Annotated in this window: 51 protein-coding genes and 2 pseudogenes (2 of these 53 cut by a window edge); 19 read left to right on the forward strand and 34 right to left on the reverse strand. The window is 71.6% G+C overall.

Going from position 1 to position 56879, the window contains the following annotated elements; translation table 11 throughout:
* On the reverse strand, positions 1 to 535 hold the 5' portion of the coding sequence (locus tag KQY30_RS16830) for an SAM-dependent methyltransferase (protein WP_217307532.1). It extends 257 nt beyond the left edge of the window; the window shows 535 of its 792 coding nt (coding positions 1–535); its start codon is at positions 533 to 535; its stop codon lies off the left edge, out of view.
* Between the two features lie 248 nt (positions 536 to 783).
* Positions 784 to 1656 (reverse strand): helix-turn-helix transcriptional regulator, encoded by an 873-nt coding sequence (locus KQY30_RS16835; protein WP_217307533.1) that lies wholly within the window; start codon positions 1654 to 1656, stop codon positions 784 to 786.
* A gap of 400 nt (positions 1657 to 2056) precedes the next feature.
* Here KQY30_RS16835 and KQY30_RS16840 point away from each other — a divergent pair, with 400 nt between their 5' ends.
* Positions 2057 to 2896 carry a glycosyltransferase family 2 protein gene (locus KQY30_RS16840; RefSeq protein ID WP_217307534.1) on the forward strand — a complete coding sequence of 280 codons (840 nt, stop codon included), beginning with the start codon at positions 2057 to 2059 and terminating at the stop codon, positions 2894 to 2896.
* An 81-nt stretch (positions 2897 to 2977) separates the two neighbouring features.
* Here the strand turns inward: KQY30_RS16840 and KQY30_RS16845 are convergent, their stop codons facing one another.
* From KQY30_RS16845 to KQY30_RS16850, 3 genes and pseudogenes are all read right to left on the reverse strand, one after another.
* Positions 2978 to 3346, reverse strand: coding sequence for a hypothetical protein (locus KQY30_RS16845; protein ID WP_217307535.1), 369 nt, complete (start codon positions 3344 to 3346; stop codon positions 2978 to 2980).
* A gap of 146 nt (positions 3347 to 3492) precedes the next feature.
* Complete coding sequence (locus tag KQY30_RS37455; RefSeq protein ID WP_367997426.1) at positions 3493 to 3615, reverse strand: hypothetical protein; 123 nt, start codon at positions 3613 to 3615, stop codon at positions 3493 to 3495.
* A 65-nt stretch (positions 3616 to 3680) separates the two neighbouring features.
* Positions 3681 to 4676 (reverse strand): annotated as a pseudogene (locus KQY30_RS16850) (MFS transporter); the annotation flags it as partial.
* A gap of 581 nt (positions 4677 to 5257) precedes the next feature.
* On the opposite strand from KQY30_RS16850, the gene KQY30_RS16855 reads away from it, so the two are divergent.
* On the forward strand, positions 5258 to 5740 hold the full coding sequence (locus KQY30_RS16855) for a hypothetical protein (RefSeq protein ID WP_217307536.1): 483 nt from the start codon (positions 5258 to 5260) through the stop codon (positions 5738 to 5740).
* Positions 5741 to 5747: 7 nt separating this feature from the next.
* Here KQY30_RS16855 and KQY30_RS16860 read toward each other — a convergent pair whose 3' ends face one another.
* Positions 5748 to 6128, reverse strand: coding sequence for a helix-turn-helix domain-containing protein (locus tag KQY30_RS16860; RefSeq protein WP_217307537.1), 381 nt, complete (start codon positions 6126 to 6128; stop codon positions 5748 to 5750).
* Positions 6129 to 6239: 111 nt separating this feature from the next.
* Between KQY30_RS16860 and KQY30_RS16865 the strand changes: the two genes are divergently transcribed.
* Entirely contained in the window at positions 6240 to 6647 is a 408-nt protein-coding gene (locus KQY30_RS16865; RefSeq protein ID WP_217307538.1) for a RidA family protein, read from the forward strand.
* A gap of 160 nt (positions 6648 to 6807) precedes the next feature.
* On the opposite strand, the gene KQY30_RS16870 is transcribed toward KQY30_RS16865, so the two are convergent.
* Positions 6808 to 7050, reverse strand: a complete 243-nt coding sequence (locus KQY30_RS16870; RefSeq protein WP_217307539.1) for a chaplin — start codon at positions 7048 to 7050, stop codon at positions 6808 to 6810.
* Between the two features lie 246 nt (positions 7051 to 7296).
* On the opposite strand from KQY30_RS16870, the gene KQY30_RS16875 reads away from it, so the two are divergent.
* Together KQY30_RS16875 and KQY30_RS16880 are read left to right on the forward strand one after the other, a co-directional pair.
* Entirely contained in the window at positions 7297 to 8430 is a 1134-nt protein-coding gene (locus KQY30_RS16875; protein ID WP_254407175.1) for an ATP-binding cassette domain-containing protein, read from the forward strand.
* Positions 8427 to 9218, forward strand: coding sequence for an ABC transporter permease (locus KQY30_RS16880; protein ID WP_217307540.1), 792 nt, complete (start codon positions 8427 to 8429; stop codon positions 9216 to 9218). The genes KQY30_RS16875 and KQY30_RS16880 overlap by 4 nt, the downstream gene beginning before the upstream one ends.
* Here the strand turns inward: KQY30_RS16880 and KQY30_RS16885 are convergent.
* The 5 genes from KQY30_RS16885 to KQY30_RS16905 form a co-directional block, all read right to left on the reverse strand.
* A complete protein-coding gene (locus tag KQY30_RS16885; protein ID WP_217307541.1) occupies positions 9199 to 12441 on the reverse strand; it encodes a BTAD domain-containing putative transcriptional regulator in 3243 nt (1080 codons plus the stop codon). The genes KQY30_RS16880 and KQY30_RS16885 overlap by 20 nt on opposite strands.
* Positions 12442 to 12588: 147 nt before the next feature.
* Positions 12589 to 13497, reverse strand: a complete 909-nt coding sequence (locus KQY30_RS16890; protein WP_217307542.1) for an SDR family oxidoreductase — start codon at positions 13495 to 13497, stop codon at positions 12589 to 12591.
* Between the two features lie 99 nt (positions 13498 to 13596).
* Positions 13597 to 14037 (reverse strand): MarR family winged helix-turn-helix transcriptional regulator, encoded by a 441-nt coding sequence (locus KQY30_RS16895; RefSeq protein ID WP_217307543.1) that lies wholly within the window; start codon positions 14035 to 14037, stop codon positions 13597 to 13599.
* A gap of 183 nt (positions 14038 to 14220) precedes the next feature.
* A complete protein-coding gene (locus KQY30_RS16900; protein WP_254407176.1) occupies positions 14221 to 14901 on the reverse strand; it encodes a hypothetical protein in 681 nt (226 codons plus the stop codon).
* Positions 14894 to 15340, reverse strand: a complete 447-nt coding sequence (locus KQY30_RS16905; protein ID WP_217307544.1) for an ATP-binding protein — start codon at positions 15338 to 15340, stop codon at positions 14894 to 14896. Before KQY30_RS16905 ends, KQY30_RS16900 begins: the two co-directional genes overlap by 8 nt.
* Before the next feature lie 128 nt (positions 15341 to 15468).
* On the opposite strand from KQY30_RS16905, the gene KQY30_RS16910 reads away from it, so the two are divergent.
* Positions 15469 to 16293: a helix-turn-helix transcriptional regulator gene (locus KQY30_RS16910; protein ID WP_217307545.1), complete on the forward strand. Its 825-nt coding sequence runs from the start codon at positions 15469 to 15471 to the stop codon at positions 16291 to 16293.
* Positions 16280 to 16483, forward strand: a complete 204-nt coding sequence (locus tag KQY30_RS16915) for a DUF397 domain-containing protein (RefSeq protein ID WP_217307546.1) — start codon at positions 16280 to 16282, stop codon at positions 16481 to 16483. Before KQY30_RS16910 ends, KQY30_RS16915 begins: the two co-directional genes overlap by 14 nt.
* A 66-nt stretch (positions 16484 to 16549) precedes the next feature.
* Here the strand turns inward: KQY30_RS16915 and KQY30_RS16920 are convergent, their stop codons facing one another.
* The 8 genes from KQY30_RS16920 to KQY30_RS16955 form a co-directional block, all read right to left on the reverse strand.
* Positions 16550 to 17353 carry a hypothetical protein gene (locus KQY30_RS16920; RefSeq protein ID WP_217307547.1) on the reverse strand — a complete coding sequence of 268 codons (804 nt, stop codon included), beginning with the start codon at positions 17351 to 17353 and terminating at the stop codon, positions 16550 to 16552.
* An 85-nt stretch (positions 17354 to 17438) separates the two neighbouring features.
* Complete coding sequence (locus KQY30_RS16925) at positions 17439 to 17798, reverse strand: hypothetical protein (RefSeq protein ID WP_217307548.1); 360 nt, start codon at positions 17796 to 17798, stop codon at positions 17439 to 17441.
* Between the two features lie 56 nt (positions 17799 to 17854).
* Entirely contained in the window at positions 17855 to 19006 is a 1152-nt protein-coding gene (locus KQY30_RS16930; RefSeq protein ID WP_217307549.1) for a helix-turn-helix domain-containing protein, read from the reverse strand.
* Positions 19007 to 19168: 162 nt separating this feature from the next.
* Entirely contained in the window at positions 19169 to 19588 is a 420-nt protein-coding gene (locus KQY30_RS16935; protein ID WP_217307550.1) for a hypothetical protein, read from the reverse strand.
* The gene (locus KQY30_RS16940; protein WP_217307551.1) at positions 19585 to 20292 is read right to left on the reverse strand and encodes a SigE family RNA polymerase sigma factor; all 708 of its coding nucleotides are present in this window, start codon (positions 20290 to 20292) and stop codon (positions 19585 to 19587) included. The genes KQY30_RS16935 and KQY30_RS16940 overlap by 4 nt, the downstream gene beginning before the upstream one ends.
* An 83-nt stretch (positions 20293 to 20375) precedes the next feature.
* Complete coding sequence (locus KQY30_RS16945) at positions 20376 to 20834, reverse strand: hypothetical protein (protein WP_217307552.1); 459 nt, start codon at positions 20832 to 20834, stop codon at positions 20376 to 20378.
* A gap of 313 nt (positions 20835 to 21147) precedes the next feature.
* On the reverse strand, positions 21148 to 21990 hold the full coding sequence (locus KQY30_RS16950) for a helix-turn-helix transcriptional regulator (protein WP_217307553.1): 843 nt from the start codon (positions 21988 to 21990) through the stop codon (positions 21148 to 21150).
* Positions 21991 to 22238: 248 nt separating this feature from the next.
* The gene (locus KQY30_RS16955; RefSeq protein ID WP_217307554.1) at positions 22239 to 23267 is read right to left on the reverse strand and encodes an aldo/keto reductase; all 1029 of its coding nucleotides are present in this window, start codon (positions 23265 to 23267) and stop codon (positions 22239 to 22241) included.
* A 186-nt stretch (positions 23268 to 23453) separates the two neighbouring features.
* Here KQY30_RS16955 and KQY30_RS16960 point away from each other — a divergent pair, with 186 nt between their 5' ends.
* From KQY30_RS16960 to KQY30_RS16970, 3 genes are all read left to right on the forward strand, one after another.
* Positions 23454 to 24161 carry a TetR/AcrR family transcriptional regulator gene (locus KQY30_RS16960; RefSeq protein WP_217307555.1) on the forward strand — a complete coding sequence of 236 codons (708 nt, stop codon included), beginning with the start codon at positions 23454 to 23456 and terminating at the stop codon, positions 24159 to 24161.
* A 219-nt stretch (positions 24162 to 24380) separates the two neighbouring features.
* Entirely contained in the window at positions 24381 to 25346 is a 966-nt protein-coding gene (locus KQY30_RS16965; protein ID WP_217311111.1) for an ABC transporter substrate-binding protein, read from the forward strand.
* 562 nt (positions 25347 to 25908) lie between these two features.
* Entirely contained in the window at positions 25909 to 27486 is a 1578-nt protein-coding gene (locus KQY30_RS16970) for a S8 family peptidase (protein WP_217307556.1), read from the forward strand.
* Between the two features lie 188 nt (positions 27487 to 27674).
* On the opposite strand, the gene KQY30_RS16975 is transcribed toward KQY30_RS16970, so the two are convergent.
* From KQY30_RS16975 to KQY30_RS36505, 4 genes are all read right to left on the reverse strand, one after another.
* A complete protein-coding gene (locus KQY30_RS16975; protein WP_217307557.1) occupies positions 27675 to 29126 on the reverse strand; it encodes a lysine N(6)-hydroxylase/L-ornithine N(5)-oxygenase family protein in 1452 nt (483 codons plus the stop codon).
* The gene (locus KQY30_RS16980) at positions 29123 to 30832 is read right to left on the reverse strand and encodes a pyridoxal-dependent decarboxylase (RefSeq protein ID WP_254407608.1); all 1710 of its coding nucleotides are present in this window, start codon (positions 30830 to 30832) and stop codon (positions 29123 to 29125) included. Before KQY30_RS16980 ends, KQY30_RS16975 begins: the two co-directional genes overlap by 4 nt.
* 1235 nt (positions 30833 to 32067) lie before the next feature.
* Positions 32068 to 33498: a diaminobutyrate--2-oxoglutarate transaminase gene (locus KQY30_RS16985; protein WP_217307558.1), complete on the reverse strand. Its 1431-nt coding sequence runs from the start codon at positions 33496 to 33498 to the stop codon at positions 32068 to 32070.
* Between the two features lie 1006 nt (positions 33499 to 34504).
* A complete protein-coding gene (locus KQY30_RS36505; RefSeq protein WP_232789179.1) occupies positions 34505 to 34639 on the reverse strand; it encodes a DUF6126 family protein in 135 nt (44 codons plus the stop codon).
* Between the two features lie 438 nt (positions 34640 to 35077).
* Between KQY30_RS36505 and KQY30_RS16990 the strand changes: the two genes are divergently transcribed.
* Complete coding sequence (locus KQY30_RS16990) at positions 35078 to 36202, forward strand: LLM class flavin-dependent oxidoreductase (protein WP_217311113.1); 1125 nt, start codon at positions 35078 to 35080, stop codon at positions 36200 to 36202.
* A 2-nt stretch (positions 36203 to 36204) separates the two neighbouring features.
* A complete protein-coding gene (locus tag KQY30_RS16995) occupies positions 36205 to 36855 on the forward strand; it encodes an FMN reductase (RefSeq protein WP_217307559.1) in 651 nt (216 codons plus the stop codon).
* Between the two features lie 14 nt (positions 36856 to 36869).
* On the opposite strand, the gene KQY30_RS17000 is transcribed toward KQY30_RS16995, so the two are convergent.
* From KQY30_RS17000 to KQY30_RS17015, 4 genes and pseudogenes are all read right to left on the reverse strand, one after another.
* On the reverse strand, positions 36870 to 37349 hold the full coding sequence (locus KQY30_RS17000) for a type II toxin-antitoxin system VapC family toxin (protein WP_217307560.1): 480 nt from the start codon (positions 37347 to 37349) through the stop codon (positions 36870 to 36872).
* Entirely contained in the window at positions 37346 to 37591 is a 246-nt protein-coding gene (locus tag KQY30_RS17005) for a CopG family transcriptional regulator (RefSeq protein ID WP_217307561.1), read from the reverse strand. The genes KQY30_RS17000 and KQY30_RS17005 overlap by 4 nt, the downstream gene beginning before the upstream one ends.
* A gap of 81 nt (positions 37592 to 37672) precedes the next feature.
* Positions 37673 to 37867: pseudogene (locus tag KQY30_RS17010) on the reverse strand (MerR family transcriptional regulator); the annotation flags it as partial.
* Positions 37868 to 37992: 125 nt separating this feature from the next.
* The gene (locus tag KQY30_RS17015; RefSeq protein WP_254407609.1) at positions 37993 to 39333 is read right to left on the reverse strand and encodes a cytochrome P450; all 1341 of its coding nucleotides are present in this window, start codon (positions 39331 to 39333) and stop codon (positions 37993 to 37995) included.
* A 356-nt stretch (positions 39334 to 39689) separates the two neighbouring features.
* Between KQY30_RS17015 and KQY30_RS17020 the strand changes: the two genes are divergently transcribed.
* On the forward strand, positions 39690 to 40094 hold the full coding sequence (locus KQY30_RS17020; protein WP_217307562.1) for a nuclear transport factor 2 family protein: 405 nt from the start codon (positions 39690 to 39692) through the stop codon (positions 40092 to 40094).
* Positions 40095 to 40291: 197 nt separating this feature from the next.
* On the opposite strand, the gene KQY30_RS17025 is transcribed toward KQY30_RS17020, so the two are convergent.
* Positions 40292 to 41056 (reverse strand): SDR family oxidoreductase, encoded by a 765-nt coding sequence (locus KQY30_RS17025; RefSeq protein ID WP_217307563.1) that lies wholly within the window; start codon positions 41054 to 41056, stop codon positions 40292 to 40294.
* A gap of 200 nt (positions 41057 to 41256) precedes the next feature.
* On the opposite strand from KQY30_RS17025, the gene KQY30_RS17030 reads away from it, so the two are divergent.
* A complete protein-coding gene (locus tag KQY30_RS17030) occupies positions 41257 to 45234 on the forward strand; it encodes a BTAD domain-containing putative transcriptional regulator (RefSeq protein ID WP_217307564.1) in 3978 nt (1325 codons plus the stop codon).
* Here the strand turns inward: KQY30_RS17030 and KQY30_RS17035 are convergent.
* A complete protein-coding gene (locus tag KQY30_RS17035; RefSeq protein WP_254407178.1) occupies positions 45216 to 45644 on the reverse strand; it encodes a hypothetical protein in 429 nt (142 codons plus the stop codon). The genes KQY30_RS17030 and KQY30_RS17035 overlap by 19 nt on opposite strands.
* Positions 45645 to 45939: 295 nt before the next feature.
* Between KQY30_RS17035 and KQY30_RS17040 the strand changes: the two genes are divergently transcribed.
* Together KQY30_RS17040 and KQY30_RS17045 are read left to right on the forward strand one after the other, a co-directional pair.
* Positions 45940 to 46815 carry a hypothetical protein gene (locus KQY30_RS17040; RefSeq protein ID WP_217307565.1) on the forward strand — a complete coding sequence of 292 codons (876 nt, stop codon included), beginning with the start codon at positions 45940 to 45942 and terminating at the stop codon, positions 46813 to 46815.
* 122 nt (positions 46816 to 46937) lie between these two features.
* Positions 46938 to 47483: a hypothetical protein gene (locus KQY30_RS17045; RefSeq protein WP_217307566.1), complete on the forward strand. Its 546-nt coding sequence runs from the start codon at positions 46938 to 46940 to the stop codon at positions 47481 to 47483.
* Positions 47484 to 47680: 197 nt separating this feature from the next.
* Here KQY30_RS17045 and KQY30_RS17050 read toward each other — a convergent pair whose 3' ends face one another.
* A complete protein-coding gene (locus tag KQY30_RS17050) occupies positions 47681 to 48115 on the reverse strand; it encodes an ATP-binding protein (RefSeq protein WP_217307567.1) in 435 nt (144 codons plus the stop codon).
* 196 nt (positions 48116 to 48311) lie between these two features.
* Complete coding sequence (locus tag KQY30_RS17055; RefSeq protein WP_217307568.1) at positions 48312 to 48716, reverse strand: RNA-binding S4 domain-containing protein; 405 nt, start codon at positions 48714 to 48716, stop codon at positions 48312 to 48314.
* Between the two features lie 327 nt (positions 48717 to 49043).
* On the opposite strand from KQY30_RS17055, the gene KQY30_RS17060 reads away from it, so the two are divergent.
* The gene (locus KQY30_RS17060) at positions 49044 to 50519 is read left to right on the forward strand and encodes an APC family permease (protein ID WP_217311116.1); all 1476 of its coding nucleotides are present in this window, start codon (positions 49044 to 49046) and stop codon (positions 50517 to 50519) included.
* A 116-nt stretch (positions 50520 to 50635) separates the two neighbouring features.
* A complete protein-coding gene (locus tag KQY30_RS17065) occupies positions 50636 to 51682 on the forward strand; it encodes a hypothetical protein (protein ID WP_254407179.1) in 1047 nt (348 codons plus the stop codon).
* Positions 51683 to 51877: 195 nt separating this feature from the next.
* Here KQY30_RS17065 and KQY30_RS17070 read toward each other — a convergent pair whose 3' ends face one another.
* Positions 51878 to 53935: a PhoX family phosphatase gene (locus tag KQY30_RS17070; protein WP_217307569.1), complete on the reverse strand. Its 2058-nt coding sequence runs from the start codon at positions 53933 to 53935 to the stop codon at positions 51878 to 51880.
* 419 nt (positions 53936 to 54354) lie between these two features.
* On the opposite strand from KQY30_RS17070, the gene KQY30_RS36510 reads away from it, so the two are divergent.
* On the forward strand, positions 54355 to 56640 hold the full coding sequence (locus KQY30_RS36510) for a VWA domain-containing protein (RefSeq protein WP_254407180.1): 2286 nt from the start codon (positions 54355 to 54357) through the stop codon (positions 56638 to 56640).
* 32 nt (positions 56641 to 56672) lie between these two features.
* On the opposite strand, the gene KQY30_RS17080 is transcribed toward KQY30_RS36510, so the two are convergent.
* A protein-coding gene (locus KQY30_RS17080) for a cell wall metabolism sensor histidine kinase WalK (protein WP_217311119.1) crosses the window boundary here: on the reverse strand, positions 56673 to 56879 show its final stretch. Its footprint extends 960 nt past the window's final position; only the last 207 of its 1167 coding nucleotides appear in the window; its start codon lies off the right edge, out of view; its stop codon occupies positions 56673 to 56675.

Below are 56879 nucleotides of genomic sequence, written 5' to 3' on the forward strand. Positions count from 1 at the left end.
CCGGCAGCGACTCCACCAGCGTGCGCGTGATGCCGTACGGGTCGTCCTCGTCCGGGATGAAGTGCATCAGCGCGATCAGCGACAGCGCGATCGGCCGCTCGAAGTCCAGGATCCCGCGCGCGTGGTCGAGGATCTCGTCCGGCCTGCGCACATCCGCCTGGATGTAGTCGGTGGCGCCCTCGCGCGTGCTGATCAGCAGGGCTTCCGCGTGGCGGAGCACGATCGGGTCGTTGTCGGTGTAGACGACCCGGGACGCCGGAACGATTCCCTGGACGATCTGGTGGAGATTAGGCTCGGTGGGGATGCCCGTGCCGATGTCGAGGTACTGGTCGATCCCGGACCCGGCCACCCAGGCCGCGGCCCGGTGCATGAAGGCGCGGTTCAGCCGGGCGTCCTGCTTGGAGGCGTCGGGGAGCTTCTTGCCTATCTCCTGGTCGACGGTGTAGTTGTCCTTGCCGCCCAGGAGATAGTCGTAGACCCGCGCGGGATGCGGCTTGCTGGTGTCGACCTGGGGTTTGGGGATGCCTGTGGTCATCGGTGGGACTCCGTAATTCTGTTACCTGGTGGATCGGGGGTACGGGGGGTACGGCGGGCACGGGGCGCACGAGGGGTACGGAGGGATCCGGCGCGGCGTCGCGGTGCGCGGCGTCACGGTGCGCGGCGTCACCGCTCCACGCGTCACGGTGCGCGGCGTAACGGTTCGCCGCGTCACGGTTCGCCGCGTCATGATGCGCGCCGTCACGATGCGCGGCGTCACGGCTCGACGCATCGCTGTTCGCCGCGTCACAGGCCCCACATCTCCTTGCGGAAGCGCGCCAGGATCTCCTTCGTCCGCCCCGCGGACTCCGCGTGCGCGACCATCCGGTCCATCGCTTCCTTGTGCTCGGACAGTTCGCCGGCCTTGTCGAGATACAGCGCGCCGGTCAGATACTCGATGTAGACGATGTCCGGCACCTCGGGTATCGCGAAGCGGAAGAGGACGAACGGGCTGTACGTGCCGGGGTGGTGGCCGGACGCGAACTCGGCTATCTGGATCGTCACGTTGGGCAGCTCGGCCATCGCCAGCAAGTGGTCTATCTGACCCCGCATCACCTCGGACGACCCGACCGGCCGGTGCAGCACGGTCTCGTCCATGACCACCCAGAAGACCGGTGGCGACTCCGCGCGCGTGAGCAGCTTCTGCCGCTCCAGCCGCAGCGCGACACGTCGCTCGACGCGCCCCGGATCGGACCGTCCGACCTCGCCGAACTTCAGCACGTAACGCGCGTAGTCCTCCGTCTGGAGCAGCCCCGGTACGAAATGCGGTTCGTAGCAGCGGATGGTCTTCGCCGCTCCCTCAAGGCTCACATAGCCGCCGAACCAGTCCGGCAGCACGTCGTAGAACCGCTGCCACCAGCCGGGCTTCACCGCTTCCTCGGTGAGCCGGATGAATTCGGCGCGCTCGGCGTCATCGAGGCCGTACGCGGACAGCAGTATCTCGACGTACGGGATCTTCAGCCCGACCTCGGACATCTCCATGCGCCGAATGGTCGCGGCGGTCACATGCAGCAGTTTGGCGGCCTGGTCACGGGTGAGACCCGCCTGCTCACGGAGGGTCTGCAACTGTCTGCTGAGGACGATCTGTCCGATGGTAGGCGCAGAACGCGGTTCGCTCACACCTCACCACCGAACACCAGCGCCATAGGGGCAGTCTCCCACAGGGGCCGGGTCCAGGACATGGGGGCTTGGGGCGGACGGGCCGTGAACGTACGGGAGTTACATGGCGGCCGCACCCCGGCCATATCGCACTAAAGCGGGCTAAACATCCCTCCATTCGGAGGCAAAGATGAACTTACGACATCGCACGGGATACCTTGCAGTGGCCGCCGGATGTCCATCGACGGTTAGCATCGAGTTCCGCCGTACCGCTGTGCCCGCTGTTCCGCTGTGCCCGCTGTTCCGTTTGTGCGCCGCTTCTGCTTGTCCGCTGTTCCGCTTGTCCGCTGTTTCCGCCGTCGACCGAGAGCTGGGTGATCCGGACGTGTCCCGACCGCGTGTGGGTGTGGCCGTGCTGACCATGGGAACCCGGCCTGTGGAGCTGCGGGCCCTGCTCGATTCCGTGGCCAAGCAGCGGGAGCCCGCCGCGCGGATCGTGGTCGTCGGCAATGGCGCGCCGCTGCCCGAGCTGCCCGCCGGGGTCGTCGGCATCGAGCTGGAGCGGAATCTCGGGGTGTCCGGCGGGCGCAATGTCGCCCTGCGCGAGCTGCGCGCGGCCGGGGACGTGGACGTACTGGTGGACCTGGACGACGACGGCCTGCTCATCGAGGCCGATGTGATCTCACGGGTCGCCGATCTGTACGAGGCGGACGCGCGGCTCGGCGTCATCAGCTTCCGGATCGCGGACGAGACGGGGTTCACGGCGCGGCGGCACGTACCGCGGCTGCGGGTGGACGATCCGATGCGGGGCGGGGAGGTGACCACGTTCCTGGGCGGGGGTCACGCGCTGTCCATGCCGATGCTGGACGAGATCGGCGGCTGGCCGGACCAGTTCTTCTTCACGCATGAAGAGACCGATCTGGCGTGGCGGGCGCTGGACGCGGGGTGGACGATCCGGTACGAACCGGAACTGGTCCTCCAGCATCCGCGCACCTCGCCCGCGCGGCACGCGGAGTTCTACCGGATGACCGCCCGCAACCGCGTCTGGCTCGCCCGCCGCCACCTCCCGGCCCCGCTGGTCCCGGTCTATCTGGGCAACTGGATCCTGCTGACGGTGGCCCGTACCCGCTCGGCGAGCGGCCTGCGGGCGTGGTTCGGCGGCTTCTACGAGGGAATCCGCACGGCCTGCGGCACCCGCCGCCCGATCCGCTGGCGGACGGTGGGCCGGATGACGGCGCTGGGACGCCCGCCGGTGATCTGAGGGGGCCGCCCCTGGTGGTACGGGACGGCCCCAGCGGTACGGTCCGTACGGTCCGCCGCGGACGATGCTTGCCGCGGACGGCTACCAGAGGGCGCTGCAGGTGCTGGTGTTGCAGGCCTTCAGCGCGAACTTCTTGACGTTCTGGTACGAACCCCAGGAGTAGGAGCCGGCCGGCGTGCGCAGGTGGGTCTGCTCGACACCCTCGAAGAAGACCCGGATGTGGACGCCCGAGGTCGGGTCGCCGGACCAGTCCCCGTCGTACCGGCCCGCGCTGTCCGGGTTCACCCAGGACTTGCAGACATACGCCGAGCCGCCGCCCGAGGTCGGGTAGATGGTCCCGCACTGCGATCCGGCCGCACCGGAGACCGCGGCGTTGGCGGTGTTCGGCATGAACACCGCCGCCGCCATGATGCCACCGGCCATCGCTGCCTTCGTCAACTTGCCGAACATGGTTCCTCCTCAGGAACGCCGGGAGTGCCTGCCTTGCGAGACCGAGCCTGTCGTCCCGGCATTGCGAAAACCTGTGACGGTCCTTGAATCCCCTGGCCAGGGCGTCGGCGGCGGACGGCGGGCAGCTCACGGCGGCCGGACAGGACCTAGTCCAGTTCGCGTTCCCGTGTCTCCGGGAGTGCGCGTACGCACAGCAGCGAGACCACGGCCGTCGCGCTGATGTACAGGCCCACCGACGCCGAGCCGAAGCCGGACTGGAGGCGTGGCACGACCAGGGGGAGACCGCGCCGCCCAGGACGCCGCCCAGGTTGTACGAGAGGGACGAGCCCGAGTAGCGGACGCGCGCCGGGAACAGTTCCGGCAGGTACGCGCCCATCGGGCCGGACGTCACGCCCACGCAGAACACCGCGCCGCCCATGGCCACCGCCATCACCACCGGGTGTCTGGTGTCGAGCAGCGGGAACAGCAACAGGCCCCAGACCGCGGCCAGTCCGCAGCCCGTCAGCACCAGTTTCCGCCGGCCGGCCGTGTCGGAGCGGGTGGCGGCGAGCCAGATCGCGGTGGCGAGGAAGAAGCAGGCGATCAGCGACAGCGCCAGCATCGTATTGCGCGGCATGCCCAGGGTTGTCGTGGTGTACGACAAGCCGTAGGTCATCGACGAGTAGAAGAGCGTGTACACAACGGCCATGGCGCCCGCGCCGAGCAGCAGTTCGCGCGGATGGCGCCGCAGGAGTTCCGCCATGGGTGCGCTGCTCGTCGTCCGGTGCGCCACGGACCGTGCGAAGACGGGGGTCTCGCTGATCTTCAGCCGTACGACCAGTCCGACCACGACCAGCAGGAACGACAGCAGGAACGGAACGCGCCATCCCCAGCTCGCGAAGGCCGCCTCGTCGAGCGACGCGGACATCAGCCAGAAGACGCCGGTGGCGGCGGAGAAGCCGACGGGCGGGCCGAGTTGGGGAAACGCCGCGTACAGCCCGCGCCGCTCGCGGGGCGCGTGCTCCACGGCGAGCAGCACCGCGCCGCCCCACTCGCCGCCGATCCCGATCCCCTGGAGGAAGCGGAGCAGCACGAGCAGCGCGGGTGCCCAGCTCCCCAGCGTGGCGTAGCCGGGCAGCAGCCCCACCATCACCGTGGACAGCCCCATCAGCAGCAACGAGGCGACCAGGACGGACTTGCGGCCGACGCGGTCGCCGAAGTGCCCGAAGACGAGCGAACCGATCGGGCGGGCCAGAAAGGCGACCGCGTACGTGGAGAACGACGCGAGCGTGGAGTTGAGGGGGGAGAGGTTGGGGAAGAAGACGTCGTCGAGGACGAGCGCCGCGGCCATGCCGTAGATGAAGAAGTCGTACAGCTCGATGGTGTTGCCGATAAAACTCGCGACGGCAACCCGGCGCGGGCTCTCCCGCTTCCCCGGCCCGCCGGCGGCGGGCCTCGCGGGGGTGCGTGCGGGGGCGGGTACGGGGGACGGAGGACTCGTCGCTCTCGATCGTGCGCGTGGGTTCACCACAGGATGTGCAGCCTTTCGGGTACGCGCTGGATGTTGCCCGTGCGCCAGACCAACTGGCCTGCGGGCAGGGCCGGTCGCGATCCCAGCGGGTGTTCCATGAACCCGTCCCCCCTCACGCAAAGCAACAGATCTTTACGGAGAGTGACTTTCCGCAGACGACACCAGGTATGCGGCACTCCCCCGAACGAGTGATCACCCCGGGGCCAAGGACCGCCACCGCCGAACGAGCGCCCCCGGCGCCCACCCCGTCACACACACCACCCCACACCGCCCCCGCCCGCACAATTCCGCGCAATCCGGAGCCGCGCCGCCCCGCGGGCGTGCCGTTGGCGTTCGCGGTATCCCGTTTGTGGTGATTTATAACGAACGCACACCTTCGGGGCGACGGGAGCGCGGGCGTGATGGGGCGGCTGACCGGTGAGGGCAGGGTGACTGTGGTGCGGTTGTTGCAGCGGTGGCCCGGGCGGTATGGGGTCGTCGCCTATACGACCCAAGGTGCGTACGGGGAGACCGCGCTCGTCGGGTACGTGTCCGTGCCCGGCGTTGCCGATCTCAGCCTCATGGACGTCGCCGCGCGGCACCAGCCCGCGCTGATGTACGGGTCGACCGGGGCCGAAGGGTTCGCCGAGGCGTGCTGGCTGATCTCCGTCGGGTGGAGCGCGCGTACCGTGCCCAAGCCCGGGACGCTCGAACTGCCGCACGCCGTCTGGGCGATGGAGGTCGAGCGGACCGTTGAACTCGGCGGAGTCATGTACGGCCACACCCGCCTCCACGTCGGCCGCTTCACCCTCGCCGACCCCGCCGACCAGGCCCGCGCCCGCGCCCTCCTGAACCCGGCCCCCGGCCCCGGACCAGACCCCGGACCCGGCGACGCGCCCCGCTGACGCGGGCTCACGCGTCGAACCGGCGGCGGGAGTCCTCGATGTGGCCCAGGTAACGGTGCGTCCAGTCGCACATCGTGTCGACCGTCTTGCGCAGCGCCCGGCCCGGCTCCGTAAGGGTGTACTCGACCCGCGGCGGCACGGTGGGGTGCACGTCCCGTTCGATCAGGCCGTACCGCTCCAGCATGCGCAGGTTCTGGGTGAGCATCTTGTGGCTGATGCCCTCGACCTCGTTCCGCAACTCGCCGAAGCGCAGCGTCCGTTCGCCCACGGCCTCGATGATCAGGAGCGCCCACTTGTTGGCGACGTCCGAGAAGATCTCCCGCGCCAAGGAGTCCGCGCGCCTCAGGTTCGCTTCGTCGGGCAAGCCCTCGTACTGCTTGGTCACCATTGGGTTCCCCAGTCACCAAAAAGTGCATTCTTCCACGTCAGCGACCACTCTCCTACAGTTCCCAAGTACCCACAAGAGACCACGGGGTCTCAGGACAAGGAGACCGTCAGCATGGCCATCACCCTCGTGAACCCCAGCGGACTGCCGGAAGTCGACGCCTACCGGCAGGTGTCGATCGCGACCGGCTCGAAGCTGGTCTTCATCGCCGGACAGGTCGCCTGGAATGCCCAGGGGGTCACGGTCGGCCACGGTGACCTCGCCGCACAGGTCGAGCAGTGCTACCTCAATGTCGGCACGGCCCTGGCCGGGGCCGGTGCCTCTTTCGAAGACGTGGCGAAACTGACCGTGTACGTCGTCGACTGGACCCCCGACAAGCTGCCCGTGTTCATGGAGGGGGTCGCCCGGGCAGCCGCGAAGCTGGGGGTCGCGCCCGTACCACCGGGCACGCTGCTGGGCGTCGCGGCGCTGGACGTGCCCGAGCATCTGGTCGAGGTCGAAGCCACGGCGGTCGTCGACTGAACAACACGGGGCGGGGCTCGCCCCGGACCCGGACCCGGCGACGCGCCCCGTTGAGCAGCCGCCCCCGATCCGGGCCGGGCCCGGACGCGTGTCGCGCCGCGCGAGGGCCGGTCCCGGCTCGGCCGGCCGGGGTCGGCCCTCGCGGTTCAGCCGTCGGTGTTCAGCCCGCGTTGAGGCAGGTGTTGGCCGCTGCCGGGTTGAGGAGGGAGAGGATGTCGATCGTGTTGCCGCACAGGTTGATCGGGACTTCGATCGGGATCTGAATGGCGTTTCCGGAAAGGACGCCCGGCGACCCCTTCACGATGGCCTCCGCTTCCGAGTCGGCGAATGCGGGCCCGCCCCCGGCGGCCAGGAGGCTCCCGGCGATCGCGATCACGACACCGGCCTTCTTCAGCTTCTTCATTGGCGCTCCTCATCCCTCGTCAGACGTCGCCGTGGCCAATTCCACAGCTACGTCCGAGGGGTAACCTCCGGGCGCAAACATCACGCTCCGTAATGGCATTTTCCACCTGTTCGCGTGACGGCGGACCCGGCAGACGGCTCGGCAGCGCGATGCCCCGACAGCCATCGCACCCTCCGCCGCCCGGTTCCAGAGCGCTGAAACCGTCGTGAAACCGCGCTGAACGCGCCCTCCCGCAATCTCTGCGGCATGACGACAACGACATCGCACTCACCCGCCATCGCGGCCAAGGGGCTGCGCAAGGCCTACGGGGACAAGACAGTCCTCGACGGCATCGACCTGATGGTGCCGGCCGGCACCGTCTTCTCCCTGCTCGGCCCGAACGGCGCCGGCAAGACCACCGCTGTCAAGATCCTCTCCACCCTCATCACCGCCGACGCCGGAGACCTGCACGTCGGCGGCCACGACCTGGCAGCCGACCCGCAGGCCGTACGGGCGGCGATCGGCGTCACCGGGCAGTTCTCCGCCGTCGACGGCCTGATCACCGGCGAGGAGAACATGCTCCTCATGGCGGACCTGCACCATCTCCCGCGCCCCGCGGGCCGCCGTACCGCCGCCGAGCTGCTGGAGCGCTTCGATCTCACCGACGCCGCGAAGAAGCCCGCCTCCAGCTACTCCGGCGGTATGAAGCGCCGACTCGACCTCGCCATGACGCTGGTCGGCGACCCGCGGATCATCTTCCTCGACGAGCCGACCACCGGCCTCGACCCGCGCAGCCGCCACAACATGTGGGGGATCATCCGCGAACTGGTCGCCGACGGCGTCACCGTCTTCCTCACCACCCAGTACTTGGAGGAGGCCGACGAGCTCGCGGACCGCATCGCCGTGCTCAACAACGGCAGGATCGCCGCACAGGGCACCGCCGACGAGCTGAAGCGGCTCATCCCGGGCGGACACGTCCGGCTCCGCTTCACCGACCCGGACGCGTACCGGTCCGCCGCCGTCTCCCTGCGCGAGGTCACCCGGGACGACGAGGCGCTGACGCTTCAGATCCCCAGCGACGGCAGCCAGCGCGAGCTGCGCTCCATCCTCGACCGGTTGGACTCGGCCGGCATCGAGGCGGACGAGCTGACCGTGCACACCCCCGACCTCGACGACGTGTTCTTCGCCCTGACCGGCAGCGGCGCCGAGACCGGCAGCACCACGAGCGACCGCGCCACGACCGGCAGCGCCACGAGCGACCGCGCCAGGACCGACCGCGCCACGACCGGCAGCACCACGACCGGCCGCGCCACGAACAGCCACGTCACGACCGACCGTACCGACCTCCCCAGCCGCGGCACCGGCCACGGCACCGACCACTCCAAGGAGACCCTCCGATGAGCGCCCTCTCCCTCGCCGTCCGCGACTCGCACACGATGCTGCGCCGCAACCTGCTGCACGCGCGGCGCTACCCGTCCCTCACCCTGAACCTGCTGCTCACGCCGATCATGCTGCTGCTGCTCTTCGTCTACATCTTCGGCGACGTGATGAGCGCGGGCATCGGCGGCGGCGGAGCCGACCGCTCCGACTACATCGCTTACATCGTCCCCGGCATCCTGATGATGACCATCGGCGGCACCGTGATCGGGGCCGCGGTGTCCGTCGCCACCGACATGAACGAGGGCATCATCGCCCGCTTCCGTACGCTGGCGATCCACCGCGGGTCCGTGCTCGTCGGGCATGTCGTCGGCAGCGTGCTCCAGTGCGTCGCCAGTGTGGTCCTCGTCGGCGCCGTCGCCCTGGCCATCGGCTTCCGGTCCACCGACGCCACGGCCCTGGAGTGGCTGGCGGCGTTCGGACTGCTCACGCTGTTCTCCCTGGCGCTCACCTGGATCGCGGTCGGAATGGGCATGGCCAGCCCGAACGCCGAGGCGGCCGCCAACAGCGCACAGCCGCTGGTCCTCCTCCCCCTCATCTCCAGCGCCTTCATCCCGGCCGACACGATGCCGGGCTGGTTCCGGCCGATCGCCGAGTACCAGCCCTTCACCCCCGCCATCGAGACCCTGCGCGGACTGCTGCTGGGCACCGAGATCGGCAACAACTGGTGGATCGCCGTCGTCTGGTGCGTCGGCCTGGCCGCGCTCGGCTACCGCTGGTCGACGTCGTCGTTCAACCGCGACCCGAAGTAACCGCCATGACAGCGCGGGCTGCCGCACGCAGCTCGTCCCGCTCCAGGGCGGCGTACTCCGACACCGCGTCGGCGTACGCCGCCCTGCCGGCGTCCCCGGCGGCCCCGACCGCCTCCCGGGCACGGTCCGCCGACATCGTCGGGTGGAAGTCCCGCTGCACCCCCAGCCGTTCGGCCAGCGCGATCATCCGTACGGCATCCACACCGGCCCCGCCCCCGACATCGGCACCGGCATCCGCACCAGCCCCAGCCCCAGCACCAGCACCAGCACCAGCACCCACACCCGCACCCGCACCCGCACCACCCGACGCGAGCCCCGCCATGCCGAGCGCGTGCAGCATCGTGCCGAACAGGGGGAGTTCGGAGGGCGGGCCGACCGGATCGGCGAGCAGCGTCCGCAGCCGCTGCCGCAGCCGTTCGACCACGTCCGCGACCAGCCCGAGCCGCCCGGCGTACGCGTGCGCCGTCACCGCCACCGCCTGGGTCAGATACGGCCACGGGCCGAGCAGGGCGTCGCCGCCGCGCGTCGAGCCGACCGTGAGCACGCGCTCCACCTCGCCGCGCCACAGGCCGAGCCCGACCTCCGTCAGACCGCGGGCGAGCGCTATCTCGGCGCGCCCGCCGAGGTCGGGCCGGTAGTAGTCGTCCTGCCGCGGCGGGCTGTCGCTCTCCGCCCGCCGCAGCCAGTACTCGGCCTCGTCGGGGTCGCCGCGCTGAAGGCAGGCGAGGACGAGGGAGGAGCGGATGAAGATGTAGTCGTGCCCGTCGTTGAGCCGCGGCAGCACCTTGAGCACCGCCTTGAGGTGCCCGTACGCCTCCTCGCCCCGCCCCAGCCGCAAGTACAGCTCGCTCAGCCGGGAATGCCCCATGAGCTGCACGGACGGATTGTCGACCGGGGCCAGTTCGGTGATCATCCGGCGGGCCGAGATGAGCGCGCGCTCGATGTCGTGCTCGTACTCCCAGACGTACGTGGCGATGGACTCGGCGATGCCGGCGACCAGCGGCTGCCCGCTGTCGCAGAGCCCCCGCAGCACGCCGTAGCCGGGCGGCAGCATCTCGGGGATGGCGCTCACCACGACCGCCGTGGCACGCAGCAGCGTGTCCGGCGGGGCCGCGGGCAGCCGCCGCAGGGTGACGAGCTGCCGTACGGCGCGCGGGCCGTGGCCCATGAACAGGCCCGCTGTGCACAACACCGCGGCGGCGCGGGTGACTTCGACGTATGCGGGCTCGGGGTGGTAGTGCGACAGCGCCTGGCCGGTGTCGGCGGCGAGGGCGGCGAGGCGGGGGAAGTTGGAGTCGGTGGACCACAGCGTGGCGAGGACGGCGGTGAGGGCGGCGATCGTGGGGCCGTCCGTACGGGCCAGGGCCTGCCGCAGGGCCAGTACGAGGTTGTCCTGCTCGGCCTTGATCCGCTCCCAGGCGGCCAGGGGTTCCGGGCTGAACAGCGCGTCGTGGTGCGCGACCGCGAAGTCCCGTGCCCAGGTAAGGAACCGGCTGACGGCCGCCTCGTCCTCGCCCGCCTCCGCGCGCCGGGCCGCGCTGAACTCCCGTACGGTCTCCAGCATCCGGAACCGCACGCCGGCCGGGGTGTCGGCGACGGTGAGCAGCGACTGACCGGCCAACTGCTCCAGCAGAAGCAGCGCGTCCTCGCCGAGGACCCGCTCCGCCGCCTCGCCCGAGAAGCCGCCGGGGAAGACGGACAGCGTGCGCAGCGCCGCCCGGCCGTCCTCCGCGAGCAGGTTCCAGCTCCACTCCACCACCGCGTGCAGCGTACGGTGGCGCTCCGGCACGCCCCGCACCCCGCCGCGCAGCAGCGCGAACCGGTCGCCGAGGCGGCGGGCTATCTCCGGCACCGAAAGCACCCGCACCCGCGCCGCGGCCAGCTCCACGGCGAGCGGCAGCCCGTCGAGGTGCCCGCACAGCTCGGCCACCGCGTCCGGCGGCAGCTCCACACCGGGCCGGGCGCCCCGGGCCCGCTGGGTGAACAGTTCGGCGGAGGTGTCGGGACCCAGCTCCGGCAGCGCGTACACCGCCTCCGACGTGAGTCCCAGCGGGGCCCGGCTGGTGGCGAGCACCCGCAGGTCCTCGGACGAAGAGACCAGGGCCTGTACGAGGCCGGCGGCGCCCCGGACGACCTGCTCGCAGTTGTCCAGGACCAGCAGCGCGGGCCCGGAACCGAGCACGCCGAGAACGCCGGACACCGGGTCGGCCGGGGCGTGGCCGCTCATGGCGCCGGGCCGTCCCTCGCCCGCGCCGAGCGCGGAGGCCACCTCCGCGGCCACGTCCTCGTCCGCGGTGACACCGGCGAGCGGAACGAAATACACCACGCGCTGCTCGGCCCGGCGGCTGACGGCATGCGCGAGCCGCGTCTTGCCGAGGCCGCCGGGACCGACGACGGTGACGGCGCGCGAGGCGCGCAGCAGCCGCTCCACCGCCGCGATGTCCTCGTCCCGGCCGAGCAGCGGGTTCGGCTCGTGCGGCACACCGTGCCTGACCACCGGCGACTCGCCGCGCAGCAGCTCCCGCTGTACGGCCTTGAGCCCGGCTCCCGGATCCGTACCGAGCTGGTCGCGCAGCTCACGGCGGTACGCCTCGTACCGCGTCAGCGCGGCGGACGGGCCCGCCGTCGCGGCCTCGCCGCGCAGCAGCTCGGCGAGCACTTCCTCGTCGCGCGGATGTTCCGAGGCGGCCACGGCCAGCGGCCCGGCCGCCTCCGCGTGCCGCCCCAGCCGGGCGAGCGCGAGCGCCCGCGCGCGTACGAGCGTGCCGCGGACGGGGGCGCGCTCGGCGCGCAACGCGGCCAGGGGGTCGCCGGTGTCGCCGTCCGCGTCCGGGGTCCCCTCCCACAGGGCGAGCCCGGCCTCGGCCGCGGCCAGCGATCCCGCGTGGTCCCCGGCCCTGGCCCGGTCCGCGCTCGCCGCTGCGTGCAGCAGCAGGGCGGAGCTGTCGACCTGCTCCTCGGCGAGTGCGAGCCGGTATCCGGCCGGCGTGCTCACGATGACGTCGGCGCCCAGTTGCGTACGGGCCCTGGACACCAGGACCTGTAGCGCCTTTCCGGGCCGCTCCGGCAACTCGTCCGGCCACAGCCCCGCCACGAGCCGTTCGGTGCCGCACCCCGTGCGCGAGGCGCCCGCGAGCAGCGCGAGCAGACCGCGGAGCCGGGGCGCGGTGACCTCCTGTCCGCGATAGGCGACACGCGGCAGCAGGGTCAGGTCGGTGGTCACCCGTGCAGGTTAACCAAGCCCCGGCCCGCGGGAACTCCCCCCGCGAGCCGGTCTCCGGCCGCACGGTCCCCACCGGCCTCCGCACGGTCCCCACCGACTGCCGCGCCGTCCCTAACACGCTCCCGCGCCCAGGCCGCCGCGCCGTCCCTACACGCTGCCGCGCTGTCCCTCCAGGCTCGGCCGACCCAAGATCGTTTCGTGGTACGTCTTCCCGCGGCTCATTCCGAGCAGTCCGGCGACGGGCCGCATCGTCAGAGCGGTGGCGATCAAGTCGCCGATGCGCGGGGACAGTGCCTCGCCGAGCAGCAGCATGTTGGCCGTTCGCGGCAGTACGACACGTCGGCTCCCGCGCCGGACCGCGGTCACCACAGCGCGCGCGACATCTTCTGACGACAGCGGAGTCATGTGCCGGAACGGGGGCGGCATCTCGGCTTCCGCCGCCTCCTTCAGCAGATCGGTGGCGGTGAGCGCCGGATGGACCGCCACGACCCGGATACCGGCGTCGGCCACCTCCTGGCGGAGGCTGTCCGAGAACGCGGAGACCGCGTGCATCACGATCGCGTACGAGCCGAATCGGGCGAACGCCTTGCGCCCCATCACGGACGACATGTTGACGATCGTGCCCGAGCCCTGTCGCCGCAGTACCGGGAGTGCGCGCCGCGTCACGTCGATCATCCCGAACAGGCTCGCCCGCAGTGTCTGATGGACGTCCTCTTCAAACGCCGCCGATTCGATACCGCCCACCTTGCCGATTCCGGCGTTGTTCACCAGCACATCGATCCCGCCGAACCGGTCCACCGCAGCGTCCACCAGGGCCGCCACAGCATCGTGCGAGGTCACATCGGTCGGCACCGACAGCACTTCAGCGCCCAGATCGCGAACCTCGTTCTCCACCTGAGTGAGCCGCTCCACCGAGCGGGCCGCGAGAACGAGCCGCGCTCCTTCCCGGGCGAACGCCAGCGCGACGGCCCTGCCGATTCCCCGTGATGCGCCCGTGACCAGCACCACCTTGTTCGCGAAGAACGCGTTCACGATGACTTCCCTTTCGTGTTGCATATACAACATGTAGTGCGACATGTGCCGCCGGGACGCTCCCGAGCCGACCCCGTCTCCGTCTCCGACCCCGTCTCCGCCTGATACGCGCTAGTAGGCGCGCTAGGCGTCCGGCGCGTACCCCATGCCGCCCGCGATCCCCTGGACCGCGCCCACGCCCGTCGTCCCGAGAAGCCGCGCGGCCTGCCGCTGAGCCTCCCGCCACTCGGGCATCACGGACTCGACCTTGGCCTGGCCGGCACGGGTGAGCGCGATCTCCCGTATCCCTTTCGCATCGGACGACAGGGCCTCGATCCAGCCGCGGTTCAGCAGGAGATTCACATTCCGGCTGACCGTGGACCTCTCCAGTTGCAGCACATCGCCGAGCCTGGACGGTGGACACGGACCGGCCTTGCCCAGCGCGGCCAAGAGGTTGACCTGCGCGATGGTCACCCCATGACCGGCGAGGGCGCCGTCGTACAGGCTCGTGACGGCCCGGCCGATCAGCCGGACACGTACCGCCAGACAGTCGCGCACAATCTCGTCGATGGAAGAAGCACTCACGTCTCCAGTGTTGTACATGCAACAAGCAGAGTCAACCCGAACCGCCCCGACGCATGAGCGGCACCGGGTGCCGATCGCGGGCATCGGCGACATCTGCCGCGACACCAACACCCAGGCCGCCACCCCTCGCACGGAAGCCGAGCTGGAGGCGCCGGCCGAGTCCGGTGTCCCGGCGGACACCTTCTATCGCGCTTCCGCGCGTTTCAGGTACGCGGTGTGTTCCGCGTCCAGGTCGACGACGGTGAACTCAAGGAGCTCCATGATCAGTTGGCTGGCGAGCACCCAGCCGAGCCGCCAGCTCTCGAAAGCCACGCCCCCCGCGTCGTACACCACGGGAAACAGCCCGCCCGGCCGATACAGCGCCCCGTGCACCCCCACCAACACGAACGCCCGCACCCGCAGGGCCACATGGCGCTTGCGCAAGTGCGGACACGCCCCGACCGAGGCGACCGCGCACGGCACGCACAGGGGCGGATGCGTGGTGACATAGCCGGGCTTGTGCAGCTCCGGCTCGTCCGCGTCCTCGCCCACGACCCACAGCGTGCCATCGTCGGTACGGTCCGACGGCCCGCCGCAGATCTGGCACAGCAGCTTCCGCATGGCCCGGCGCTGCCGCAGGAAGTGCACGTTCCCCAACTCCGGCCGCCCCTTCCCCGGGCTGATCCCCACCCGCTTCCAGAGCACACCCATGTCGTCGCGCTCGTACGGCCCTTCATCGGCGTACGCGATCCCACCGCCCCGGACCACCAGCACGCCCGAAGGCTGGTGCTCGGAGGACCAGCAGGCGATGTACGGAACGACTTCCGGCCGCGGTATCGCGCCCAGCGGCAGCCGGTCACCCTCCGTCGCCGGCACATCAGCCACGCTCCGGCCCCCCGCCCGCCATGCCCTGGAGCGACAACGAGGCCCACACCATCTTCCCCGGCCCACCCCGCTCGGCCACACCCCACGCATCCGCCAAGGCGTCCACCAGCAGCAGCCCACGCCCGTCCGGCGCCTCCGGATCGGCAGGCCGAGGCCGCGGACGCTCCGGCGAACCGTCGTGCACCTCGATCCGCAACGCCCCCGAACTGCGGAAATACCGCGTCTCGATGATCTGCTCCGGCGTCACCTTCGCGTGCAGCCCGGCGTTGCTGAGCAGTTCGGACACGATCAGCACCGCCGCGTCCTCCAGCTCCGACAACCCCCAATCGGCCAACGCCTTACGCAACTCCAACCGCGCCAACGCCACACACCTCGGGTGACTGCTCCACCGCAGCACAACGCTGCCGACGGTTTGGTCCGGCCTGCCGCTCCCGCACATGTCACACGACCTCCATCTGCCCTTGCTCGCTTTCTGTGACGAACACCTCACAGAGTGATAGGAGTCCAGCTATGGTGGCCAGTAGTAGGGGGTTGACAACACCCGCTTCAGATGTAGGAGTTGATGGCATGGCGAAGGCTCGTGAGCCACGCACCCCTCGGCAGAAGTACGGGGAGGAGTTGAAGCTCCGCCGGATAGCAGCGGACATGACTCAGGAGAAGTTGGGCGAGATCGTGGTGTGCTCGCCCACGCTGATCAGCCACTTCGAGGCGGGCCGCCGCCTGCCCAACCCGACCGACGCGAAGCGCATCGACGCGGCGCTGGATACGGACGGCTTCTTCTCCAGGTGGTTGGAAGACCTCGACGCCAGCTACGCCAACTTCTTCGTCCTGGCGGCCGAGTTGGAGCAGCAGGCGACGGAAATCCGACAGTTCGGCCCCCTGCTCATCCCGGGTCTGCTTCAGACCGAGGCGTACGCACGAGCGGTGTTCAGTGTCTACGATCCGAACCCTCGGCCCGAAGATCTTGACGCGTTCGTGGTCGTTCGCACGGCACGCGCTCGGACACTTGAGGGCCCATCAGCACCCGTAACTTGGGCCCTGTTGGATGAGGCATGCCTCCGGCGAAAAATTGGAAGCTCGCAGGTCATGGCCGAGCAGCTCCACAAAATCGCGGACATGACAGAGTCTGGAAGGCTCCGGCTGCACGTGCTGCCATTCGAGGCGGGAGAGCACGCCCTGTTGGAGGGCATGGTCTACCTGATGAACTTCGAGGACGCCCCGCCGGTGGCCTATGTCGAGGGGTACCACATGGGGTACTTGAAGGACGATCCAGCCGAGGTCAGGAAGTGCCAGGTGGCCTACAGCCTGGCCCTAGGGGATGCTCTGCCACACAAGGAGTCACTGGCCATGATCAGGGCCATAGCGAAGGAATACGAAGATGAACAGCACTGAGCGCTTTGTCGGTTGGCGCAAGTCCAGCTACAGCGGGGCTGCCCAGGGCGAGTGCCTCGAAGTGGCCGAGGGATACGCCAGCGTTCCCGTCCGGGACTCCAAGAACCCCGCCGGTCCCACCCTGCTCTTCCAGACCAACGACTGGTCGACGTTCATCACAGCCATCAAGGACGCCAGCCTGACCGCCTGACCGCCTGACCGCCCAACCCCCTCATCCGTTGGCCACCGCCGCCGCGGATGAGGGTTCCGCCTCGCCTCACGCCCCGGCCGGCCCCCGGAACATGGCCCAGGACCGAGCGGCGGCGGTCAGTGCAGCGCGGTGCGGTAGCGGGTCTGTTCTCTCTCTGTTTTCCCAGACGGCGTGCAGGGCGTGTGCGAAGGTGCTGACCGCGGAGGAGGAGGCAGCACGGTAGGCCGGAACCTCGCGGGCGGCCTCTTCGGCCTGCTCCGGGGTGTGCCCGGCATGGATGAGCCGGACGACCGCGAACGCGGTATCGGCCCAGTTGGGCCCAGGGCATGCGAGTGCCCAGTCCAGCAGGCGAATGCCATCGGGGGTGGCGACCATGTTCAACGCGGACACGTCCGTATGAACCAATGCGCCGCCTTCGAGGTCGGGCGTGCAGTCGGCAGGGAAGAAGCCGCGCCACCGCACATGCAGCGGCTTCTTACGGACCGTCGCGGGCCATGAGGCGGCCGACAGAGCGGTGAGAGTGGCGACCAGCGGGGCAAGGTCGGCCGAGCCGGGGGCGAGGTCGGGGTGATGGCCGTCGATGAACTCGTACCCGACGAGCAGCCAGCCTCCCGCCTCCACCTGCCAGAGCAGACGAGGAGCGCGCGGCGCGCACCTCGTGACCCGCGCCTCGTAGTCGTACATCCACGCTGTCTCGTCGTCGAGGCGGGTCCCTTTGACGAACGCGCGCCCCAGGGCGGTGTGCAGGGTACAGGCGAGGCGTGACATCACACCGCTTCCCGCAGTCTCCGCGTGGTCCACGCGCCCGGTGTGCTTCTCTACGGCTTCCTGGGCCGCGGGCGGCAGTTCATGCCATGCGGTGCGGTCCACCCGCGTGCCTCCTCGCGCAGAACGGAAGCCGGCCCCCGGCTCGGCCACAGCGTGGCACAAAACGGGGACCGGCCGCAGGACTGTGTCAAGCGTGCTTCGGACTGTTGTGGCAGTTGGCATGGCACTGCGAGCAGTCGGCGATGTCGAGTTCCGGCCAGAACTCCATGTCGACGATGTATCCGGCCGCAGCGATCGCGTCGATGGTGCGGACGCGCAGGGCCTTGCCGCCACCGTGTTCCTGCTTGTCGAGGAAGCCCGGCTGGTGATGGACGAACTTCCCGAGCGTGCCGGCGCAGAACTCCTGATACGCCTTGGTGTGGAGCAGGAAGGCGTGCCAGAAATCATCGACCAGGGGCGACGGGCTGAGCGGCGCTTCGTCTCGGGCCCCGGTGGCGAGGAAGGCGAGCATCTGCCCGATGCCACGGTGCGCCTGATCCTCGGTCATGCAGGTGAACTTGGCACGCATGTTCGCTGCGAGGGTTGCCCGTAAATCAGCGCTGATCAGTGTCCGCGCATCGGTCGCGGGCTGTTCCGTACGAGTTGCGGGGCGATGCGCTCGGCACACTCCAGTTCGGCGAGTGCCTTGTCGCGGTTGCCGTCCCACAGCCAGGCCCGGGCGAGGTCCATATGATGGTGTCCGCGACGGGAGCTGGGCAGCGCGGCAACCATCTCACGGCTTGTACGACGGTTGATCGCGAGTGCTTTGGTCTGTTCGCCGGTTTCCAGAGCGACGCTGATCGCGTGAATCTGTACGTTGCCCGGAGAGAACGTCACTGAATGACGGTCGTAGACAGGCGGCCCCTGGTGGTCGCCCATGCGGTCGGCGGCGGTACGCGCGAGGCCGATCCGGTCATCTGCTTCAGACGGTCGCCCCCCGCGCGCTGCGCTTACGGCTGCCCTGAGTTGCAGCGAGCCCCACATGCGCACCGCAAGCGGGTCGCCGCGGTCGTAGTCCTCCTGGATACCGGTCAATGCCTTGTCCGCCAGGGCAAGGGAGTCGGCCCAATCGGCCGTCGCCCACATGTCCCACACCCGCATCCAGTCCGCGAGCGACGGCATGACAGGGTCGCCGGACAGGCGGGCGGACCACGCGGCGCGTTCGGCCGCCATGGCGATCAGCTCGGGGTGTCCGAGCGCGTGCGCGGCAGTGTGGGCAAATTTGCAGGCGACCGCGTACACGGCGTACGCCTCTTCACGCTCGTGCCCGGTGGCGACCTCGGCGAGAGCCCGGGCCTCGCGCAGCACGTCGGGCAAGGCGCGCAGGATCGCGATGCTGGCTGCGGCGTCACGCAGGCGGTGCAGTCCGGTCATATCCCGCCACAGTTCACCGGACGGCCGAGGGGTACCGTCGAACACGGGTGTGAGGTCGTAGCGGCGCAGCTCCCGCAGGATTGACGCCGCAGCGACCTGCCACTGATTCTCCGCCGGACTGCTCGTGTACGGGCGGCCGATCAGGTCGTTGGGGTGTACGTGCAGCTTGGCGGCAATGAGGTTGAGCAGCCCCACACGGTCTATCTCGATCTGCCCACGCTCCATCTTGGACACCCAGCCCTGAGACTTCCCGAGGTCTGAAGCCAGGTCCGCCTGCGGCATCCCGAGGCGCAGGCGCGCCCGGCGTACGCGTCGGCCGATCTCTTCCGATTCCTCCAGCATCAGCGCATCCCCCAGACTGCGGCGGGCCTGCTGTGCTCATGCGGTCGGCAGGGCATTGGGGCTCCATCCGTTCGGGCCTGTCTCCCAGAACGGTACCCATGCCCGCGGTGTGCATGGGCGCCGTCAAGTCCGGGAACTTGACGGGTCGATCGGGCGGCGCCCTCAGTCCTTGTGCACGGGCGGGTCGGGTACTGGTACCGATGTGTGAGGGGCCGGTTTGTCCGGGACCGGGACCGGTTGGGCCGGGGCCGGAAGGGGGCCGGACGGGCGGGCGGTGGGGGCGGGCGTGAGCGGCGGCGGGGAAGCCGGTTCCTGGGGGCGCTCGCGCGGTACGAGCAGCAGTACGCACAGCAGCGCGGCGGCCAGGCCCAGCAGGGCGACCGCGGCGCTGCTCCATGGTCCCCGCGGTCGCCACGCGAAGCGCGGGCCCGTGTGCGCGGCGGACGGCGGGGCGGCGCGGCGGAGGGCGGGGAGTACGACCGTACGGGACTGGGCCTCCAGGGCGGCGCGGAGCCGGAGTTCGAGGTCGGAGTCGCGGTCGGGGAGGGCCCGGTGGTGGCCGTTCGGGTGCCGGGGGCTCATGAACGTACCTCCAGGTGTCGGCCCAGGGCGTCAAGCGCGCGGCTGGCCGTGGACTTGACGGTGCCGTTGGAGACCCCGAGGGTGTGGGCGATCTGGGCCTCGGTGAGGTTCGACCAGTAGCGGAGGACGAGGACCTCGCGCTGGCGGCGGGTGAGGCGGCGGAGCGCGGCGAGTACTTCGCGGTGTTCCTCGCGGAGGAGTACGGACTCCTCGGCGGGCGGGACATGGGTTTCGCGCTCGGGTACATGGGCGCGGACGGTGCGGCGGCGGCGCAGGACGGAGCGGGCGCCGTTGATGACGCAGGTGCGGATGTAGGCCTCGGGGTCGTCGAGGCCCTTCATGTGCTCGCCGTAGCGCCGGAAGAGCGCGGCGAAGGCGTCCTGGACGACGTCCTCGGCGGTGGGGAGGTCGTCGACGAGGAGGAGCGCGAGACGGACGAGCTGGAGCCGGCGGTGGTGGTAGAGGTCGTCGATCGCGGGGGTGGTGGCGGGTGCGGGCGCGGTGGTGGGGCGGGACGGGCTGAATCTTTCGGAGAGGCTCAGTCTCTCGGAGAGGCTGAGTCCTTCGGAGCGGCTCAGTCCCTCGGAGCGGCTCAGTCCTTCGGAGCGGCCGAGTCTCTCGGAGAGACGGCGGAGCAGCAGGCGCCAACGGGCCGGGGCGGGGGCCGGGCAGGTGGCTGCGACTGTCGCTGCCGCTGTGCTCATGGTTCTCCTGGACGGGCGGGGCCGGTTCGGGGGCCGGGGTCGGGGGCCGCCGGGTCGTCACCGGGCGGCCCCCTGGGGAGTTGCTACTTGCCGGGTGCGGGCTTCGCGGGGGCGGGGGCCGGGGTCGGCTTCGCGGGCGCGGGCTTGGCGGGCACGGGCTTCGGCTTCGCCGGGACCGGGGCGGGCACGGACGGTACGGGGGTGGGCTCGGCGTGCCCGGGGGCCGGCTTGGCCGGGACGGGGGCGGGCACGGGCTTGGCGGGCGCGGGCTTGGCAGGCACGGGCTTCGGCTTCGCCGGGACCGGCTTGGCGGGCGCGGGCTTCGCGGGCACGGGCTTCGGCTTCGCCGGGACCGGCTTGGCGGGCACGGACGGTACCGGGGTGGGCGAATCGGCCTGGGCCGCGGTGATCGCTCCACCGATGGCCAGCGCGGCGACGGCGACACTGGTACCCAGGATCAGGCGTACCCGGCCGCGGAAGGCACCTCGTACCGCACCGGCACTGTTCGGTGTCTCTGCGGCTGTGGACTTGTCTGCGGGCATGTCTCGTTCCTCGAATCAGCTCGGCATCGGGTGGACCGGAGGCGCCTCCACCCCGACAGACGTCCATGCCTGGCGGAGGTTGCGGCAGCGGATGCGAATTTCTTTCCGCAGCGGAACGGACGCTCTCCGTACGCACGCGGATTGCGCACGGCTGCGGGCGGTCACTGATTGCGGGCGGCTGCGACTGGGGGCGGTTGCCGAATGCGGGCGGTTGCCGGGGGCCGTGGTGACGCGCCGCCCGAGGTCCGATCGGTGGACGGTGGACTCAGCGGACGGCGGACTGAGTGGATGGCGGACTGAGTGGACTGTGGGCTCAGTGGAACGTCTGCGTGCCGATGGCGGACAGGAGCCGGAGCTTGTCGTGGCTCTCGGTGCCCGGCGCGGCGGTGTAGACGAGCAGGCGGTGCGACTGGTCGGGATCGAGCAGCACCTGGCAGTTCAGCTCCATCAGGCCGACCTCGGCGTGGATGAAGCGTTTGACCTGCTGGGGGTGGACACCGACTTCGTGCTTCTCCCACAGGCACCGGAACTCTTCGCTTCGCGCGAGGAGGAGGCCGGCGTAGTGGGCCGCCCGGGAACCGGGGCCCCGCAGCGTCGAGATCTCCCGCAGGCCGGACGCGAACATCCGCGAGAGCAGTGAGTGATCCCCGGGCGCGTACAGCTCGCGGGTGGCGGGGTCGGTGAACCAGCGATAGGCGAAGCTGCGCGCCGGGCCGGTGTACCGGGTCGCGTCGCCGGTGAGTGTGATGCCGAGCGGGGTCTGGCGCAGAGTTTCCCCGAGTTCGGTGACGATCTCCGCCGGGGTGTCGTCCAGGCGGTCGAAGATGCGCAGCAGGCCGGGGCTGATGTGCTCACCGGCCGCGCCCCGATCGGGCGGGCGGTGTCCGGCCAGCCGGAACAGATGGTCGCGCTCGGTGAGGGAGAGGTGCAGACCCTGGGCGATCGAGGCGATCATCTGCTCGGACGGCTGGGGGCCGCGCTCCCGTTCCAGCCGGGCGTAGTAGTCGGTCGACATGTGACAGAGCGCGGCGACCTCCTCACGGCGCAGCCCGCCGGTCCTGCGGCGCTGTCCGCGCGGGAGGCCGACGTCCTCGGGTTGCAGCAGCTCGCGGCGGCGCCGGAGAAACGCGGCGAGTCCGGTGCGGTCGATGTCCATGCGTCTCCTCTCCCGGCGCTGCTGCTCTCCCGGCGCTGCTGCTCTCCCGGCGCTGCTTCTGTCCCGGCGCTGCTTCTGTCCCGGCGCTGCTTCTGTCCCGGCGCTGCTGCTCCGGTGGCGCTGCTTCTCGCCTGGCGCTGCCTCCTTTGGCGCTGCTTCCTTTCTATAGCCCGCGGACGGGCGTAACCACGGATCGCGGGTCCCCCCTTCCGGCCCCGGCTCCGCGTATCTGCCGGGACGGCGCCGGGTCAGGCGGCGGGGCGGTCGGCGGGGAGGCGGCGGCGGATGTGGGGGTGTTCGACGGCGGGCGGGTTGTAGGTCCCGTCGCGCATCCCGATGTCGGTGCCCGGGGGCACGATCGCGTCGATCCGGTCGAGGAGGTCGTCGGTCAGGACGGCCCCGGCGCCGGCGAGGAGGTCGTCGAGGTGGTCCATGGTGCGCGGCCCGATGATCGCGGCGGTGACGCCGGGGTGGGAGATCGCGAACGCGATGGCCAGGTGCGCCAGCGGCATCCCCGCCTCTTCGGCGAGCGGGATGAGCTGCTCCACCGCATCGAGCCGGCGCTCGTCACCCAAGTGCTTCAAGCCGAAGCCGGCCCGGTGGGTGTCGGCCGGACGGCCCTTGCGGTAGCGGCCGGTGAGCAGGCCCTTCGCGAGAGGGCTGTAGACCATGGCGCCCATGCCGTAACGCTCGCAAACGGGCAGCACCTCGCGTTCGATGCCACGGTCCAGGATCGAGTACGGCGGCTGCTCGACGCGGAACCGCTGGAAACCGCGCCGCTCGGCGACCCACTGCGCCTCGACGATGTCCGAGGCGGGAAACGTGGACGTGCCGATGGCCCGTACCTTGCCCGCGCGCACCAGGTCGGTGAGCGCGGAGAGCGTCTCTTCGATGTCGGTGTCCGGCGCCGGCCGGTGGATCTGGAACAGATCGACATGGTCGGTGCCCAGCCGGCGCAGGGAGTCCTCCAGCGCGCGGACCAGCCAACGCCGCGAGTTTCCCCGCTGGTTGGGGTCGTCGCCCATGGGGAGATGGGCCTTGGTGGCGAGCACGACATTGTCCCGGCGGCCCTTGAGTGCCTTGCCGACGACTTCCTCGGACTCGCCGCGCGAGTAGGCGTCGGCGGTGTCGACGAAGTTGATGCCCGCGTCCAGCGCCTTGTGGATGATCCGGGCGGCGTCGTCGTGGTCGGCGTTGCCGAGAGCGCCGAACATCATGGCGCCCAGGCAGTACGGGCTGACCTTGATGCCGGTTCGGCCGAGTGTGCGGTACTTCATGAGTCTCCTTGACGATGTGCGCTGCGCGATGACCGATGAGCGATACGTGATGTGCGATACGTGATGTGCGCTGCGCGATGTGACATGCGGGATGGCCGGCGTCCGGTGCAGCGCGCTACGCTGACGCAAACGGAACGGCGTTCGACTTAGACGATACGGAACAGCGTTCCGGTTAGCAAGGGGAGCATGGTGAGCGAGGACACGACCCGGGAAGCGGATGCAGGCGCGGCCGGGGGGCGGTCCGCGGTCGAGGGGCGGTCCACGGTTGACGGGCGGTCTGCGACCGGGGGACAGCCGACGGCCGAGGGGCAGCCCTCAGCCGAGCGGCAGCCGGGCAAGCGCGTGCGTGCCGACGCGCAGCGCAGCACCGACGCCCTGCTCACGGCCGCCGCGGAAGTCTTCGCCATCTCGGGAGTCGACGCACCCGTACGTCAGATCACCGCGAAGGCGGGCGTGGGCGCCGGCACCCTCTACCGCCACTTCCCGCAGCGCTCGGATCTCATCGCCGCGGTCTTCCGCCACGAAGTCGACGCCTGCGTCGAAGCCGCGACCGACCTCTCGGCGCGGTACGGACCGGCCGAAGCGCTCACCAAGTGGCTTCAGCGCTTCGCGGTCTTCATCGCCACGAAACGCGGACTCAGCGCCGCGCTGCACTCGGGGGATCCGACCTACGACACCCTCCCCTCCTACTTCGAGCAGCGCCTCATGCCCGTCCTCGGCGAACTCCTCGACACGGCGGCGAAAGCGGGCGAGATCCGCTCCGACGTCGGCCCCGACGACGTGCTGATCGCCACGCGCAATCTGACCCTGCCCGCGCAGGAAGACACAAACGGCCATACGCGACGGATGATCGCGCTGCTTGTCGACGGACTGCGCTACGGCGCCACTCGCTGATCTCCCCGCTCGCCCGCTCGCCCTCTCTCCGATCCCGCCCGCTCATCCGCCGTGACGGGAACGGGACTTGTTGCGATCGCGCGGCCGAGATTAGGTTTGCCTTACTTGCACCGGGAGAGTCCGGGCTGCTGTCAGGGAGGCCTCCGTACCGTGTCCACTGCGTCCAGGTCCACCGCGCCCAGGTCCACTGCGCCCAGAACCCTTGCCCGCCGTATCAGCATGGTCGCCACGGCCGCCGCGTTCGCCGTATCGCTCAGTGGTTGTGGCGGGAGCGAGCAGGACGGGCCCGCGTCCTCGTCGGACACGGCGGCGGCCGGGAAAGAGGGCGACGCACGCGTTGTCAAGACGGTGATGGGCGATGTGGAGGTCGGCGCGGCGCCGGAGCGGGTAGTGGTGCTCGACACCGACGCGCTCGACTCGGCCGTCACTCTCGGGGTCACGCCGGTGGGCGCGACGACGGTCGTGGACAAGGCGCCCTTCTCGACGTACCTCCCGGCGGACAAGCTCAAGGGCATCGAGCCGGTCGGGCTGATCGCCGAACCGAATCTTGAGGCGATCGCCGCGCTGAAGCCGGACCTGATCCTGAGCAACAAGGTCCGGGACGAGAAGAACTACGCGTCGCTGTCGAAGATCGCCCCGACCGTCCTCTCCGACACCACCGGACCGACCTGGCGCGAGAACTTCCAGCTCCACGCGGACGCACTCGGCAAGAAGAACGAGGCGGCGGCGGTCGTCGCCGACTATGACGCGCATGTGAAGCGGCTGACGGAGGCGCTGGGCGGGGCGGCGAAGGCGAAGGAGACGAAGGTGGGCTTCGTACGGTTCGTGGAGGGGGCGGACACGCGGCTGTATCTGAACGACACGTTCGTCGGCTCGATCTTCAAGGACCTCCAGGTGGGGCGGCCCGCCAACCAGGACACGACCGGGTTCTCGCTGGATGTGAGCGCGGAGCAGATCGACAAGGCCAACGCCGATGTCATCTTCTACTCGACGTACGGCGACCCGAAGAAGGCGAAGGAGACGGACACGGTCGGCGGGCCGCTCTGGAAGAACCTGGACGCGGTGAAGCGGAAGACGGCGTTCAAGGTCGACGACAACCTGTGGATGCTGGGAATCGGCTACACGGGGGCGGGTCAGATCCTGGACGCGATGGAGAAGAACTATGCGGGGGCGGGGCCCCGTTGACGGATACGCCGGCGCTCCGGCCGGTGGTCGAGTGACGGGCTACCGCTCCCCGGACCCGGCGGCCACTGACGGCCTCGGCCTCACGAGGCCCCGGCGCGACGGCCCGCGCCGAACGGACGCCAGGCCTGCGGCTGCGTGACGGGCGCCCGGCCCGGGCGCGGCCGGGTGAGGTTCGCCGGGCCAGGGCGGGCCGCTGTCGGCGGCCTCGGCCTCGCGAGCCCCCCGGCGCAACGGCCCGCGCCGAACCGCGGACGGGTGAGGGGCCGCCGGGTTCCGCAGCGGGGGCCGCGGCGGTCTCGTGGGGCGGGCCGAAACGGCGTCGGATATATGGCATTTGGCGGTGGTTCGGCGCGCTCCGGATCGTGACCACCGCATGGCGGCCGTGTCACGTCTACGCGCGTCCCCTTGTGGAATTCCCGCGCAGCCATCAATCTTTCGGCTGACACACCGAGTTGGCATCCCACCCTGGACATGTCAGGTCGATCCCGTCTTGCTTGACATGATCACGTCAACCGTCAATCGTCACCCCATCCGCGCACCGCCTCTTGAGGAGGACCCTCACATGGCAGCAATGCGTCAGGCCCGGCGAAGACTCGGCCTCGCCGGAATCGGTACGGCAGCCGCCGCAGCCCTCGTACTCGGCACCGTCTCCGCGCTCCCCGCGAGCGCGGCCCCCCAGCAGGAGGGCCGGATCCAGTACGCCGGCGCCGCCGGCTCGATAGCCAACAGCTACATCGTCACCCTCAACGGCTCCGCCGCGAAGGCCGGTTCCGCCTCCGGCAAGGCGGTGGCCAAGGAGTACGGCGCCACCATCGAGCGGACGTACACCAAGGCCCTCAACGGCTACGCGGTGACCCTCTCCGAGGCGCAGGCGAAGAAGCTCGCCGCCGACCCGGCCGTCGCCTCCGTCGTCCAGAACCGGACCTTCCACACCGAAGCGACCCAGACCAACCCGCCGTCATGGGGCCTGGACCGCATCGACCAGAAGAACCTTCCGCTCAACAGCCAGTACACCTACCCCGACTCGGCGGGCCAGGGCGTCACGGCGTACATCATCGACACCGGCGTCCGGATCTCGCACAGCGACTTCGGCGGACGCGCCTCGAACGGCTACGACGCCGTCGACAACGACAACGTCGCGCAGGACGGCAACGGCCACGGCACGCATGTCGCCGGTACCGTCGCCGGCACCGCGTACGGTGTCGCCAAGAAGGCGAAGATCGTCGCCGTACGCGTCCTCGACAACTCCGGCTCCGGCACCACGGCGGGCGTCGTCGCGGGCATCGACTGGGTGGCGCGGAACGCCGTCAAGCCGGCCGTCGCCAACATGTCGCTCGGCGGCGGCGCGGACAGCACGCTCGACGCGGCCGTCCGCAACGCCATCGCGTCCGGCGTGACCTTCGCGGTCGCCGCCGGCAACGACGGCCTGAACGCCTCCAACTACTCGCCGGCCCGGGTCGCCGAGGCCATCACGGTCGGCTCCACGACCTCCACCGACGCGCGCTCCAGCTTCTCGAACACCGGCACGGCGCTGGACATCTTCGCCCCGGGTTCGTCGATCACGTCGACGTGGAACACCAGCGACTCGGCCACCAACACCATTTCGGGTACGTCGATGGCGACCCCGCATGTGGCGGGTGCCGCCGCGCTGTACCTGGCCTCCAACCCGTCGGCCACGCCGGCCCAGGTCGCCTCGGGCCTGGTCTCCCTGGCCAGCACGGGCGTCGTCTCGAACCCGGGCACCGGTTCGCCGAACCGGCTGCTCAATGTGCCCGGCGGTACGGTCACCCCGCCCGGCGCGAAGTTCGAGAACACCGCCAACTACACGATCAGCGACAACGCCACCGTCGAGTCGCCGGTCACCGTGAGCGGCGTCGCGGGCAACGCCCCGGCCGCGCTGAGCGTGCCGGTGAACATCGTGCACACGTACATCGGTGACCTCCAGGTCCAGCTCATCGCCCCCGACGGCTCGGCCTACACGCTCAAGGCGTACGGCACCGGCGGCAGCGCGGACAACATCAACACCACGTACTCGGTGAACGCCTCCTCGGAGGTGGCCAACGGAACGTGGAAGCTGCGGGTGTCGGACAACGCGTCGGCGGACACGGGGTACATCGACTCGTGGGCGCTCCAGTTCTAGTGCGGTCCGGCCGGGCTCTCGTACTTGTCCGGTCCGGTTCGGCCCCGTTCCGGCACTGATCCGGTCCGGTTCGGTCCGGTTCTCGTGCTGCTCCATCCGTAAGACTCGCGAGGTGCTCGACGACGTGCGGTACCGCGTCGTCGGGCACCTCGTATGTCGTCGAGCACCTCGTGTGCGGGGGCGACCGGTCAGGGACCAGGGCGCCTCGTGTCCGGCGAGCCGAATGTCGTCCAGGCCGCCCGCTCCGGCAGCCTCAACACCCGTCTGCCCGCCGCCGCGTTCAGGATCGTGGCCGCTCGCCAGGCGCCCAGCGTGAGGTCGGGGGCGCCGACGCCGTGCGTGTGGAGTTCGGCGTTCTGGACGTACAACGCGCCTGTCACCCGGGGGTCCAGGGCCACGCGGTACTCGGCGTCGATGCGGTAGCGGCCCTTCTCGTCCCAGTCGATCAGCTTCGCCAGGGGATCGAGGAAGTCCGGGCGGGCCGCCGCGTAGCCCGTCGCCGAGACGATCGCCGACGTACGGATCTCGAACACCTCGTCCTGCTCGGTGTGGCGGCACGTCAGTACGTAACCGCCGTCGGCGGACCCCTGAGCCGACTCGACCGAGACGCCGGGGTGCAGGGCCGCCCGTGGTTCCGTGCCGCCGATGGTCCGTTCGTACAGTTCGTCGTGGATCTCGGCCAGCGTCTCCTCGCTGACGCCCTTGTAGAGCTGCCACTGTTCGCGTACGAGGCGGTCGCGCCGCGCCTCCGGCAGCGCGCGGAAGTAGCGGATGTAGTCGGGGGTGAAGTGCTCCAGGCCGATCTTGGAGTACTCCATGGGCGCGAAGGCGGGGGTGCGGGCGAGCCAGCGTACGTACGGGCCGCCCTCGCCGCTCCCGTCCTGGCGGCGCAGCAGATCGAGCACGACCTCGGCGCCGGACTGGCCCGCTCCGACGACGGTGACGTCGGGGAGGGTGGCGAGGTGGTCGCGGTGGGTGCGGTAGTCGGCGCTGTGGAGGACGCGGCGTTCCGGTTCACCGGGGCGTTCCGGTGCACCGCGGCGCTCCGGTGCACTGGGGGTGAGCAGCGGGCGCAGGGGCTCGGGGACGACCGGGAGCGTGCCCACGCCGAGGACCACCTGCCGGGCCCGGACGCGGAGGACCGTACCTGCGTCTGCCGACGAGCGGTAGGTGACCGCGAAGACCCCCTCGTCCTCCTCCCACTCCAGCTCCGTCACCCGCGCGTCGAAGCGGCACGACGGCAGATGCCCGGCGACCCAGCGGCAGTAGTGGTCGTACTCGCGGCGCGGTATGTGGAAGCGCTCCGAGAAGAAGAACGGGAACATCCGGTCGTGCTCGCGCAGATAGTTCAGATACGACCAGCGGCTCGTGGGGTCCGCCATTGTCACCAGGTCGGCGAGGAAGGGGACTTGGAGGACCGTGCCCTCCATGAGCAGGCCGGGATGCCAGGAGAAGGCGGGCTTGGCGTCGAGGAAGAGGGTACGGAGGTCGGGGGCGGCGTCGGAGAGCGCGGCGAGGGAGAGGTTGAAGGGGCCGATGCCGATGCCGATCAGGTCGTACGGGGTGGAGTACGGGGTGGAGTTGTCGCGCTGCCCGGCAGCGTCCTCGTTGGCGTGCCGACTCTGCTGACTGATCGTCATCTTTCGTCTCCCTGGGGATCGTTCACCGTGGCCGCATCCTCTTCGGCGCGGCCCGCCGCCACCACCATGTCCAAAAGCCGTTCCACCTCGGCGGGGGTGGTGTGCGGGTTGAGCAGGGTGAGCTTGAGGCGTACGCGTCCGGGGCCGGTCCCGGGCAGTTCCGTACGCCCGACGACGGCGCGGCCCTCACGCAGGAGCCGTCGGCGGAGGGCGGCGTTGATCTCGTCGGAGCGGAACGGGTCGGGGTCGGGGTCGAGGGCTGGGTCGGGGTCGTGGTCCGGCTTCGGGCCCGGGCCCGGGCCCGGGCCCGGGCCTGTGGGCAGGTAGCGGAACAGGAAGGCCGTCAGGACCGGTTCGGCGTACAGGTCGAGCCGGGGGTGGTCCCGTACGACCCTGGCCCCGGCCAGCGCCAGATCGTGGCAGGCGTCGACGAGCCGGCCGAGACCCTCGCGGCCGAGGGTCCGCAGGGTGACCGCGATCTTGAACGCGTCGGCGCGGCGGGTCGTACGGAGGGAGAGGCCGAGCAGGCTGGGGTAGCCGGCCTCTTCGTCGTCGGCCGGGTTGAGATAGGCGGCGCGGCGGGCGAGCGAGGCGTACGTCTCGGCCTTCCGCACCAGGAACACACCGGCGGCGGCGGGCTGCCAGCCGAGCTTGTGCCAGTCGAGCGAGACGGAGTCGGCGAGGCCGAGGCCGTCGAGGAGCGGCGCGAGCCGGTCGGACAACAGGGCGCCGCCGCCGTACGCCGCGTCCACATGCAGCCACGCGCCATGCCGGGCGGCGAGCGCGGCGCAGGCGCGGAGGGGGTCGATGGCGCCGGTGTCGGTGGTACCGGCGGTGGCGACGACGGCGATGGGCAGTTCGCCACGGTGCACGCAGGCGTCGAGGGCGGCGGCGAGGGCGGCGGGGTCCATACGGAGGTGATGGTCGACGGGTACGGACAGGACGGCGTCCTCACCGAGCCCGAGGAGAGCGGCGGCGCGCTGGACGGAGAAGTGAGCGGAGGCGGAAGCGAGGATGCGGGGGGTTGGGGGGTGGGGGGCTTGGGGGTGAGGGGTCAGGGCTTGCGGGGCCTGGGGGTTCAGGGCCTGGGGGTTCGGGGCTTGGGCGTGCGGGGGCCGGGGGCGCGGGGCCGAGGCGTGCGAGGCCTGGGGGTTCGGGGCCTGGGCGGTTTGCGCGGCCAGCCCGGCCAGCCCGGTCAGCTCGACCGGGCGTCCGAGGGCGGCCCCGAGGACCTGGTCGCGGGCGAGCATGAGCCCCATGAGGTTGGACTCGGTACCGCCGGAGGTCATCACCCCGGCGGCGGTGCCGGGCTCGTACCCGACGAGGCGCGCCAACTCCTTGAGCAGCAGGGTCTCCAGGGCGGTCGCGGCGGGAGCCTGGTCCCAGGAGTCCTGGGAGGGATTGAGCGCGGAGACGGCGAGATCGGCGGCGACGGCGACGGCGAGGGGCGGGCAGTGGAGATGGGCGGCGCAGTGGGGGTCGGCGGGGTCGGCGCTGTGGTGAGCGAGGAGAGAGGTGAGCTGGGCGAGGGGGTTCGGCGCGCCGGGCTCTTTCCCCCACCCCGCCCCTTCCCGAACCGGGGACTCCGCCCCGGCCCCCGGATCCCCGGCACAACCGTGGCCAAACGTGCCGCCAGCCCCCGAGCCCTGCGGCCCGGAAGCACGGCCCGAGTCCGGCGCGACAGCCCCTTCGGGCCCCACCGACACCGAAGCGCCGCCACCACGGGAGGAGGCGGCTGGGACTCCAGCCCCCGAACCCTGTGGCGCAGGAGCACCGGCTCCGCCGAAGGGCACGCGCCCATCGGACGCAACGCCTGCCCCCGGCACAAACGGGGCGGCAGGCCCCTCGGGACCCGCCAGCCCCGAAGCGCCGCCACCACTCGACGCGCCCCCACGGGCCGGAGCAGCCGGGGCATCCGCCCCGGGCCCCCGCCGTACCGGGGCCGCGGGCCCCTCGGGGCCTGCCGACACCGAAGCGTCGGCACCACTGGGCACAGCAGCCGGGACGCCCGCCCCCGAACCCTGCGGCTCGGAAACACCGGCTCCGCCCACGGGCACGCGCCCATCGGACGCAACCCGGACACCGGCCCCGTCCGGGGCGGGCCCCGTCGACGCCGGAACGTCGACACCACTCGGTCCGCCCCCGCAGGCCGGAGCAGCCGCCCCAGGCCCCCGCCGTACCAGGGCCGCAGGCCCCTCGGGACCCGTCGGCACCGGAACCTCCGCACCGCTGGGCACAGCAGCCGGGACGCCCGCCCCCGAACCCTGCGGCCCGGAAACGCTGGCTCCGCCCACGGGTACGCGCCCATCGGGCGCAACCCCGGGTCCTGGCGCGGACGGCCCGGGGTTCGGGGTCCAGGGGCGGAGCCCCTGGTTACGGGAAGGGGCGGGGTGGGGGAAAAGAACGCCCAGCGCATCCGCCACCGCCACCGCCACCTCCTCCGGCCCGCCCGCCGCCACAGGCCCGCCCCGGCCGCGCGCCCCCTCCGCCAGCGCCAGCAGCACCGTGTCCACCAGCGGCCCCAGCGCATCCGCGCCGCCAGCCCCGCCCGACAGCGCGGTGACGGGCGGCCCGCCCGGAGCCGTACCAGTACCGATACCCGGCCGCCCGGCCGTACCGAAGCCCACGCCCGGGGCCAGGGCCGTGCCCGCGCCTGCGCCCGCACCCGGGGCCGCCCCCGCGCCCACGCCCGGAGCCGGAGCCACGCCCGGAGCCGCGCCTGCGCCCGAGGCCGTACCCGGAGCCGGGGCCGCCCCCGCGCCCGGGGCCAAGGCCGCGCCCGGGGCCGTACCCGGAGCCGCGTCCGTACCCGGGGCCGGGGCCATACCCGTACCAGGGACCGCGCCCGGAGCCGGAGCCACGCCCGGAGCCGCCCCCGGGACCGGAGCCGCGCCCCGGGCCGTACCGCCAAGCGCGTCCTCCCCCGTACCTGTCCGCCCCCTCACTCCCCTCCGCCCCCGTCCCGCGACGCCGCCGACAGCGCGTCCGTCAGGCGGTCCAGGACCGCGTCCGCCTGTTCGTCCGTGATCACCAGTGGCGGCAGCAGACGCACCGTCGAGCCGAAGCGGCCGCCCAGTTCGATGATCAGGCCGCGCTCCAGGCAGGCCGTGCGGACGCGGTCCGCGAGGGCCGGGGCCGCCGGGTGGGCGCCGCAGGCGTCGCGTGGGGACTCGGGGTCGACCAGTTCCACCCCGATCATCAGGCCGCGCCCGCGCACATCGCCGATCACCGGCAGTTCCGAACGCAGCCCCTCCAGCCGCGCCATCATCCGCGCGCCCACCGTCGCCGCGCGTTCGACCAGGCCCTCCCGGGCCACATGCCGGAGCGTCGCCGCGCCCGCCGCCATCGCCAGCGTGTTTCCGCGGAACGTGCCCGTGTGGGCACCCGGCAGCCAGCCGTCGTACTTCTCGTCGTACACGATCACCGCCAGCGGCAGGCTCCCCCCGATCGCCTTCGACAGCACCATCGCGTCCGGCGCGATCCCGCTGTGCTCGACCGCCCAGAACGCCCCGGTCCGCCCGACGCCCGTCTGCACCTCGTCCACGATCAGCGGAATCTCCCGTTCCGCCGTGATCCGCCGCATCTCGCGCAGCCACCCGTCCGGCGCCGGTACCGCGCCGCCCTCGCCCTGGACCACTTCCAGGATCATCGCGGCGGGCGGCACGACCCCGCCCGACGGGTCGTCGAGCAGCCGTTCCGTGTACGTCGCCGACAGCTCGGCGCCGCGCTCGCCGCCGATCCCGAACGGGCAGCGGTACGAGTACGGGTACGGCAGCCGCGTCACCTCCGCCGCGCCGCCCGCGACCCGTTCCCTCACCGCGACACCCCCGCTCGCCGCCAGCGCCCCCGCCGTCATCCCGTGGTACGCGCCCGTGAACGCGAGCACCCCGCTCCGCCCGGTCGCCGTCTGCGTCAGCTTCAGCGCCGCCTCCACCGCGTCCGTACCGGCCGGCCCGCAGAAGTGGATCCGCGCCCGGTCGGCGAAGGCCGGCGGCAGCGTCGCGAACAGCGCGTCCGTGAAGTCGTCCTTCTCCGGCGTCGCCAGATCGAGGACGTGCAGCGGCGCCCCGCTGTCGACCGTTCGGCGGATCGCCTCCAGCACCACGGGGTGGTTGTGCCCGAGCGCGAGCGTCCCCGCACCGGCGAGGCAGTCGAGATAGCGGCGGCCGTCGGTCCCCTCGATCGTCATGCCCTTGGCCCGGACGGGGACGATCGGGAACGAACGGGCGTACGTACGGGCAGCGGACTCCCTGGCCCGCTGCCGCCCCAGAATGGCGTCCGCGTCGGCCGGCGGGGCGGCCGGAGAGCCGGCGGAGCGCCCGCTCGCGGGCACGGGCCCGTTCGCGGGCAGGGTGACGGGGGGCACGGTCATGACACGGCTCCGGGGTATCGGGGGAGAGACAGGAGAAAGGAACGGGCTCGAACGGAAACGCGAAAGGAAGCGCAAAAGGGAGTACGGATCACCCGCGGTCCGCGATCAGCCAACGGCCCGGTTCGGGCACGGACTTCACCCCGGCCGGTGGTTCCATCCGTCCGGCCATTTCACCGAACCGAGTGACATCGCACCGGCACGGATACGCGGCACGACCCGCTGCGTCGACCGCCTCGCCGCCCGCGTGAACGGGGGCGGCGGACACGGGGACGGGACCGGCGGACCGGGGCGCGGCGGAGGACGGGAACTGTAAGGGCACGGCTGGCTCTACCTCGCGGGTGGGGGCGAAAAGGACGGACCTCATGGCTGCCGGCCGGCGTCGGGCGGACCGGGCATCGGGACCGGGCGTTGGCGAACAGCTTGCGGCACAGGGGAATTGACGGCGGCGCGGACGATACGGGCGGTGGAGGAGCAGAGTTGACGGCCGACTTGACGGCGAAGTTGACGCAAGCCGCCCGAACCTGGCGCGCCCCGGCCCCGGCCGACGTGGACGCGCGGTCCGTCCTGAACGCCGCACGGCTTGGACGTGACCCGTCCTGGACGTGGCCCGTCCTGGACGCCGCACGGCCTGGACGCCGCACGGCCTGGACGCGGCCCGTCCCAGCGCGCCACGTCGCCCGGCGTGCGCGACCGCGCGACACGTGAGGCCGCCCGGCACGCGTTGGCCGCCGGCACATGCCGAATACTTAGGTGTGCCTAACCTAATCATCGCCGTTCAAGATACCAAGCACCCCTGAACAGCGGCGGAACCTTCGCGGGAGTGCCGAAACCGGCGCGGGAGTACGTTGGACGGAAGGAGGAGGCGAACGCGCCATGAGCAACTGGATCAGCGTGGTGGTGATCCTGGGCCTGATCGCGGTGGGATTCACGCTGATCAGCCTGCTCAACCAGGCCCGCGCCGAGGGCCGTGCGAGCGGCCACCGACTGGGTCAGCGGCTGGGCGGTCTCACTTCTGGGCGTGCTGCCCGACGTAGAAAAGCAGCCAGATGAACCCGGCGAAGAGGTGCGTCCCGAAGATGTAGAAGAAGACGCGGAGGGCGACTCCGCGCTCCTTCCAGCTCTCGTCGTCGTTACTCACCACAGTCCTCCCATCAGGTCCCCCTCAGCGTACGACCAGGGCCCCGCACCCCGTACAGGTCACCGGCCGGCGGTGTGACAGGCGGCCCTCTTACCCGTGCGTGGATGCCTTTGGCATAGGCCACACGCATACGTGCCAGGCCCGTGCCAGTTAGTGGTTCCACTACGGGGAGCAGGTCACCGCCGACCGGGAACGGCTGCTGGGGGCGGAGCATCCGAGCACGGTGATGGCAGCGGATCTGTTGCGGTACTGGACGCGCGAGCGGAGTTCCTGAGGGGCGGGACGGTCGGGCAGGGGCCGCCGGGCGGGGCGGCCGGGCCTGAGCGGCCGGGCGGAGGCGGCGGAGGAATAGGGGGTGCAGTGGTGTCGTTGGAGGTGACAGTTTAAGATTCAACCAAAGAGCCGGGAAGCCGGGCTCCGGAACCACGAGAGGTGAGCACGATGCAGTTCGGGATCTTCACCGTCGGCGATGTCACGGTCGACCCGACCACCGGACGTGCGCCGACCGAGCATGAGCGGATCAAGGCGATGGTGACCATCGCGCGGAAGGCCGAGGAGGTCGGGCTCGATGTGTTCGCCTCGGGCGAGCACCACAACCCGCCGTTCGTGCCGTCCTCCCCCACCACCATGCTCGGCCACATCGCCGCCCTCACCGAGCGGCTGATCCTCTCCACCTCCACCACCCTCATCACCACCAACGACCCGGTGAAGATCGCCGAGGACTTCGCGATGCTCCAGCACCTGGCCGACGGGCGCGTCGACCTGATGATGGGACGCGGCAACACCGGTCCGGTCTATCCGTGGTTCGGCGAGGACATCCGCCAGGGCATCCCGCTCGCGATCGAGAAGTACGCGCTGCTGCACCGGCTGTGGCGGGAGGACGTGGTGGACTGGGAGGGCAAGTTCCGTACGCCGCTCCAGGGCTTCACTGCCACGCCCCGGCCGCTGGACGGCACCCCGCCGTTCGTCTGGCACGGCTCGATCCGCTCGCCCGAGATCGCCGAACAGGCCGCCTACTACGGGGACGGCTTCTTCGCCAACAACATCTTCTGGCCCAAGGAGCACTTCCAGAAGCTGATCCGCCTCTACCGGAACCGTTACGCGCACTACGGGCACGGCACCCCGGAGCAGGCGATCGTCGGCCTCGGCGGCCAGGCGTTCATCAGGAGGAACTCGCAGGACGCGGTACGGGAGTTCCGGCCGTACTTCGACAACGCGCCGGTGTACGGGCACGGGCCCTCGCTGGAGGAGTTCACCGAGCAGACGCCGCTCGTCGTCGGGAGCCCGCAGGAGGTCATCGACAAGACGCTGACGTTCCGGGAGTCCTTCGGGGACTACCAGCGGCAGTTGTTCCTGATGGACCACGCGGGGCTGCCGCTCAAGACGGTGCTGGAGCAGCTCGATCTGCTGGGCGAGGAGGTCGTACCCGTGCTGCGCAAGGAGTTCGCGAGCCTGCGGGCTGCGGGGGTGCCGGAGGGACCGGTGCATCCGGCGGTGGCGGCTCGTGCGGCTGGTGCCGCTGGTACCGCTGGTACCGCTTCCGACGATGGCGCCAAGGAGGTCTGATCGTGGGCGCGTTGAAGCTGGTCGCGGTGTCGGCGGGGCTGAGCAGACCGTCGTCGACCCGGCTGCTGGCCGACCGGCTGGCGGAGGCGACCGTACGCGGACTGGCCGCCGCCGACCGCGAGGTGGAGGTCGAGATCGTCGAACTGCGCGAGCTGGCGGTCGACATCGCCCACCACCTGGTCACCGGCTTCCCCTCGCCCGCGCTGGGCGCGTCGCTGGACCGGGTGACCGGGGCGGACGGGCTGATCGTGGTGACGCCGGTGTTCGCGGCTTCGTACAGCGGGCTGTTCAAGTCGTTCTTCGACCTGGTCGAACCGGACGCGCTGGCCGGTACGCCCGTACTGCTCGCCGCGACCGGCGGCACCGCACGGCACTCCCTGGTCCTGGAACACGCACTGCGCCCGCTCTTCACGTACCTGCACGCCCTGCCCCTGCCGACCGCGGTCTACGCGGCAACGGACGACTGGGGCGCAGGCGCCGACACATACGGCGGCGGCCTGCCCACCCGGATCGAACGCGCGGGCGCAGAGTTCGGACGGCTGGTGGGGGCGGTACGGGGTGAGGAGCGGTCGCGGACAGGGGCGTCCGGGCCGGACGAGCCGGCCGAGGCCAAGGTGGTGCCGTTCGAGGAACTGCTCGGAAGGCCGGCGTAGCGCCGCCGAGGGCACTAGCGATCGAAGGGGAGCAGCCGGAAGGAGTCGTGAGCGGTGAGCGGCCGGATCGCGCGGAAGTCCCGCTCGTCGACGGTGAGCACGCAGTCGGTGCGGTACTCCTCGGCCAGCGCCACACAGGTGGCATCCGTCAGATCGACCGCGAGGTCGGCATAGCGAGCCATCACAGCGCTGGCCGAACGGAGGATGTTCTCGTCGACGGCGGGAATCACAAATCGCGTCAGGGCGACCTGAGCCAGGATCCAGTCGAGCAGCCGCCGCGACTCCTCGGCCCCCAACCGCCGGACTTCATGCGGCCTCCGCCCGCCACTGCGCTCCTTGACGCCTTTGCGGAGCATATGGTCCAGCTCGGTGAGCACCATCGGCGCGATGACCACCAGGCCGGCCTCCGCCAGCGCGCGCTGAAGGTCTTTCTGCAGGACGTGCGCACGGTCGTACGCGCCAAGCAGCGCCCCCGTGTCGGCGACAAGGATCACGCCGCGTGGTCCGTGCTGTCATCGCCGTACAGAACCTCATGGACGCGGTTCGCGAAGGTGGGATCGCCGCTGTCGAAAGTCGGCATGTCCAGGGGTTCCTCCCAGCGGCGCTCGCCCATGGCCGCCAGATGGACCCCACGTCGAATGATCTCCGCTTCAGGGACCCCACGACGGGTGGCGGCTTCCTTGATGATCGCCAGGTCCTGTTCGTCCACGTAGACCGTGGTCCGCTTCAGAGTCATACGGGTATGGTACCGCACACATACATACGACGCAGGGGATCCGGCCCCGCCCTCCAAGGCCCGGGCCAGGGTTGCTCAGAGGGCCAGCGGCATACCGATGTGCCGCAGCCACGCCACCAGCCGGGCCCGTTCCAACTGCGTCACTTCGTAGTACCGGTAACCGGTGTACGCGTCGACCCGGGCCGGACGCAGCAGGCCCAGTTCGTCGTAGCGGCGCAGCGCCTTCGCGGACAGTCTGGACGCACGGGCGAACGCGCCGATCGTCAGCGACCCCATGCTTCCTCCGCTTCTTCCGCTTCCTTCCTCGTACCGGGCGCTCCGCCCGGCCCCACCGATGCTGGGCCTTCCCCACGGAGGAAGGTCAAGCATGGCCGGCGGGGCTCCCTCGGTGCCGGTGCTGTTCAGCGTTCGGCGAGGACCATGGGGAGGCGGTCGGGGCGCGGTACCGTGGCGAACACCTCGCGTACCCGGTGGTCGGGGGCCGGCTGGAATCGCCAGCGGGCGGCCAACGTGGCGACGGCGATGAGGACCTGGGTCCGGCCGAAGGTGTCACCGATGCATTTGCGGCCTCCCGCACCGAACGGGACGAAGGTGTGCCGGGGCGGAGGGATCCGCCAGCGTTCGGGGAGGAAGCGGGCGGGGTCGGGAAACGTGTGCGGGTCGTGGTGGAGCGCGTGCAGGCTCAGCCCGAGTTCCGTACCGGGCGGAATCCGGAGGCCGCCGAGGTCGAGCGGGGCGACGGTGTGCCGTGTCAGGACGGGAACCGAGTGCAGCCGCTGCGCCTCGTCGACCACCCATGCGGTGTACTCCAGCCGCTCAAGTTCCCTGTGACCGATCTCCGGGGTGGTGATGACGGTGTCCAGCTCGTCCCCCAGCCGCTTTCGCGTCCGCGGGGCCCGGCCCAGTTCGTGGAAGACCCAGGACGTCGCGGCGGAGCAGGTCTCGCCGCCGGCCAGCAGCATCATGACGAGTTCGTCGCGCACCTCCGCGTCGCTCAGCCCTGCTCCGGTGTCCACGTCCCGGGCGGCGAGCAGGGTGGACAGCAGGTCGTTGTGGTCGGCGCCGTCGCTGCGGTAGGCGGCGACCACCTCGTCGACCACCGCCTTCATGCGGGCGGCGGCCGCGTCGAAGCGGCGGACCGCGGGGATCAACGGCAGCCGTTCCAGCGCGGGCGGGCAGACCGTCCGGAGCAGCGCGTTCTTGGAGATGATCCTGGTGTCGCGGCACAGGCCGGCGGCGACGCGCTGCCCGATCGATGAGCGGAACATGGTCTCGATGGATGTGCCCATCACGAGGTCGGCCACCTCGTGGTCGAGGAGGATGTGGTCCCCGGTCGTCCAGCGGTTTGCCAGTTCCCTGGCCCGGCGGCCCATGACCTGGGCGTAGTCGGCGACCCGCGCCGGGGTGAACAGCGGTTGCATCAGTCTTCGGTGCCGACGGTGGACCTCACCGCCGTCCATCACGGGCAGGCTCTGCTCGGCGAGCAGGCTCAACCGCCCGAAGAGCCGCCCCTTGGTGACCGAGCGCGCCTGGGCGACCATCACCTCGCGGACCAGGTCGGCGGTGGTGACGAAGTACACGGGCAGGGTGCCCAGCTCGACTCGCACGACCGGACCGTGGGTACGGAGTGAGTCCAGGAAGGCGAGAGGGTCCCGGAACAGGGACGGCAGATGACCAAGAGCGGGCAGGCGTCCCGGCGCCCGTGGAACCGAGCGCAAGTCGCCGTGCGGGTCCGTGGGCACGTCCCCGTGCGAGTCTCTGGGCCAGTCCCCGTGCAAGTCTCTGGGCATCGCATCGCTCCTTCCGGAGGGAGTCCTTGTGCGTCAGCCGACCCGTCGGGCTCCGGCGGGCCGACTGAAATGGGCGCAGTTCGGGCATAAGTCCATCAGGCATTCGTTCGTATGCCCGGGGCAAGGGCCCAGCGGGACGGACGCGTGCGCGTGCTGCGTGCTTGCTCCCTTGTGAAGGACTGTCCGGGGTCGCGCGGCTCGGGGTTCTGGGAGGGAGTCTGGGAGGGAGTCTCGAAGCGTTTCCAGGTCCCCGGGTCGCTCCGGCCGTCGGCCGCGGAAGCCGCAGAAGCCGCAGAAGGGACAGTGCGATGGATCCTGATATCCGGACCAGGGCCGCACTCGAAGAACACTGGCGGGCATCGGAACGTGGGGATACCGAAGCCGAGCACGCCATCTACGCCGCGGACGCGATCCTGGACTACCCCCAGTCGGGTGAACGGTTCCGGGGCCGCGCGGCGATTTCGGCGCAGCGTGGCGGGCACCCCGCCAGTCGGCACTTCAGCGTCCAGCGGATCGTCGGCAGCGGGGATCTGTGGGTGAGCGAGTGTGTCATCACGTACGACGGGGTGCCCACCCACTCGGTGAGCATCACGGAATTCGCCGACGGGCATGTGGTGCACGAGACGCAGTACTTCGCGGACACCTTCGGCGCGCCCGAATGGCGGACAGTGCTCGCGGAGCCGATGCCGGGCAGAGACATCGCCAGGGCCTGACCCGACCCCCGCCCGGCCTCGGTCGGAGGCAGGCCGGGGCCGGGCGGGGCCGTCGGGTGGGGCCGCCGGTGGGGTCGGGTGGGGCCGTCGGGCGTGCCGGGCGGGCCAGGCGGAGTCGGGCAGGGCCGCCGGGTGGGCACGCCGGGCGGGGCCCCAGGCGGGGTCGCCGGATGGGGCCGCCGGTGGGGCTTGGGCTGTCAGGTTCGGGGGACTGCCACGTGTTGGCCCAGGCCGCCGTCGACCGCCAGTTTCACGCCCGTCGTGAAGGTCGCGTCCACCGCCAGGAACACCGCGGCGCTCGCCACCTCGGCCGGGGTGGCGTGGCGTCGCATCGGGGTTGTCGCGTCGCCGACGCGCTTGAACTCCTCGCGTTCCTCGTCCGTGATGCCCTGGACTCCGATGCTGGGTGTGTCGGTGTAGCCGGGGGACACGGCGTTGACACGGATGCCGCGGCCGACCAGTTCCGAGGCGAGTGTCTGTGCGAACGACCACAGGGCCGCCTTGGTCGCCGAGTACACGCTCATCCCCGGGACCCCCAGGGAGTCGGCGACGGACGTCGTGAAGACGATGGCGCCGCCCTCGTCCAGCAGCGGGATCAACTGCTGGACGGTGAAGAAGGCGCCCTTGGTGTTCACCGCGAAGTGGAGGTCGTACATCTCCTCCGTGACCTGCTCTACCGGCGCGAGCCTGGCGATTCCGGCGTTGACGAAGAGGTAGTCGACATAACCGAGGATCTCCGCGACCGTCCCGCCCAGCGTCTCGACCGCCTCCAGGTCCGCGAGATCCGAGGCGAGGACGTGGGCCGTCGGGCCGAGCCGTTCCCCCGCCTCCTTGAGGTGCCCCGGATCGCGGCCGGTCACCAGCACCTCGGCGCCGCCCTCCACCAGCCGTTCGGCGATGGCCAGTCCGATGCCGGCGCTGCCGCCGATGACGACGGCCTTCTTGCCCGTGTACGTACTCATGGTCCGCTCCCTGTTCCCGTTTCCCGGCCGCGCGTGCTTGTCGGTCGGTCTGTCGGGACGACCCTGCGGGTGAACGCTGACGAGTCGCTGGTGGGGCGCTGATGGGGCGCTGACAGACGGACGGCGGACAGCCGGTGGGCTGACGGCTGACGGCCGGTGGGCCGACGGGTGCGGGGCCGCCGACGACGTACCGTTTCCGTATGCGATTCGGGGTCCTCGGTCCGCTGGCCGTGTGGGACGGCACGGCAGGGAAGGAACGGTCCGTCGCCGTACCCGGACCCAAGGTCCGCGCGCTGCTCGCCGCGCTGCTCGCGCACGGCGGCGGGCCCGTCTCCGCGGACCGGCTCGTCGACGACCTCTGGGGCGCGCACCCGCCCGGCAAGCCCGCCAACGCCCTTCAGACCAAGGTGTCCCAGCTCCGCCGGGCGCTCGGCCGGGACCGGATCGTGCACCAACCCGCGGGGTATCTGCTCGAACTGTCCGACGCCGAGGTGGACGCGGACCGGTTCACGGCGCTGCTCGTACGCGCCGGAGCCACCGGCGCGTCACGACGGCGCGCGGAACTGCTCGCCGAGGCGCTGGGGTTGTGGCGCGGGCCCGCGTACGCCGGGTTCACGGACGAGGTGTTCGTACGGCCTGAGGCCGAGCGGCTGGAGGAACTGCGGCTGACCGCGCTGGAGCAGCAGGGCGAGACACGGCTCGAACTGGGCGAACACGCCCTGCTGGCAGGGGAGTCGACCGCGCTGGTGGCACGGCACCCGTTACGGGAGCGGCTGCGGGCCGTGCAGTTGCGGGCCCTGTACCTGACGGGTCGTCAGAGCGAGGCACTGGCCTCGTACGCAGAGCTGCGCGGGCGGCTGGCGGAGGAGCTGGGGGTGGACCCGGGGCCGGCGCTGGTCACGTTGTACGAGGCGATCCTGCGCCAGGACCCGGCGCTGGATGTGCCGGGTCCTGTGCTGGATGTGCCGCGTCGTGTGCTGGATGCGCCGACGCCCGGATCGACGGTGGCCGGGACGACGGCGGTCGGGCCAGCAGCGCCCGGACCAGCGGTGGTCGGGACGACGGTGACCAGCCCGGCGGCGGCCGGACCAGCGGTGACCGGGACGACCGTTGCCGGACCTGCCACGGCCGGGGCCGGACCGGGGGCACCCGAACCGGCGGCGGCCGGGACGACCGTGACCCAACCGGCGGCGCCTGGACCCGCCGTGGCCGGATCGACGGCCTGGACGACGGCGGCCGGATCAGGGGCGCCCAGATCAGCGGTGGGCGGGACAACGGTGGCCGGGCCGGCGGCGGCTGGACCGGCTGTGGCCGGATCGATGGCCGGACCAGCGGTGGCCGGGCCGGCGGCGCCCGGACCGGGCGTGGCCGGATCGGTAGCCGGGGCAACGGCGGCCGGACCAGCCGTGGTCCTCGTCGCCAGTGCGGCCCTGCCTGCCCCGTCTGCCCCACCCGCTCCGCTCGCCGTCCCCGCGCTGCCCGCGCCGCTTACTCCGCTGATCGGCCGCGAGCACTCCGTGCGCGCCATCGGCCAACTGCTCCGTACCGCCCGGCTGGTGACGGTCACCGGTCCCGGCGGGGTCGGCAAGACCCGGCTTGCCCTGGCCGCCACCGCCCGTATCGCGGACGACACCCCGGAGGCGTTCCCGGACGGCGTACGCCTGGTGGAACTGGCCGGCCGGCACACCGACCCGGTCGACGCGGTGGCGCTCGCGCTGGGCCTGCGGGACGACACGGCGCCAAGCCTTCCCGCACCCGGGGCGCCGGGGGCGCACGCGGGCGCGCCCCCGGCGCCGGGCGCCCCGGCCCGAGCACCAGCCGCCCCCGCCCCCTCCCCCGACCTCCTCACCCGGCGTCTCGTCTCCGCCCTTCGTGCGCGGCGCCTGCTGCTCGTCCTCGACAACTGCGAGCACCTCGTCGAGCCCGTCGCCCGGCTCGCGCAGACCCTGCTCCTCGGTGCTCCCGGGCTGCGGGTCATCGCCACCAGTCAGGAGCCGCTCGGGCTGACCGGCGAGGTGGTGCATCCCGCCGAGCCGTTGCCGCCCGCCGATGCCGCCCGGCTGTTCACCGAGCGGGCCCTCGCCGCGGCGCCCGGCCTTGTCCTCGACGCGCCGGACCTGGCGGCCGTGGACACCGTCTGCCGGCGGCTCGACGGGATTCCGCTGGCTCTGGAACTGGCCGCCACCCGGGTACGGGCCCTCGGGGTACGGGAGTTGGCCGGGCGGCTGGACCGGCGGCTCGGGGACCGGTTCCGGGTGCTGACCGCGGGGCAGCGGGGGGCGCCCGCGCGGCAGCGGACGCTTCGGGCGGTGATCGACTGGAGCTGGGAGCTGCTGACCGTACCCGAGCGGATCGTGCTGCGACGGCTCGCCGCGCACACCGACGGCTGCACCCTGGAGGCGGCCGAGGCGGTCTGTTCCGGGGACGGGGTCGCCGACGGCGACGTACTCGATCTGTTGGCGCGGCTGGTCGACCGTTCCCTGGTGGTGAGGACAGGCACGCGGTTCCGGCTGCTGGAGTCGGTCGCCGCGTACGCCGCCGAGCGGCTGCGGGAGGCGGGGGACGAGACCGCCGTACGCCACCGGCACCTCGCCCACTATCTGGACCTGGCAGAACGCGCCGAGCCTGGGCTCCGCGGCCCCGAGCAGCACCGCTGGCTGCCGCTCCTGGACGCCGAGACCGGGAATCTGCGCGCCGCGCTCGACACGGCCGTGCGACGGGAGCGCGGCGGCGAGGCGCTGCGGCTGGTGACGGCGTTGTCCTGGTACTGGCTGCTGTCCGGACGGCTGCGCGAGGCCCGCCGCGCGCTCGACGCGGCGCTGGACACGGCCACGCCCCTCCCGCCGCACGCCCCCGCCGAAGCCGGCGCGCGCTCCCGAGCCGACGCACGCCCCCAGGCCGACACCCGCACCCAAGCCGACGCACCCGCCCAAGCCGGCGCACTCGAAGCCGACGCCCGCGCCCAAGCCGGCGCACTCGCCGAGGCCCGCGCCCTCCGTACCGCCTTCGCGCTCCTCTCCGGCGAGCCCGCGAGCCCGCCCGCTTCGCGTCTCCCCGCCCCGGACCCGTACGACGCCGTCGTCTCCCCCGCCCGCCGCGCCCGCGCCCAGTGGCTGCTCGCGTACGGCCTGTTCAACGCCGGTGATCTCGCCGCCGCCGAGGAGCTGACCGCCCGCGCGCTCGCCGGCTTCCGCGCCATCGGCGACCGCTGGGGCATCGCCGCCTCGCTCGGCCGGCGCGCCCAGCACGCCGTGATCCGCGGCGATCTGGCCGCGCTGCGCCGCGACGGCGAGCGCAGTGCCGCGCTCTTCCGGGAACTGGGCGATCGCTGGGGCCAGTTGCAGTCCGTCGCGCCGCTCGCCTCGCTCGCCGAGTTCAACGGGGAGTACGAGCGGGCCGCCCGGATCCACCACGAAGGGCTACGGATCGCCGAGGAACTGGGCCTCGGCGCCGAGATCGCCGCCCGGCTCTCCGGCCTCGGCCGGCTGGCGCTGCTCACCGGCGGCCCGGACCGCGCCCGGGACCTGCACGAACGCGCCCGCCGGCGCGCCGCCGAGCACGGCTACCGGTTCGGCGAGATCCACGCCGAACTCGGCCTCGCCCTGGGCGCGCGCCGGTCCGGCGACCTGACCACGGCGGAGCGGTATCTGCTCCGTATCCGCGACTGGTACGCGGAGGTGTCGAGCGAGGCCGGCAATTCGCTCGTCCTCGCCGAACTGGGCTTCGTCGCCGAGCAGCGCGGCGACTACGCGCGGGCGCGCGCCCTGCATCTCAACGGTCTCGCCGTCGCCCGCGCCGTCGGCGACCCGCGCGCGGTGGCGCTCGCGGTGGAGGGGCTGGCCGGTGCGGAGTCGCTGGCCGGCCGGTCCGCACGCGCCGCCCTGCTGCTGGGCGCGGCGAGCGCGGCCCGGCGCGACGCGGGCGCCCCGCTTCCGCCCGCCGAGCGCGGCGACGTGGACCGGATCGCGGCGGCGGTACGGGATGCCGTGGGTGTACGGGCGTACGACGACGCTTTCGTACGAGGGGAGGAGCTGGGCATGGAGGCGGCCCTTGCGGAGCGGCCGGAACAGCCGGAACAGCCGTCAGCTCCCGGCGCCCCGCACGGCGATCCCGGCGCCCCGCATCGCGGTCCCGACGGCCCGCACGGCGGCCCCGCGGCTCATGGCGCGTGCGTGTAGAAGGCGTAGAAGGTCACGATGACCGTGCCCACGGCGAACGACAGACCGATCCCCGACGACAGCAGCACGCTGTGGTCGGTCAGGCTGTACATGAAGCCCATGGAACCGCCGACCAGTACGCCCCAGGCCGCGGCCCGCAGCTCCGGCATCAGGCGGTGCTGCCACCGGAGGAGCGTGAAGAGGAGCAGGGCGAAGAGCGCCCCGGAGATCAGGGCGAGGGCGAGCTGCCCGTAGCTGGCCGGTCCGCCGCCGCGCGCGATGTACGAGGCGTACACGCCGTAGAGGATGCCCAGCAGAAGGGGTATCGCCACGATGTGCGGGGGGATGTGATGCCGTTCCAGCAGTTCCAGCAGCCCCTGTGGGGAGAGGGGGTGCCGGGCCGGTTGCCGCGTCGGCGCCTGAGTGGCCATGGCAGCGCGCTCCTTTCCTCGCCCGCGCAAGCCCTTGAGCCCTTGCCGTATCTCTCCAGCGCACACCCGCCCGTCGTACGCGGCAACCCCGGCGGCTCACTCCGGCGCGCACCCCGCGTACACCACCGCGCACACCCACGTACTCACGCACGTACAGCACACCCATGCACTCACCCATGTACTCACGCATGTATTCACCTGTACTCGCCCCCGCGCTCACTCCGGCGCCACCCGCGCTCACCGGGTCGGCGGCGCACCGCTCGCGCCCGCCGCGCACGCCACGTTCCCTTGAGGGGTGCGGAGCTATCTCTCCACGGCGCTGATCGTCCTGCTCGCGGTCCTCACCCCGCTGAGCGCGATCGCGGCCTGGGCCGATCTGGAGATCGGCGACACGGGCCGCTTCGTCTCGACGATGGCGCCGCTCGCCTCCGACCCGGCCGTACAGGGAGCCGTAGCGGACCGGGTGACCGACCAGGTCATGACGCAGATCGATGTGGGCCCGCTCCAGGCGGGGGCGCGCGAACTGCTGCACGAGGCCGTGCTGTCCTTCGCCACCACCGAGGCCTTCAAGAACGCCTGGACGACGGCGGCCCGCGCCGCGCACACCACCGCGCAACAGGTCCTGGCCAGCGGCGGCGGTGATGCCGTCACCATCGATCTGGCGCCGGTCACCCAGCAGGTGAAACGGCAGTTGATGGCCGACAGGGTGCCGTACGCGGACCGGATTCCCGTACGGCACAGCGAGATCACCGTGCTGAAGGCCAATGGGCTCGGGGTCTGGCGGGATGTCGCGCGGGGGCTCAAGGCCGCAGGCGTACGGCCCGCCTTCGCGACGGGCGTGCTGGCGGTGGCCGCGCTGCTGATCGCGGTACGGCGGCGGCGCGCGCTGATCGGGATCGGCCTGGCGTTCGCGGCGGGCGCGGTGGCGCTGGCGGTCGTCGTGGCGGTGGCGCGCGCGACCAGTCTGGGGAATCTGCCCGACAACGGGGACCGCTCGGCGGCAGCCGCCATCTATGACGCGCTGACCGCTTCGCTCCGTACGACGGCCTGGTGGGTCCTCGGCTGCGGGCTCGGTCTGGCCGCCGTCGCCTGGCTGACGGGCCGGCACCGGCACGCTCCCTGCCCCGCCCCACGCCCCTCACCGGACTTTACTGAATCTTTATACCGATAACCCCCGGCCGGATGTCCCTTTTGCACCATTTGGCGCACGATGGGGTTATGAGCCAGAACACGACACAGAGGCCCCCCACCACGGGCATGGGCACAGGCACAGGCGCAGGCACTGGAATGGGCATGGGCACCGCGCCCGGCACCGGATACGGAGCGGGCACCGGAGCCCATACGGAGAGAAAGGCCGCCTGGGCCGTCGGCGGTAGTTTCTTCGCCGGCGTGCTCATGGTGATCATGGGGGCGACAGCCATACTTCAGGGCGTAGCGGCCATCAGAAGGGACCGGATCCTCAACACCGTCACCGGCTACGCCTACGACTTCAACCTCAGCTCCTGGGGCTGGCTGCATGTGGCCCTCGGAATCCTGGTCGCCGTGGTCGGACTGGCGATTCTGATGCGCATCCGGCCGGCGCGGTACGCGGGTATCGCGGTCGCCGCGCTGCTCCTCGTCTCGCAGTTCATGTACCTGCCGTACCAGCCCGTCTGGGCGGTGATCGGCATCGCGCTGGCCGCGTGGGTCATCTGGGCGCTGGCCACGGACCGCGGCGGATTCTGGTCCGGAGCGGGGTCGGGCGCGGGAGCCGGAGCCGAGACCGGTCCGGGCGTGGGCTCGGGTGCGGGACCGGGCGCGGGAGCGGCCGGCGGCGGAACCGGTGGTAACAGGTTCTGACGGCGGCACAGCCCCCAGGCACACAACCGAACCCACCGACCAACGAACGTACGCGTATACGGGAACAGTGGCCATGACCGCTGTCCCCGTATACGCGTACGTACGCACACCCGCCATCCAACGACCCCGACCGCGGCGACCGCCACGGCCGACCCGCCGCCCACCCCGGTCGCCGGCCCCGCACCCCCGCGCCGCGCCTACCTGTCGGGGACCTTCAGTGTGAGCCACACCCGCTTCCCCGGTCCCTGCCGTGGCACCACACCCCAGTCGTCGGACAGCGCGGCCACCAGCGCGAGCCCCCGGCCGCACTCGTCGTCCAGACCCGGATCCCGTGGCCGGGGCAGCAGATCTCCCGCGTCCTCCACCTCCACCCTGAGCAGCCCGTCCACCCGGCGCAGCGTGACCGCGATCTCCCGTCCCGGCGGGCTGCCGTGGCGCAGCGCGTTCGTGACGAGTTCCGACAGCAGGAGCGCCGCCGTCTCGCCGGGCTCCTCCGGCAGATCGAAATACGCGCACAGAGCCTCGCGCGCACGGCCCACACTGCGCGGGTGACTGGGGAGGCGGAAGGTGACGTACCGATCGCGCCGGTTGCGATGGTCGTACTGGTCGAGCTGCTCACCGTCGAGGTTCATGGGAAGGACCTTCCCTGAAGTACGGATTTTACTTTCCGTACAACGGTGATGACTGAGCGGAGTTTCCCACGATGTCCGCCCCGCCTCGCAACCACCTTGAGGACAAGGGCCGTTGCGCTCGCGGGGCACCGAGAATTCATCTCTGGGGGTAATGCCTCCCAGGCCCCGGCACCCCTTCCCGGCCTCCGGGCGCAGCTCAGTGCCCGTGCAGCCGGTCCAGATCGCGGCGTTCGCGCTTGGTCGGCCGGCCCGTCCCGCGGTCACGCAGCGCGATCGGCACCGTGAACTCGCGCGGCGGGGGCGGCGGGCTGTTGTCCACGTAGCACTCCACCGCCACCGGCGCGCCCACCCGTTTCCGTACGGTCCGCGACACCACCACGATCCGCTCGCGCCCCGCGTGCCGCAGCCGGATCTCGTCGCCGGGCTTCACGGAGTGGGCGGGCTTGACCCGCTCGCCGTTGACCCGTACGTGCCCGGCGCGGCAGGCGGACGCCGCCTGGGAGCGCGTCTTGGTGAGGCGTACGGACCAGATCCAACTGTCGACCCGTACGGCGCCGTCGCCCGACGCCTCGCCCGTACCTCCGGAAACCACAGAAGCCATATGTCGAGGGTAAGCGCGGCACGGCCCCCGGCCCCAGCGATATTCACTCCCGGACCACGTCCCCCGTCCCCACCGCGTCCCCCGTCCCCACCGCGTCCCCCGTCCCCACCGCGTCCCCCGTCCCCACCGCGTCCCCCGTCCCGACCACGTCCCCCGGCCGAAACAACTCCGCAACGCAACCGTGGCATCACTCCCCATGCCGGCGACTACGATGCGCTCGTTCCCTTTACGGAGAACGGAGACATGTCTCCGGACGGGGAGTCTGTTTCTGAAATGCCGACACATGTCGTGCCACACAAGGACACCGCTCCGGAAGCAGTGAACGCCATGCGCAACAACCCGGGCAGAGGCCTCCAGCCCAATGTCCTCGGTACCTTCGACACCGTGGTCATGGCGGTCGCGGGCAGTGCGCCGGCGTATTCCATCACCGCCACCACCGCGGTCCTCGTCGGCGCCGTCGGTCTCGCCAGCCCCGCCGCGCTCCTGTACTGCGCGATACCCATGCTGGGCATCGTCCTCGCCTACAGCAGGCTCGGCCGGCTCGACGCCCACGCGGGCGCCGCCTACTCCTGGGTGGGCCGTACGCTCCACCCCGCCCTGGGCTTTCTCTCCGGCTGGGCGCTGGTGGTCTCCGCAACGATCTTCATGGTCGCCGGATCACTGCCCGCCGGTGCCATGACGCTCGCGCTGTTCGATCCCGCGCTGGCCGTCGACACCGAGCTGGCGCTCCTGGTAGGGGCCGGCTGGTTCCTGGTCATGCTGCTGGTGGTGCTGGGCGGCGCCCGGCTCACCGTACGGGCACAGCTCCTGCTCACCGGGGTGGAGCTGGCCGTACTCCTGCTGTTCGTGCTGGCGGCCGTCGTCCACAACGGCTCGGCGCAGGCCTTCGACTGGTCCTGGCTGGGGTTCGGCCACTTCGACGGGACGTCGGGCTTCGCGGCCGGCGCGCTCGTCGCCGCGTTCTACTACTGGGGCTGGGACGTCACCAGCAATCTCAGCGAGGAGACCCGCAACAGCCGCAGGACCGCCGGGCTCGCGGCCCTGATCGGCATGGGCATCGTCTTCCTGCTCTTCGAGGCCTTCACCATCGCCGTCAATGTCATCCTCACCGCCGACCAGATCCAGGCGGGCAGCGCGAATGTGCTGGGGGTGCTGGGCGAGGAGATCTGGCCGGGCATCGGCGGCAAGCTGCTGATCGTGGCGGTGATGATGTCGACCATCGCGACCCTGGAGACCACCCTGATCCAGGTGACGCGCTCGCTGTTCGCGATGGGCCGCGACCGTACGATGCCCCGCGCGCTCGGCACCGTGCACCGCACCTGGAACACCCCCTGGGTGGCGATCGCCGTGGTCGGTGCCGTCGCGCTCGGGATGCTGGCGGCGGCCTCCGCGCTCGGCTCGGTCACCGAGATCATCTCCGACGCCGTCACCGCGATCTCGCTCCAGATCTGTGTGTACTACGGGCTGGCGGGCATCGCGGCCGTCGTCGCGTACCGCAAGGTCCTGCTGCGCTCGGTGCGGGACTTCGTGCTGGCCGGGCTCTGGCCGCTGCTGGGCGCGCTGTTCATGTTCTGGATGTTCTACGAGTCGCTGAGCGAGCTGACCCCGGTGGCGATCGCGATCGGGATCGGCGGGCTGGCCGCGGGGCTGGTGCCGATGGTCTGGTACTGGCTGCGGGGCAGTTCGTACTACCGGCCCGCGCGGCTGGACGCCTCCCGCGCGCCGGACGACGGCGAGGCGTACGGCGGCCCGGGCGCCGACCGGCCGGCGCAGGCCGGTGAGGCGCTGGCGACGGACTTCTGAGGAGCGCTGGTTCGAAGGAGCGTCAGTTCGAGGGAGCGTTGGTTCAAGGGAGCGCGTGCGAAGGAGCGCTGGTATCCGAGGGCGTTGGGACGTTGCGAAGAGAGGCAGGGGGCGTCATGGCGGAAGCCCGGCACCGCGCCGCCCGGGGCCGGTCCCGGGGCGGGTCTCCCGACCGGTCCTCCGGACGGTCCTCGGGGCGGTCCTCCGGGCGGGAGACCGCGCCCGAATTCGACCCGGACTTCGGCGACCGGCCGCTGACCGAGGCGCGGCACGACATCGTCATCGGCCGCTGGCAGGGCGTACGCGATCTGCTGCGCGCCACCGGTGACGACTGGCCGCGCCGTACCCACCGGATACGGCTGCTCTCGCACGCCGCAGCCGGGAGTTCGGCCGTGGAGAACTGGCGGGCGGCGGAGCCGGACAGTCCCGATGTGGCGGTGCTGCGGGCGGCGACGGAGGTGGTACGGGCCTTCAACCTGGCCATCGCCGCCGGGCGCGGGGTCGCGACGGACCCGGCGCGGCTCGACGCGACGGTACTGATCTGCCTTCAGGCGGCCGAGGCCCATCCCGCCGACCCGATGCCCTGGGTGTCGCTGCTCACCGTGGCGCGGCTGTACCAGGACGGGGTGAGCCGGGGCGAACTGCGGCGCTGGTGGGACGAGTTGCGCCGGCGCGACCCGTACAACACCGAGGGGCACACCCAGTTGCTGCGCTACCACGCGGCGCGCTGGCACGGCACCCACGGGCGGATGTACGACTTCGCCAGGGACGCGGCGGGCGCGGCACCGCCCGGGTCGCCGCTGCCGGTGCTGGTGCAGATCGCGCGGGTGGAGGAGTACCGCTACGCGGCGGAGGGGGTACGGGGGCGGGGCCCCGTACGGAACTTCGGCCGGCACTGGCACCACGAGCTGGCGGTGACCGAGGTACGGCGTACCTTCGACCGCTGGATCGGGGCGCGGGCGCCCGGACCGGTGGTCCCCGAGGAGACCGGCGAGCTGAACTATCTGACGCACGCGGCCTGTTACGCGGGGCTGCACGAGGAGGCCCGGCAGCTCTTCGAGCTGATGGGGACGCGGGCGGCGCGGGTGCCGTGGGCGTACACGGGTGATCCGGCGGAACAGATCACGGCGTTCCGCCGCGGGCGGCAGGACGGCGCCCGGTGAGACAGCAAGCGGGGTGACGCCGGTCCGAGTCGGCGCCACCCCGCGACTTGCCGGATGGGTTCAGGGGTTCAGGGGTTCAGCGGTTCAGCGGTTCAGCGGTTCAGCGGTTCAGCGAGTCGTACGGCGGTGGCCGCCGTACGGCAGTTGTCGTGCGACAGCGGCCGTACGGCTCGGCCCGTATCGGCCCGTATCGGCTCAGACGCCGATGTCGCCGCCGTCCTTGCGCCAGACCGCCACGACCGACGGGCGGACCATCTTGCCCGGTCCGTCCGGCCACGCGCTCGCGGGCTGCTCGACGGTCGCGCCGGTGATCTCGCCCGGGTGCTGCACGGCGACCAGGACCCGGCGGTCCTGGATGACCGGGCCACAGGTCTCGGCGCCGTTCGGCACGGTCAGGAACTGCTTCAGCTCACCGCGCCGCTCGCCCTGCGTGGCCACACCGAACAGACCGTCGTGGGTGCCGAGGGCGTTGCCGTCCGTCGAGATCCACAGGTTGCCGTGCGGGTCGAAGGCGACGTTGTCGGGGCAGGAGATCGGGCTGACCTTCTCCTTGGGGAAGCCCGCGAAGTAGGTGGCCGGGTCCGTCGGGTCGCCCGCGACCAGGAAGAGGCGCCAGGCGAAGCCGTCGCTCGACGGGTCGTCCCAGTTCTCGGCCAGCTCCAGGATGTGGCCGTGCTTGTTGGCGTTGCGGGGGTTGGGCTCGGTGGGGCCCTCCTTGCCGGCCTTGCCGCGGTCGGTGTTGTTGGTCAGCGCGACATAGACACGGCCGCTGCGCGGCGACGGCTCGACGTCCTCGGGGCGGTCCATCTTGGTGGCGCCGACCTTGTCGCCCGCGAGGCGCGTGAAGACGTACACCTCGTCGGCGGTCATGCCCGGGACGTGCGAGACATCGCCGGTGGCCAGCGGGATCCAGACGCCGGAGCCGTCGAACTCGCCGTCGTTGGGGAGCTTGCCGGTGCCGTCGAACTCGCTCGCCGGGCTGTCGCCGGTCAGCTTCGCGACGTACAGCGTGCCCTCGTCGAGCAGGGTCAGGTTGTGCTGGTGGGCGGTGCGGCTGTTGCCCTGCTTCATCTGCTTCGACGAGACGAACTTGTAGAGGTAGTCGAAGCGCTCGTCGTCGCCCATGTAGATGACCGGGCGGCCGTCGGCGGTGAGGCGCGGCTGCGCGGCCTCGTGCTTGAAGCGGCCGAGGGCGGTGCGCTTCTTGGGCGTCGAGTCGGGGTCGTACGGGTCCAGCTCGACGACCCAGCCGTGGCGGTGGACCTCGTTGGGCTCCTGCTTGAGGTCGAAGCGCTTGTCGAACAGCTCCCACTTGCGCTCGGTGGCGCCGGTGCCGACGCCGTAGCGCAGGTCGGTGGGGCTGGAGCCGTTGGCGAAGTACTGGTTGAAGTTCTCCTCGCCGTGCAGCGTGGTGCCCCAGGGGGTGGTGCCGCCGGCGCAGTTGTTGAGCGTGCCGAGGACACGGCTGCCGGTGCGGTCGGCGGAGGTGCGCAGCAGTTCGCTGCCCGCGGCCGGGCCGGTCAGCTCGAACTTGCTGGTGGCGGTGAGACGGCGGTTCAGCTCGTGCCGGGAGACGGCGGTGAGCTTGCCGGTCTTGCGGTCCTCCTCGACCACGACGACGGAGAGACCGTGGGCGGCCCAGGCGATCTCGACCTGCTCGCGGGTCGGGGCCGCGGAGTTGTAGCCCTTGAACATCAGGATCTCGTCGGTGTACTCGTGGTTGGCCACGAGGACCTGACGGCCGCGCTCGCCCTTGAGGGGCAGCAGGCTCAGGAAGTCGTTGTTGTAACCGAACTGGCCGGCCTGCGCCTTGGCGGTCTGCCGGTCCGGGTCGAAGGCCGGGGCGCCGCGCAGGATCGGGTCGCCCCAGCGGATGACGACGTTCTGGCTGTAGCCGGACGGGACCGTGACCTGGTCGGCGACGTTGGGGGCGACCGGGGTGAAGCGGAGGCCGCGGGCGCCGTCGGGGGTGGGGGTGTGGCCGTGGCCCTTGCCGCCCAGCGGGGTCGCGGAGGCGACGTTGTCGGGGCCGGCCACGACGACCGCGGTGCCCGCGGCGGCGGCGACGGTCACGACGGCGGCGGCGCGCACCATGGAACGTCTGGACAGGGCACCGGCGATGATGTCGCCGGCGTACTCGTTGTCGCTGGTGTTGGGCACCTCGTGGAAACAGGCGTCGCCGCAGCGGTAACGGCAGGTAAGGGCGGAACGTCCGCCCGGGTGGGAGTTGAGCAGGGGCAGCAGTTTGCGCACTTTCGCCTCCGGTGGGTGTGGTGTCTCGGCGCGCCCCGCGCCGACATGGCCGACACAGTGTCGGAATGTCTCGGCGGTGACGCTAGGTGGGATGGCCAGCATGGCGGCAGCGCCGGAGTGAACGAAACATGAACGCGGGGCGACCGGGTGGTCTGGGGAGGGTAATGCGTTGCGGGGCACGGGAGATGGGGGCGGGGCGGGTATTCCCCCGCGCCCCGGCGCGCACTCCGTGCGTCTGCTGTACGTCCGTCTGCACGTCCGTCGCGCATCACCCGTCCGTGGGCCACGCGGCCGGGGGGAGGCCGCCCCTGCCGTGGATCAACGGGACGGCCGCTAACCTTACGTATCCGCCCTGGCCAGGGATGCGCCTTGTCCCCGGTGGCGGACACCGCACCCAACTGATCTGAAAGGCCTCGCCCATGGGCATTCGGAGCTTGCTGCGCAAGGTGTTCGGACGCGACCGTGCGGAGGGGCCGGGGCCGGCGGAGCCGGCCGAGGCGGCCCAGGCGGCCCCAGGCGAGTCCGAGACACCGGAACCGGCCACCCGGGCCGAGGCAGCGGCACCGCAGTCCTCCCCGGTCGAGACGGCGGCGGCGGACCTGGTGGCCGCGGCGTTCGACAACCCCCGAATCCCACCACAGCCGGAAGCGAAGCTGGGCGCAACGCCGGTACCGGGGGCGGAGGTTCGGGCCGCGTCGGCGTCGGCACCGGAGCGGGAGGCCGAGCCGGGCACGACGCCCTCGACCGAGGCGAAGGTTACGGCGGTACGGTCGTCCGCCCCGGAGCCCGAGGTTCCGGCCGAGGCAACGCTCCTGCCGGAGGCGGAAGTCCCCGCAACGGTCACCGCCGCCGCGAAGGAGGCCGGGGCAACGAGTTTGCCGGAAGCCGAAGTTGAGGCCACGGCCACCTCCGTACCGGAACCGCAGACCGAGCCGGACGCCGAGCTGACGCCTGCCCTCGCAGGCGAGCCCGAGGGCGTGGCCACCCCGGAGGTTGCGCCCGTGTTCGCGGCGGAGCCGCTGGTCGAGACGGCGCCCACCCTCGCGGCCGAAGCCGACGCAACGCCCCTGCCAGAGGCCGAAGTTCGAGCCGCGGTCGTCCCTGTAACGGAACCGCAAGCTGAGTCGGCGCCCGCGCCGGAGGACCAGCCGGTACCGGCGCTGACGCAGGACGCCGAGCCGGCGCCTGCCTTTGCAGTCGAGCCCGAGGCTCTGCCTGAGGCCGAAGTTACGGCTGCGCCCGACTCGGGCCAGGAGCCGGACGCCGAGCTGACGCCTACCCCTGCGGACGAGCCCGAGGGCGTCCCGGTGTCCGTGGCGAAGCCCGTCACGGAGGCAACACCTGCGCCAGAGGCCGACGTTGCGCCCGCGCCGGAACCGCTTGCCGGGGCGGCGGCACCCGCCGCCGAGCCTGCGGCAACGCTCATGCCGGAAGCTGAAGTTGAGGCCGCAGCCACCTCCGTACTGGAACCGCAGACGGAGTCGACATCTGCGCCGGAGGCCCAGCCGACGCCTGCCCTCGCAGCCGAACCTGAGGGCGTGGACACCCCGGACGTTGCGGCCGGGTCCGTGGCGAAGCCACTGGTCGAGACGGCGCCCGCCCTCGCAACCGACGCAACACCCCTGCCGGAGGCTGAGGTTCGGGCGGCGGTCGTCCCCGTAACGGAACCGCAGACCGAATCGGCGCCCACGCCGAATGACCAGCCGGTACCGGCGGCCGCGCCGGACGCCGAGCTGGCGCCTGCCCTTGCGGACGAGCCTGAGGGCGTGGACGCCCCGGACGTTGCGGCCGGGTCCGTGGCGGAGCCGCTGGTCGAGACGGCGCCCGTCCTCGCGGGCGAAGCCGACGCAACGCCCTTGGCGGAGGCCGACGTCCCGGACGTCCTCGTCGCCGCATCCGCGCCGGAGGCGGAGGCCGACGTTCCGGACGCGGTCACCTCCGTGCCGGAGCACACTGTCGAGGCCGACGTTCCGGACGCCCTCGTCGCCGCACCCGCACCCGCGCCGGAGGCGGGTGGCGATTCCGGTGCCGCCGTGGCGCTTGCTCAGGTTGTGGAGCGTGCCGGTGGGCTCGTGGGGCACTATGGGGCCGCCGGGGCCGCCCTCGCCGGGCTTGGGATGGACGGGGCGCGGGCCAGTGTGTATCTCGTGCTCGACCGGTCCGGGTCCATGCGGACCTATTACAAGGACGGCAGCGCCCAGCACCTCGGCGAGCAGGCGCTCGCGCTGGCCGCGCATCTTGATGACAGCGCGACCGTCTCCGTCGTGTTCTTCTCCACCGAGATCGACGGGACCGGCGCCATCGACCTCACCTCCTACGAGGGGAAGATCGACGAACTGCACGCTTCCCTGGGCCGGATGGGGCGGACCCACTACCACCGCGCCGTCGAAGAGGTCGTCGCCCTGCACGAGAAGGCCGGGGCCGACGGGCCCGCGCTGGTGATCTTCCAGACGGACGGCGCGCCCAACGCCGTACGCGCCGCCGAGCAGGCGTTCGCCGACGCCGCCGAGCTGCCGGTCTTCTGGCAGATCGTGGCGTTCGGCGAGGAGGACGCCAAGGGCTTTGACTTCGCGCGCAGGCTCGGCGCGGACCCGGGCGCCAAGAACGTCGGGTTCTTCCACGCCGGCCCCACCCCCCGCGAGCTGCCCGACGCCACCCTCTACCGCGAGCTGCTCACCCCCTGGCACGCCTCCCGGGCGAACTGACCCGAAAAGCACAAAGCACGCCGCCGGCCGCGTCACTCCGACGCGGCCGGCGGCAGTTTCACCGTCACAGCCAGTCCGCCCCCCGCCCCGCCCGGCTCCGCGGTCACCCGCCCCCCGTGCGCCTCCGCGATCGAGCGCACGATGGAGAGGCCAAGCCCCGCCCCCCGGCCCATCCGGTCACGCCCCTCCCCCCGCCGGAACGGTTCGAACAGCGCCGGGACGTCCTCCTCGGCCACCAC

Origin of the sequence: Streptomyces sp. GMY02 (assembly GCF_019056675.1) — a bacterium.
GTDB classification, from domain to species: domain Bacteria; phylum Actinomycetota; class Actinomycetes; order Streptomycetales; family Streptomycetaceae; genus Streptomyces; species Streptomyces odonnellii.

Coding starts and splice junctions, on each gene's coding strand:
- KQY30_RS16840 (WP_217307534.1), top strand. CDS start 2,057: ATGGGAACCCGGCCTGTGGAGCTGCGGGCCCTGCTCGATTCCGTGGCC.
- KQY30_RS16845 (WP_217307535.1), bottom strand. CDS start 3,346: ATGTTCGGCAAGTTGACGAAGGCAGCGATGGCCGGTGGCATCATGGCG.
- KQY30_RS16855 (WP_217307536.1), top strand. CDS start 5,258: ATGGGGCGGCTGACCGGTGAGGGCAGGGTGACTGTGGTGCGGTTGTTG.
- KQY30_RS16860 (WP_217307537.1), bottom strand. CDS start 6,128: ATGGTGACCAAGCAGTACGAGGGCTTGCCCGACGAAGCGAACCTGAGG.
- KQY30_RS16865 (WP_217307538.1), top strand. CDS start 6,240: ATGGCCATCACCCTCGTGAACCCCAGCGGACTGCCGGAAGTCGACGCC.
- KQY30_RS16870 (WP_217307539.1), bottom strand. CDS start 7,050: ATGAAGAAGCTGAAGAAGGCCGGTGTCGTGATCGCGATCGCCGGGAGC.
- KQY30_RS16875 (WP_254407175.1), top strand. CDS start 7,297: ATGACGACAACGACATCGCACTCACCCGCCATCGCGGCCAAGGGGCTG.
- KQY30_RS16880 (WP_217307540.1), top strand. CDS start 8,427: ATGAGCGCCCTCTCCCTCGCCGTCCGCGACTCGCACACGATGCTGCGC.
- KQY30_RS16890 (WP_217307542.1), bottom strand. CDS start 13,497: ATGCAACACGAAAGGGAAGTCATCGTGAACGCGTTCTTCGCGAACAAG.
- KQY30_RS16905 (WP_217307544.1), bottom strand. CDS start 15,340: ATGTGCGGGAGCGGCAGGCCGGACCAAACCGTCGGCAGCGTTGTGCTG.
- KQY30_RS16910 (WP_217307545.1), top strand. CDS start 15,469: ATGGCGAAGGCTCGTGAGCCACGCACCCCTCGGCAGAAGTACGGGGAG.
- KQY30_RS16915 (WP_217307546.1), top strand. CDS start 16,280: ATGAACAGCACTGAGCGCTTTGTCGGTTGGCGCAAGTCCAGCTACAGC.
- KQY30_RS16925 (WP_217307548.1), bottom strand. CDS start 17,798: ATGACCGAGGATCAGGCGCACCGTGGCATCGGGCAGATGCTCGCCTTC.
- KQY30_RS16930 (WP_217307549.1), bottom strand. CDS start 19,006: ATGCTGGAGGAATCGGAAGAGATCGGCCGACGCGTACGCCGGGCGCGC.
- KQY30_RS16935 (WP_217307550.1), bottom strand. CDS start 19,588: ATGAGCCCCCGGCACCCGAACGGCCACCACCGGGCCCTCCCCGACCGC.
- KQY30_RS16940 (WP_217307551.1), bottom strand. CDS start 20,292: ATGAGCACAGCGGCAGCGACAGTCGCAGCCACCTGCCCGGCCCCCGCC.
- KQY30_RS16945 (WP_217307552.1), bottom strand. CDS start 20,834: ATGCCCGCAGACAAGTCCACAGCCGCAGAGACACCGAACAGTGCCGGT.
- KQY30_RS16950 (WP_217307553.1), bottom strand. CDS start 21,990: ATGGACATCGACCGCACCGGACTCGCCGCGTTTCTCCGGCGCCGCCGC.
- KQY30_RS16955 (WP_217307554.1), bottom strand. CDS start 23,267: ATGAAGTACCGCACACTCGGCCGAACCGGCATCAAGGTCAGCCCGTAC.
- KQY30_RS16960 (WP_217307555.1), top strand. CDS start 23,454: ATGGTGAGCGAGGACACGACCCGGGAAGCGGATGCAGGCGCGGCCGGG.
- KQY30_RS16965 (WP_217311111.1), top strand. CDS start 24,381: ATGGTCGCCACGGCCGCCGCGTTCGCCGTATCGCTCAGTGGTTGTGGC.
- KQY30_RS16970 (WP_217307556.1), top strand. CDS start 25,909: ATGGCAGCAATGCGTCAGGCCCGGCGAAGACTCGGCCTCGCCGGAATC.
- KQY30_RS16975 (WP_217307557.1), bottom strand. CDS start 29,126: ATGACGATCAGTCAGCAGAGTCGGCACGCCAACGAGGACGCTGCCGGG.
- KQY30_RS16985 (WP_217307558.1), bottom strand. CDS start 33,498: ATGACCGTGCCCCCCGTCACCCTGCCCGCGAACGGGCCCGTGCCCGCG.
- KQY30_RS16990 (WP_217311113.1), top strand. CDS start 35,078: ATGCAGTTCGGGATCTTCACCGTCGGCGATGTCACGGTCGACCCGACC.
- KQY30_RS17005 (WP_217307561.1), bottom strand. CDS start 37,591: ATGACTCTGAAGCGGACCACGGTCTACGTGGACGAACAGGACCTGGCG.
- KQY30_RS17020 (WP_217307562.1), top strand. CDS start 39,690: ATGGATCCTGATATCCGGACCAGGGCCGCACTCGAAGAACACTGGCGG.
- KQY30_RS17025 (WP_217307563.1), bottom strand. CDS start 41,056: ATGAGTACGTACACGGGCAAGAAGGCCGTCGTCATCGGCGGCAGCGCC.
- KQY30_RS17030 (WP_217307564.1), top strand. CDS start 41,257: ATGCGATTCGGGGTCCTCGGTCCGCTGGCCGTGTGGGACGGCACGGCA.
- KQY30_RS17035 (WP_254407178.1), bottom strand. CDS start 45,644: ATGGCCACTCAGGCGCCGACGCGGCAACCGGCCCGGCACCCCCTCTCC.
- KQY30_RS17045 (WP_217307566.1), top strand. CDS start 46,938: ATGGGCACCGCGCCCGGCACCGGATACGGAGCGGGCACCGGAGCCCAT.
- KQY30_RS17050 (WP_217307567.1), bottom strand. CDS start 48,115: ATGAACCTCGACGGTGAGCAGCTCGACCAGTACGACCATCGCAACCGG.
- KQY30_RS17055 (WP_217307568.1), bottom strand. CDS start 48,716: ATGGCTTCTGTGGTTTCCGGAGGTACGGGCGAGGCGTCGGGCGACGGC.
- KQY30_RS17060 (WP_217311116.1), top strand. CDS start 49,044: ATGCGCAACAACCCGGGCAGAGGCCTCCAGCCCAATGTCCTCGGTACC.
- KQY30_RS17065 (WP_254407179.1), top strand. CDS start 50,636: ATGGCGGAAGCCCGGCACCGCGCCGCCCGGGGCCGGTCCCGGGGCGGG.
- KQY30_RS36510 (WP_254407180.1), top strand. CDS start 54,355: ATGGGCATTCGGAGCTTGCTGCGCAAGGTGTTCGGACGCGACCGTGCG.